Source organism: Acidimicrobiia bacterium, assembly GCA_036271555.1.
GTDB lineage: Bacteria > Actinomycetota > Acidimicrobiia > IMCC26256 > PALSA-610 > DATBAK01.
On the sequence record DATBAK010000051.1, the window covers coordinates 1 to 57,671 of the forward strand.

A 57,671-nucleotide genomic window follows, 5' to 3' on the forward strand; every position below is an offset into this window, starting at 1 on the left:
TAACGCACGGCTTGTCGTAGCCGCGCACTCTTGAACGCGAGCACGCACACTCGCGAACTGGAACCTACGTCCAGCCGTTCCGCCTTCGAATCACGACTCCCGCCCTCTTCAGTGACTGTCGCACAGTCTCGCCGTCGACACCGAAGTGTTCGCCGACCTTCGCAAGCGACAGGCCCGACTCATAGAGCGTGCGCGCGCGTTCGAGATGTCTTTCGATGACGCCAGCGCGACGCTCGACGCCAGCCCGGTCAAGGTGCTTCATGACGGTGGTGCGATGGATTCCGAAGCGAGCAGCTAATTCAGCGATGCTCTCGCCGTCGAGGTGGGACGTGATCAGGTCGTCAACTTGATCGCTCGTCAGATGTATCTGCGTTTGGCGTTGTCGGACGCGACCTTGGTCCGCATCGCGCGAGCCAGTGCACGCCTGGACTGCCGTGAGTTTCTCAAGTAAAATGGTTGGGTTAGAATAGGATCCGACAAGGTCCACTCACTCCGATCAGCGAAGCTGACTGCCTTCAGACGCGAGCCCTCGTACAGGGATCGCGTGCCTCGGTCGTCGAAGATGGATCCGCGTTCAGCCGTGGCGACCGTATTGCGCGACGAAGAGGTCGTCCCCGCCGGCGTAGCCCCGGCGCGATCCCGGTAGCGCGCCCTCGGAGATACCGACTGTCGTCGCGACGCCTTCCGGTGTCGCCGCGATGGCGTACGCCGAGTCGTCGGCGGCGCTCCCGAGCTGATGGACCCAAGCAGTACGCAGCCTCGATCCCGCGCCCGGATCAAGGCGCGCGACGAACGCGTCCGAGTCGCCCGCGGAGCTCTCCAGCGAGCCCGGGAGCGTGCCCGCGGTGCTCCCGGTGATGAAGACGTCGTCGGCGTCGTCGACCGCGATCCCTTTCGCCTGGTCGCTGTGGTTCGAGCCGAGCTGGGTGGTGCGCAGCAACGCGCCGCCGGCGTCGAACTCCATCACGAGAGCGTCCTGGTCGCCGGGTGTGCCGGGCAGCGCGCCGGTCCAGCCCGCGACGAACGCGTTCCCGGCGGAGTCGACTGCCAGGGCATTGCCGACATCGAACGTCTTGGTCCCGGCGTCGGTGATCCACGAGCGGGTGCCGTCGTCGTCGAAGTGCGCGACGAAGACGTCGGTCTGTCCCTTGTTCTTCGCCGCACCGGCGAACGAGCCGTTGGTCCAACCGGCGACGTCGACACCGCCGCCCGGAGTCACGGCCAAGCCGTCCGCGTACTCGTTGCCGGAGGTCCCGATCAGGTGCACCCAGGCGACGTTCCCCGCGGTGTCGTACTTCGCGACGAACGCTTCGATGCTGTCGCCGTGGAGCGCCTCGGGCGCGCCCGGCAGCCGGTCGTACGTGTAGCCCGCTACGTAGACGCTGCCGGTTGCGTCGCCGGCGACCGCGAAACCGTTCTCGGTGCTCGGACCGCCGAGCAGGTGCGTCCACACGGCATCACCATCAGCGGTGAACCGGGACACGAAGACGTCGTCGTGGCCCGCGTTGTTCTCCGGCGAACCCGAAGGTGTCCCGCCGGTCGTCCCGACCACATCGACGTTGCCGAGCCCGTCGACCGCGACCGCGTACGCGCCGTCTTGCGCTCCCGAGCCGAACTGCCGCGTCCACAAACGCTTGCCGCGTGCGTTGAACTTCAACAGAAACGCGTCGTCATTCCCGACGCTCGGCGTCGGCGATCCGGGAAACGTCCGCTGCGTTTCCCCCACGACGTACTCGTTGTTCGCGGCATCGACCGCGACGCCGAGGCCGGCCTGATACCAGCGAGTGCCGAGCTCGTTCACCCAGCGCGGACCCGAAGGCGCCGCGCCCGCAGCCGTGCCGCCGACGGCACCGGCCACGCCGAGCCCGAGGACCAGAGCTCCCACCAACAGACGACGCATCATCCCGCCCACCCACCTTCTGCGCGAGAGCGCACTGCAGGCTAGGACCGCATCACACACAAAGGCCAGTGATGATTCGGCCAGGAGCGAGAGGCGAACGGCGACGAGAGCACGTTCTCCAAGGCGGCCGACGCGAGGAGCCACGATCGTTGTCAGGCCCGGGTTGCCGTCGGCGCGGCGCGGGTACGCGTGACGCGTGCCGCCGGAATCGCCACTTGCCCTGACGGTCAACGGTGCGCGCGTCGATGTGGATGTCGATGCGCGCGTGACGCTCCTCGATCTTCTGCGCGAGCTGCTCGGGCTGACGGGCACGAAGAAGGGTTGCGACCGCGGGCAGTGCGGTGCGTGCACGGTGCTCGTCGAGGGGCGCAGGGTGAACAGCTGCCTCGTGCTCGCGTTGACGGTCGCCGGCTGCGAGGTGACGACCGTCGAGGGTCTGGCGAGCGCCGGCGCCCTGTCGCCGTTGCAACGGGCGTTCCTCGAGCACGACGCGTACCAGTGCGGGTATTGCACGCCCGGTCAACTGTGCTCGGCGACCGCGGCGCTGGCGGAGCTCGGAGCGGGCGCGCCGAGCGCGGTCACCCCCGATGGCACCGGCGCGCCGATCCTCTCGGCGGAGGAGATCCGGGAGCGCATGAGCGGCAACCTCTGCCGCTGCGCGGCGTATCCGAACATCGTCGATGCCATCCTCGAGGTCGGCGCGTGAGGGAGTTCCGCTACGAGCGCGCGCCCGACCGGGCGACGGCCGTCGCGCTCGCCGGTCAGTCGGCCGCCAAGCTGCTCGGCGGCGGGACGAACCTCGTCGACCTGATGAAGATCGGTGTCGAGCGTCCCGAGCTCCTGGTCGACACGACCGCGCTCGGGCTCGGAGCCATGGAGACCCTCGCCGACGGCACGCTCCGCGTCGGTGCGTCGGTGCGCAACGCCGACCTCGCGCAGGACCAGCGGGTTCGCGACGCCGCGCCGGTGCTGTCGCAGGCACTGCTCTCGGGAGCGTCCGGTCAGCTGCGCAACATGGCGACGGTCGGCGGCAACCTGCTCCAGCGCACGCGGTGTCCCTTCTTCCAGGACGTCACCAAGCCGTGCAACAAACGCAGCCCCGGGTCGGGATGTCCGGCGCGCGCGTCGGCAGTCCGCGACCTCGCGATTCTCGGTGCGTCCGAACAGTGCGTCGCGACCCATCCGTCCGACATGGCGGTTGCATTGGCGGCGCTCGACGCGTCGGTCACCATCGACGACTCGACGGGCACGCGATCGCTCCCGCTCGCGGCGTTGTACCGGCTGCCCGGCGACCGGCCGGAGCTCGACACGAACCTGCCGCACGGCGCACTCGTCGTGGGTGTCGACGTGCCGGCACTCCCGGCCGGAGCTCGAAGCGGCTATCGCAAGGTTCGCGACCGCGCGTCGTTCGGCTTCGCGCTCGCGTCGGTCGCCGTTGTGCTGCTGCTCGACGGCCGCGACGTCGCCGACGTTCGCATCGCGCTCGGCGGCGTCGCCCACATGCCGTGGCGCGCGCGCAAAGCGGAGGCGCTGCTCGTCGGCCATACCGTGACGCCGGCGCGCGTCGCGGGCGCGATTGCCGTCGAGCTCGACGGCGCGCAGCCTCTGCGTGGCAATGCGTTCAAGGTCGCGCTCGTCGAGCGGCTCGTCACCAGCACCGTCTGCGCGCTTGCCGACGTCGACCCCGACGGAGGGTCGGCGTGACGTTGACGAGGGCGACCGGCGACCGCAGGGTGCGCGTCGAAGGGCCCGACAAGGTCAGCGGCCGCGCGGTCTACGCATACGAGCACCGCATCGACCGCGTCGCGTACGGCCGCGCGGTGGGCGCAACGGTCGCGCGCGGCAGGGTGATCGACGTCGACGTCGAATCCGCGCTCGCCGACCCCGCAGTGCTCGCCGTCCTCTGGTTCGGCAACGCGCCGCGACTCGCGACGGACGAACCGTCGGAGCTCTCGATCCTGCAAACGGACCGCGTGGCGTACCGCGGGCAGATCGTCGCGCTCGTCGTCGCGGAATCGCTCGAGACCGCGACGGAAGCGGCTGAACGGCTCGACATCCGGTACGCGGAGGAGCCGTTCGCAGTCGAGCTGCGCGTCGACGATCCCGAGCTGTACGCGCCGGAGAAGGTCAATCCCGGCTTCCCGACCGACACGAACGAGGGCGACGTCGAGGCCGCGCTCGCGCGCGCCGCCTGCTCCGTCGACGCGGTGTACCGAACGCCGGCGTACCACAACAATCCGATGGAGCCGCACGCCGCGATCGCCGTGTGGAACCGTGACGCGCTCACCGTCTACGACTCGAACCAGGGTGTGTTCCCGGTGCGCGACAAGCTCGCCGAGATCTTCGGTATCCCGCCGGGAGACGTGCATGTGATCAGCGAGCATGTCGGCGGTGCGTTCGGTTCGAAGGGCACGCCCCGCCCGATCGTCGTCGGTGCGGCGATGGCGGCGCGGGCCGTCGGCCGACCCGTGAAGCTCGCCGCGACACGCGCGCAGATGTTCGTGTTCGTCGGCTACCGGACGCCGACGATCCAACGGGTCCGCCTGGGCACCGATGACGACGCGCAGCTGGTCGCGCTCGCGCACGACGTCGTCGAACAGACCTCGACGCTCCAGGAGTTCGCGGAGCAGACCGCGGTGCCGTCGCGCATGATGTATGCGTCGCCTCACCGGCGGACGACACACCGGCTCCGCCGGCTCGACGTACCGACACCGTCGTGGATGCGCGCGCCCGGTGAATGCCCGGGGATGTACGCGCTCGAATCCGCGATGGACGAGCTCGCGGTCGCGTGCGCGATCGATCCGATCGAGCTTCGTGTCCGGAACGAGCCTCGGGTCGACCCCGAGACGGGCAAGCCGTTCCCGAGCCGCCACCTCGTCGAGTGCCTGCGCGAGGGTGCGCAGCGCATCGGATGGTCGGCGCGCGCGGAGCCAGGCGCGCGTCGCGTCGGACGCGGGCTCGTCGGTCTCGGAGTCGCCGCGTCGACGTATCCGGCGCGCACGCGGCCCTCCTCGGCGCGCGCCCGCGCGCTGCCCGACGGCGGCTTCGAGATCGAGATCGCGGCGGCCGACATCGGAACCGGCGCGCGCACGGTGCTCGGGCAGATCGCGGCCGACGCGCTCGGCGTCGACGCGGCGCGCGTCCGCGTCCGTCTCGGCGACAGCGCCCTTCCGCAGGCGCCGCTCGCAGGCGGATCGATGGGAACGTCGTCGTGGGGCTTCGCCGTCACGCGTGCGTGCGAACGGCTGCTCGAGTCGATGCACGGTCCCGGGGAGCCGGCCGAGGTGAGCGTGGACACGACGGCCGAGCTCGACGCGCGGGAGGAGCGGCCGAGCCATGCATTCGGCGCGCAGTTCGCCGAGGTGCGCGTCGACGTCGACACGGGTGAAGTCCGCGTCTCTCGTCTCGTCGGTGTGTTCGCGGTGGGTCGCGTGATGAACGCACTCACCGCGCGATCACAGCTGATCGGTGGCATGACCATGGGCCTGTCGATGGCCCTCCTCGAGGAGAGCGTGCTCGATGCGCAGTTCGGCGACTACCTGAACCACGATCTCGCGCAGTACGAGATCGCGTCGTGCGCCGACGTCGAATCCGTCGACGTCTCGTGGATCGACGAAGAGGACGACTACGTGAATCCGATGGGCGCCAAGGGCATCGGTGAGATCGGCATCGTCGGTACCGCAGCGGCGATCGCCAACGCGACCTTCAATGCTACGGGGGTGCGGGTCCGCGATCTGCCGATTCGCCTCGACGCGATGGTCGGATCGGTCGCGCCGTCGGCACCGGAACGGGAGGATGGACGATGAACGTGACGGACGCGATCGCGACCCGCCGCAACGTGCGCGAGTACGCCGACGACCCGATCCCTGCCGACGATCTCGATCGGGTGCTCGAGGCCGGCCGGCGGTCGCCGTCGTCGTCGAACAAGCAACGCTGGGACTACGTCGTCGTCACCGACCGCGATCAGCTCGCCGAGCTCTCGACGGTGTGGCAGGGAGCGAAGCACATCGCGTCGTCGGCCGCGACGATCGCGCTCGTCGCGCCGGTTGCCGACGACGAATACGCACGTGACTCGACGCACTACGACCTCGGTCAGACGACGATCTGCCTCATGCTCGCGGCCGTCGAGCTGGGCATCGGCAGCGCCCACGCCAAGGTCGAGGACCAGCGACGAGCGCAGGAGATCCTCGGCTTCCCCGAAGATCGGTTCTGTCCGTGGCTCGTCGCCCTCGGCTACCCGGCCGATCGCCCGCTACGGGTGATCGAGCATCCGAAGCGGCGACCGTTCGGCGACGTCGTCCATCGCGGCCGCTGGTGACGTCGGAGCGCCGTCGCGATTCCTGGAGTGCCCCCGGCGTCGGTCGCATCGCCGGCGGCTACTCGCGACGAGCGACGGCAGAAGGAGTCGACGATGAGCCTCACACTGGGACGAGGGCCACTCGGTCGGGAGCAAGCCGGTGAGTTGAACCTCACTCTCCCCGACAAGGTCGTGTACGTCGAGCCGCTCGGTCGACGCGTTCGCGGGGTGCGCGGCGGCGAGACCGTCGTCGACAGCGACGACGCCAAGCTCGTACACGTGTCGGGAGAACTGCCGCGGTACGTGTTTCCCGAGAAGCATGTGCGCGTCGACGCGGAGCCGCATCCCGACGTCGACGGTCACGTCACGGTCGACTGGGCTGCGGTCGACGCATGGTACGAAGAGGATGAGCGCGTGTTCGTTCATCCGAGGGATCCGTACCACCGCATCGACACGTTCGCGACTTCGCGCCGCGTCGAGGTGCGCATCGACGGCGAGACCCTCGCATCGTCGACGCGTGCGCTCGCACTCTTCGAGACGGCACTGCCGGTCCGCTATTACCTCCCGCGAGCCGATGTGTGCATGGACGCGCTGCGTCCGAGCTCCACCGTGACCGAATGCGCGTACAAGGGCACCGCGCGGCACTGGTCCGCGGTGCTCGACAGCCGAGAAACGCGCGACGTCGCCTGGACCTACGAGCACGACGTACGCCGCGAGGGCGAGCGCGTGCACGGTCTCATCGCTTTCTACAACGAGCGTGTCGACTTCGAGGTCGACGGCATCCGACTCGATCGTCCGCGCACACCATGGTCCACGTGAGCCGCGGGACGCGAGAGGGATGAGCGCGTAGAGCGGGCCCACCGCTGCGAACGGGGAAGCGCTCCGCCGTTGGGTGCGGCAGACCACGCCGTGAACGCTCGTCATTGCGACTCGGCGCCGTTCTTTACATACGTACAGAGGTGTATGTAACATCCCAACCGTGGCACCGGCGGGGGGAGTGGCAGCGCGGGAGCGGCGCACCCAGCGGGAACGCAGCGACTCGACCAAGACGCGGCTCGCCGACGCCGCGATCGAATCGTTGGTCGATCGCGGATGGGCCGCGACGACGGTCGTCGAAGTGTGCGCGCGGGCAGGAGTGACCCGCGGCGCGTTCCATCACCACTACGACGGCCTCGCCGAGCTGCTCGCCGACGCGCTGCGCCGTCTCTACGACGAGCTCGTCGCTCGCAGCGGCGACTGGCGCGTCGACGTTGCGGGCCGACTCGACGCCGCATGGTCGGCGCTCGCGACGCCGAACTTCAAGGCGGTCATCGAGGTCTGGCTCGCGATGGCGAACGATCCCGAGCTCGCGGTCGAGATCGGACCGGTCGTCGCCGACTTCGCGTCGTTGATCGCGTTCGACGCGCGCGCGCTGCCGGTGAAGCAGCGGGCCGCGGCGCGTACGTTCTACGTGCTCGCGCGCGAAACGATGATCGGGCTCGCGCTCGGGCGCGCGACGAACGGCGGTAGGGCGCTGCCCCACGAGCGCGCCGTCCTCGCGGAGCTGAAGCGGCAGGCCCGCGCCGTCACGTCGTGAACAAGGAGCATCGGATGGACGACAATCCTGCGCTCGCGGACCGGCTCGTCGCCGCACTCCGCCTGACTGCGGTGCCGGTCGCAGTCACATTCCACGGGACGGGCGCGCCGCCCTTCGACGGCACGTACCCGGCGCCGGCCGACGACGGCCGAACCGGTGCCGTGCCCGCCGGCTGTGTGTTCTGGATGCACGCCGAGAACCGCACGTTCACGACGCGGGCGGACGATCACGCGAACTGCAGCGTCGGCTCGCTCACGCACGGTTTCATCGACCTGGAGGCTGCCGCGACGCATCACGACGTGGCGTCGTTGGTCGAGGCGGGCTGGGTGTCGCCCGATGTCTTCCCCGACCTCCCCGTGGTCGTCGATGCACCCGAGGCCATCGCGTACGGGCCGTTGCGCGACGCACAAGACCAACCGGATGTCGTGCTCGTGCGCATGGACGCGGCAGGCGTGATGACACTGCTCGCCGCGGTGCCCGACGCGCGCGTCGAGGGCAAGCCGCAGTGCCGGATCGTGGTGCTCGCCAAAGACCATGACGCGGTCGCAGTGAGCGCGGGCTGCGCGCTCAGCCGTGCGCGAACGGGTATGGCGGCGTCGGACCTGACGTGCGCGATCCCGGGCCGTCGTCTCGGAGAGGTCGTCGCCGCGATCGAAGCCGCGGGGGCCGCCGACGCGATCGTCGCCGACTACGCGCACGCCGACGCGGCGCGGTTCGTCGCGTCATGACCGTTCCTGCGCTGGACGAGCGCGCGCAGGGTTGGCTGCGCTACCTGTACCGCAAGGCGACGACGCCCGACAGCTGGGATCGCGAGGATCATCCGCACGAGCACTGGGACGGCGTGAGCGACGCGCCGATGTGCTCGTGGCATCGCTTCGACCTCATCGACTCCACGTACGCGATCGCGATGATGGCCGACCTCACGCCCGCGTGGCGTGAGATGTACGGCCGCATCCTCGACGAGCTCGTCTTCCGGCACACGGGCTGGTGGGCGGCGCGCGACTGGCTCACGCAGATCGGGCACGATCCCGATCGCGCGCAGTATCCCGACCTCTACCGGCTGCTCATCCCCGAGCATCTGTGGGGCAACTACGACGCGCCGGGATGGACCGCGAACGGCATCGAGCCGTGGGGTCTGCAGATGGACCCGATCGGCGCGACGGGGAACCTCTTCTTCAAAGGGTTCTTCCTCGTGATGCTCGGGCTACACCTGCGCACGACCGGCGACGACCGCTGGGACCAGCCGTTCGACATCGTGCGCGACGGCGAGAACACGTTCACGTGGTTCCACACCGCGATCGCGGAGCACCTGCACGCCCAGTGGCGCGCCGCGCCGCACGGATGTCACTGCGAGAACACGAAGGTGTGGCCGTACTGTCTCGCGGGCGCGGGACTCGGGTTGCAGCTGCACGACCTGCTGCGCGGCACCGACCACCACGGGGTGTTCCACGAGTGGTTCGCGGATGTGTGTCGCGCGCGCTACCTGCACCTCGACGCGGACGAGCTTCCGCAGATGGTGACGCTCTACTACGACCCGATCCTCGACGTGCACCACGAGGTGCCGACGATGTTCGGCATGGTTCCCGCGCAGTACCTCGCGCCGCAGGTCGTCCCCGACGCGCAGCGGTTGTTCGAGGCCGGCGTCACGCAGATGGGCATCTGGGAACCGACCGCGCCGATCCTGCCGACCGGTCCGCGCAGCTCCGCCGCGATCATGTGGCTCGCGCGCGAGTGGGGATTGCAGTCGCTTGCGTCGGCGATGAGCGACGCGATCGACACCGCGTACGAGCCGACGTGGGACGCGAGTCGCGGCGAGTTCACGTGGGGTTTCGGGCTAAGAGAGTCGCACCCGCGCGGTCAGTACAACGGAACGATGGCCGCGGCGCAGATCGCGCGCGAAGGGTCGTGGTGGCACGTCGCGAACGTGGGGCCCGGCGCGCGCTTCGACGAGCCGACGGTGTGCGATGTCGACGTGCCGTCCGTCGTGCTGAGTCAGGCGTGGTGGGACGGCGGGCGCGAGGAGCTGACCATCGGCGTCGAGCCGCGGCCGTCGATGCGCGGCACGACGACGTTCACGGTCACGCAGCTGCCTGACCCGCGACGCTTCCACGCGACGACCGATGGCCCGCACATCGCGGCGCGGGTCGACGGTGATGCGCTCCGCGTCGAGGTCGACGCGGTGCCGCAGCGGGTCGTGATCAGAGCCGGCGAATCGTGAGGCCGGTGGGGCTGATCGCGATCGGGAACACGCGGTAGCGCGCGTCCAACCGCGCAACAGCGGCGTCGAGCGTGCGCTTCGCGTCGGCGTTCGCGCTGAGCAGTGTGAGCGACCCGCCGTCACCGCCCGCGCCGTTCACCTTCCAGCCGAGCGCGCCGCAATCGGCGGCGAGGTCGACGACGCGCTGCGCGTCGACTCCAACGAGGTCGGCGTGCAGCGCTCGCTGGGCCTCGGTGTTGTCGATCATCGCGGCTCCGAACGCGCGCAGGTCGCGCGCGAGCACTGCGTCGCGCGCCGCCATCGCGGCGGCGCGGAGCCGATCGAACGCGGTCGACGGCTGCGCAGCGACCCGACCGATCACGTCGCGGTGCACGCTCGACGAGTCGTGCGCGCGCCCGACGGAGACGAGCGACAGCCGGGCACCGAGGTCGTCCCAGTCCGGCAGACGGTGCACCACGCCGGCGGGATACGCGTCGATCTCGATGAAGTTGACCCCGCCGAGCGCCGCACTCAGCTGATCCTGCACCCCGCTCTCGAGCCCGAGGTGCTCGACCTCGAGCCGGTGCGCGTCGCGCGCGATCGAACGCGCCGACCACGGTTCACCGCGCGACTCGGCGAGCGCGGTGAGGAGCGCGACCGCGACCGCGGCCGACGTGCCCGCGCCGCATCCGGGCGGCACCGCCGCGCGCACGCGGATCTCGAGGCCGCGGTCCGATGGTGGCGGCGAGACCTCGACGGCGGCGTGCACGAGCGGCGACGGCGACTCGACGTCGATCACGAGCCGCGGCGGGCCCGCGAGCTCGCGGACCGACACGGTGACGCCCGGCGTCACGGCCACGTTCAGCACCCGCCCCGGCCCGCCGAACCAGGTGTCGGTCCAGCCGCCGAGGTCACAGATGCGTACGGGCGCCGACACCTCGAGCTCCACGGCACCCGTCGTATCACCGGACATCCGACGCCGGACGCGGCCGGAGTCCGGCGTCGCGTGATCTCGTCCGTCGGCGCGCAGACGCCGATTTCGGCGTTCGGGATCGAGCCCGAGGCTCGCGTCGAGCACGGGAGAGCAACCCGGGAGGAGCGCGGCATGGCTTCCCGCACCCAGGCCGACCTGCCGACTCGCGTCGCCTCCGTCGCGGCGACCTTCGGGCGACGATGGCTCGACCCGGATCACGAAGGCGCGACGATTCACGACGTAGGGTCACGCGTGTACTGATGAGATCCACAGCCATGGATCGGGGGGCCAGCAAAATGCGTCGTCTGCTCACGTTCGTCGCGGTCACGTGCGTCTCGCTCGGGTTTCTCGGCGCCGGCGGCGCGACCGCCGCCAGCCCGCCGAACATCCCGCCGACGGCGGCATTCGGGAACGCCTGCTACGGCCAGCGGGCGACGCACGCCTGCGACAAGCAGGCCATTCTCAACATCAACAGCGCGCGCGCGACCGAGGGCCTCGGCCCGATCGCGCTGCCCGCCAACTACAAGAGCCTCACGCTCATCCAGAAGGAGGTCGCGGTCTCGAACGCGGAGCGGACGGCGCGCGGCCTGTCGAAGCTGCCCGCGAAGCTCGCGTGGGCCAAGCTCGCAAAGACCGGCGCCGTGAACAACACCGACCCGATCGGTCCGAGCGGCCGCGGCTGGGGATCGATCTGGGCGGGCGGTCTCGGTGATCCGCTCGCGGCCGACTACCTCTGGGTGTACTGGGACGGGCCCGGCAGCCCGAACGGCGACTGCGTGAACCCCGGCGACTCCGGCTGTTTCGGGCATCGCAACAACATCCTCGGCCCGTTCTGGACGGCGATGGGTGCGGGCAAGGCGCCCGGATCCCTGGCCCAACTCTTCGTCCAGTAGCGATCGCGGCCTCGGCCTCGGCGTCGTCGCCGGCTCGGTCGCGCGCGACGTGCCCGTGAATTGATCGTGCGACGGTTCGCGACCTACGGTCCCGCGCGCTGCGAATGAAACGCCAGCCACGGACTCGGGGGCCCAGCATGCGCCGTCTCGCCACCATCGTCACCGTCGCCTGCCTCGCGGTCGGACTCTTCGGTACCGGTGCCGCCCGAGCCGACGGGCCGGTGAACACACCGCCGACCGGCCGGTTCGCGTTTGCGTGCTACGGCAAGTCGCACCCGAATTTGCGCTGCGACAAGGCTGCACTGGCGAACATCAACCGCGCGCACAAGGCGGAAGGTCTCGGCAAGATGGTGTTGCCGGAGAACTACGCGAGCCTCACGGTCACGCAGCAGGGGATCGTGGTCTCCAACCTGGAGCGCACGATTCGCGGCCTGCCCGCGCTGCCCGGGAAGCACGCGTACACCCAGCTGGCGAAGGCCGGTGCGGTCGCCGGCCACGACCCGAGCGGTCCCGAGGGCCACGCCTGGGGTTCGGTCTACATCGCGCTCGCCGATCCGCTCGCGTCCGACTACTTCTGGATGTACTGGGACGGTCCGGGCAGCCTGAACCCCGACTGCACGCAGCCGAGCGACCCGGCGTGCTTCGGTCACCGCAACATCATCCTCGGCGACATCTGGACGGGGATGGGCGTGGGGAATCAACACGCGTCGATGGCGCAGCTCTTCGTCCAGTAGCGCCGCTTCAGCCGTCGACGCGCAGGCCGCGCCGCAGCGCGTCGAAGAGCTCGTGCTGCGCGCGACGCGACACGGCCGCGGTCGTCACGAGCGCCGAGCCGTGGAACGTGCCGGGGTACGAGTGCAGCTCGACGGAGACGCCCGCCTCCATCATGCGCAGCGCGTAGACGATCCCTTCGTCGCGCAGCGGGTCGAACTCCATCGTCGTGACGTAGGCGGGTGGCAGGCCGGCGAGGTCCTCGGCGATCGCGGGTGACGCGTAGGGCGAGACTGCGCCGTCGTGGTCGCCGAGGTAGCGACTCCAGCTCAGCTCGGCCGCCGGTCGCGACCACATCGGCGTGTCGACGAACGCGCGCATGCTCGCGGTATCGAGCCGGTGGTCGAGCTCGGGGATGCCGAGGAACTGGAAGCACAGCGCCGGTCCGCCCCGGTCGCGCGCGAGCAGCGCGGTCGCCGCGCTCAGCCCACCGCCCGCGCTCTGGCCGCCGACGCCGACGCGCGTCGTGTCGATGCCGAGCGCGCCGGCTTCGCCGTGCATCCACGTGAGCGCGGCGTAGCAGTCTTCGAGGCCGGCGGGGAACGGGTGCTCGGGCGCGAGCCGGTACTCGACGGCGACGATCACCGCGTCGAGCGTGCGCGCCGCGTTCGCCGCGAACGCGTGCTCCATCTCGACCGACCCGACGACGAATCCGCCGCCGTGGATGTCGAGCAGCGCGGGCCGCCCGGTCGCGGGCGGCGCGCTGTCGGGCGCGTACACGCGCACGGCGACCGGCGGCGCGCCCTCGGGCCCCGGCACCTCGTGGTCGGTGATCGAGACCCCGCTCGTGTCGACGTGCGCGTTGAGCGGAGCGATCATCTCCGTCATCACCGCGCGCGAGCCCTCGATGTCGTGGTGGTCGCGAACGGGGATGAGCTCGAGCACGGGAACCAGCTCGGGATCGATGGCGTAGGTCACGACGACTCCTCGGTTGGCGAGGGCGCGATTGGATCACCGATCCCCGGCGGGCCGCTACATTCGCGGGCGGCGCGCGAGGCGCCTCCGGTCCGCGGGAAGGGCAGAGCCCACTCGAGCGAGTGCAAGACCTCTCGGTACGGCCGTGACCCTCCTTTCGGCCTGACGATGCGGACCGCAGGCGAGAGAGGAGGTCGCGATGCCGACCATTTCCCTGCCCGACCGTCCGGACCTCGGCCAGCTGCGCCGCCAGGCCCGGGAGCTCCAGCGCGCGGTGCGCGCCGGCGACACCGATGCGCTCGCCCACACGCGCGAGCACGCGGCACCCGTCGACGACCCGCCGCGCTTCCCGCTCGCAGCCGCGCAGCTCGTGATCGCGCGCCACTACGGGCACGCGAGCTGGCCGCGACTCGTCGCGTTCGTCGAGATGCTGACGCAGTACACGCGCGTTCCCGACGCGGTTCCCGCGCTCGACGATCCCGCCTCCGAGTTCCTGCGGCGCGCGTGCCTGCGCTACGCGGACGACTCACCCGACGACTGGAAGGTCGCGCGCGAGTTGCTCGCGACGCATCCGGAGATCGCGCGCTCGAGCATCCATCACGCGGCTGCGCTCGCCGATGGCGACGGCGTGCGCGCGTTCCTCGCGCGCGATCCGTCGCTCGCGCGGCGGGCCGGCGGTCCGTTCCGTTGGGAGCCGTTGTTCGTGCTCGCGTACTCGCGCGTCGATCCCGACGTCGCCGAGTCGGCGGTGCTCGACACCGCACGCGCCCTCCTGCAGCACGGTGCCGATCCGAATTCGGGCTATCTGTGGCACGGGTTGCGCACGCCCTTCACGGTGCTCACCGGCGGGTTCGGCGAGGGCGAGCTCGGACCCGTGCGGCAGCCGCGCCATCCGCACTCCCTCGCGCTCGCGCGCGTGCTGCTCGACGCGGGTGCGGATCCGAACGACGGTCAGGCGCTCTACAACCGGATGTTCGAGCCGGACGACTCTCACCTCGAGCTCCTGTTCGAGCACGGGCTCGGCCGGGGCGACGGTGGGCCGTGGAAGGCGCGACTGGGCGACGACCTCGACTCACCGCGCGCGATGGTGCAGGGGCAGCTCGCGTGGGCGGTCGCGCACGGCATGAACGCGCGCGTCGAGCTCATCGTCGAGCACGGCGGCGACATGTTCGCTCCGCTGCGCGACGGCCGGACCGCTTCCGAGGTCGCCGCGGCCGAGGGGAACCGCGCGCTCGTCGCGTTCTTCGAGGCGCGCGGCGCACGCTCGCCCGACCTCGATCCGGTCGACGCACTGATCGCGGGCGCGCTCGAGGGAGATCGCGAGACGGTCGACGCGGTGACCGCCGCGCACGCCGGCGTCGTCGACGCGGCACGCGCGCGCCGGCCTGCGTTGCTCGTGTGGGCCGTCGCGCAGCGGCGCGCTCCAGGCGTTGCACTGCTCGCCGACCTCGGCTTCGACGTGAACGCGCGCGGTCGCGGCGACATCGGCAGTGACGAGCCCTGGGAGACGCCGTTGCACCGCGCGGTCGCGAACGACGACCGAGAGATGGTCGAGCTCCTGCTCGCACTCGGCGCCGATCCCGACGCGCGCGACGAGCGCTTCGAGACCACTCCGCTCGGCTGGGCTCGCTACTTCGACAACGCCGGCCTCGAGGCCCGGCTCGCGCCGATCACGTCGGACTAGCGCCCATTCGCCCACGGCACGCCGGGTTGCGCGACGAAGCGCGGCTCGCGGCCGTGGTGGCGTTGCGCGGCGTGCACGAGGAACGGATGACACAGGTAGACGTCGCCGGCGCGGCCGGTCGCGAACGCGATCGGACGTGCGAGCGCGCGGGCGGGGAGCGGGAAGTCGAGGGACGCCACGCCCGCGTCGCCGAACGGCGCGAGCGCGTCGGGTACGTCGACGTGCGATCCGACTCGCAGTCGCGTCGGCGCGTCGTCGGGTCCCACGTCGGAGAGCAACACGAGCATGAGCAACGCGCGCCCGTCCGAGCGCGCGTTCAACCACCACCGACCATCGGGTCCGGCGTAGCTGCCGTCGACGTGCCAGCCGTCGTCATTGGGCGGACCGGCGATGGGGAAGCGCACCGCGACCGTGCCGCCGAGCCACGGTTCGGGTGCTGCGTCCCGCCCTGCCACTGCGTGGATCGCGTCGAGCCACCGCGGCGAGGCGACCGCCTCGCGGAACGGCTCGTCGAGCTGCGCACCGAGTCGCGCGACGGGTCGCGTCCAGGTGCTCGGATCGTCGGGTGACTCGTCGAGCTGCTCCCACAGACGCGCGCGGCAGCGCGCCGCGAGCTCGTGCGAGAAGGCCGCGTCGAGCCGAACGAATCCGTCGCGTCGGTAGGAGTCGAGCGGTTCGGAAGTGAGCGCGCTCACTCCGACAGTCGGTCGAGCACGTTGCGCGTGATCTGCTCGATCTGCGGATCGCGCGCCGCGAGCCCGTGCGCCCAGTCCGTCGATCCCGACGTCACGACCGTGCCGCCGCCGGGTGAGGTGTAGGTACCGAGCATCGCGTGACCGTGCGCGATGCGTTCGACCGCTTCGGTCTCGCGTGTCGCGAAGAGGCGCGCCGCGAGGAACTCGATCTCCGACGGCTCGTTCGGATGCGGCGGCCGCGTCGCGGTCGTGCGCGTGAAGTGCGCGGCCGGCGCGCTGCCGAGGATCTCGAAGTTCAAAGGCGTGCCGTCCGAACCCGTCGGATACGGCAGCCCGTCGCGCGTCGTGAAGTCGCAGCCGTCGCACTCGTAGCCGACGACGGTCGCGCCCGCACCCAGCACGTCGCCGTAGCCGATGCCCGTGTGCTCGAACATCCAGTGGTCCGGCCGGAACACCGTGTAGCCGCCGAGCCCGTTCGTCACCCGCTTGCCGATCCGGTGGTAGCCGCCGCGGGTGAAGCTCACGCCGGTCATGTGGTTCTCGGGTCGGCCGACGAGATGGTCGGACCAGATTGTTGTGAGATCCCGAACCCGATCGGTGTCGTATACAGGGTCGTGCTTGAACTGGCCCTTGTAGCCGACCATCGTCGCCGCGGGGCCGCCGTCGACGCGCCGTTCGAACCGCACCTGCCACAGCGACGTATTGCCCGAGAAGAACGCGACGCTGCCGCCCGACGCGATGAACGTCTCGACCGTGTCGCGCATCGGACCCGACCAGTACTCGTCGTGCCCGACCGACAGCATCAACCGATAGCCCGCAAGGAGCTCCGGATGTTCCTCGAGGTCCGCGTTGGTGGCGACGTCGATCGCGTACCCGGCGCGCTCGGCCCACGCGAGGAACGGGTGCTCCCAATCGGGCCAACCGGCCGAGCCCGCCCACTCCGACAGGTGGTTGAGGCGCACGTAGCCCACGTGCGCGGCCATCTGCGGGTCGGGCGGGTTCACGACCGTCACCCGGCGCCCCGCGCCGGGAGGCTTGAAGAGGTAGCCCGGCGCCATCGGCCGGTCGAGCGCGACCTGCGTCGCGCCGTTGTAGAGGTTGCGGCCTCCGAAATCGTTGTACGCGTGCCACGTGTTCGTGGCGAGCACGAGGAGGATGCGGGCCGCCGGCGTGCCGACGTCGGGCCGCACGACGAAGAACGCGCGGTCGCGGCGCGTCCGCCCGTCGGCGTCGATCTCGAGCAGCACCTCGTAGTAGCCCGAGCGCCACGACGGATCGACTCGGATCGTCGTCGCCGCCGGCCAGCCGCAGCCGGCCGTGGACGCGTCGGTCGGGGTCGGGTGCTCTGCCGCCGCGACGGCTGCGTCGCGGTGCACGACGGCCCGTTCGGCCCCGACGCGCGCCACCTCGACGGCGACCGGGCGGCCGCGCGCCGAGGACAGATGGAGGTCGACGTTCTCGCCGACCCTGACCACTTGAGGCCAGCAGTAGCCGGTTACGGTTTCCCTCGCCATCGTTCGGAGCCTAACGACGGGCGCTCCTCGCCACGAACGCGGATAGTGGTCAATCACTCGCTTTCTGTGTGCGAATTCGCTAGGCTTCAACGCTGGCTGGGACTGCAGTGGGCGATTCGCGGGGCAGAAGTGGCTGGTAGGCGAACCGGAAACGCGTGGGGACCGACGTTGGCGTGCGCCGTCGCGGCCGCGATCGCGCTCGCGGGCTGCGGCGGCTCGTCGCACCCGGGGTCCGACGGCCCGGCCACGACCCCCAAGACCCCCGGCGGCCCGACGACCACGGTGCCGAAGGGCCGGCCGCCGCAGCAGCTGCTCGCGAGCGACGGCAAGGCCGGCGACAACCTCGGCGGCGCGCAGGCCTACGACACCTTCTCCACACCCATCAAGCCCGTCTACTACGCGACCCCCGGCGAGGCCGCGATGTCGTCCGCCGGTGCCGTCGCCGCCATCGGGGCACCCGGGAACGCGGCCGGCGCCAAGACCGGGTCGGGCGCGGTCTACGTCGACGCGGGGAGCGCCGGTCATTGGGCGCAGACCGCCAAGCTCGTCGCGGCCGACGGCGCGAAGTACGACGCGCTCGGTTGGTCGGTTGCGATCTCGGGCGACGGGCACACGATCGTCGCGGGCGCGCCGTTCGGCGACGTCGGGGCGGCCGCCGACGAAGGCACGGCCTACGTGTTCAGTGATTCCGGCGGTCGTTGGGCGCAGGTCGCCAAGCTGCGCGGGCCCGACTCCGCCGCCTACGACGGGTTCGGCTGGTCGGTGGCGATCTCACGCGACGGCGCGCGCATCGTCGTCGGCGCGACGGGCCACGACGTCCTCGCCGTGAAGGACGCGGGCTCCGCGTACGTGTTCAACCGCGGCGCGAGCGCGACGCAGTGGACCGCGGCGCGCACGTTGATCGCCCGCACCCCGACCGCGAGCGCGGAGTTCGGCGGCGCCACTGCGCTCTCCGCGAACGGCTCCATCGCCGCGGTGACCGAGCTCACGCACTTCGACTCGCAGCACACGTTGCACTCGGGGTCGACGTCGGTGTTCGGCACGCACGACGCGTGGAAGACCGCGCAGACGCGCGCCGTCTTCGCGGATCCGAACCGCAACAAGAACGGTGACACCGACGCGTACGGCGTGAACGCGACGTTCTCCGACGACGGTCGCGTGCTCGCGATCGCGGCGCCCGACGTGAACGTCGGGGCCGCGAAGGGCGCCGGCGCGACGTACGTGTACCGCACGACCGGCGACTGGAGCGCCCCGGCGCAGAACACGACGCTCACGCTGCTGCCGACGAACGCGGCGCCGTTCCTCTACTACGGCTCGTCGGTCGCGTTGAGTGCCGACGGCTCCGAGCTCGTCATCGGCGTCGACGGCGCCGGTGTCGACGACCAGGGCGCGGCCGAGCTCGTGCACCTCGTCCCGGGCCAGCAGCCGACCGCCGCCGACCGCGTCACGATCGCGGCGCCGAACTCCACGAAAGGCCGCTTCGGTACCGCGATCGCCATGGACGGTGACGCGCACACCGCGGTCGGCACGTCGCCGTGGTTGAAGGTCGGCTCGGCCGACCAACGCGGCGCCGCCTACGTCATCGACCTGTCCGCCACTCGAGCCTGAACGGATCTGCAATGCCTTTCGACGCACGGATGCAATTTCGCCAGCTGCTCATCAAGGCCGGGAGCCGGCTGAGCAAGGAACGGCTCTACGACGCGAGCAACGTCCTCGGCGCGCTCACGATCGGGAACTGGGTCGCGCAGAACCCGCCCGCGGGTCGGCTCATCGTTCGTGAGGACAAGACCGACACGTACCGCGACGCGCTCGCGCGACTCACCACACCGAACCCGGTGTACCTCGAGTTCGGCGTGTGGGAGGGATGGTCGCTGCGCTGGTGGGTCGAGCACCTCGACCGGCCCGGCGCGCGCTTCGTCGGCTTCGACAGCTTCCAGGGACTGCCCGAGGAGTGGCGCCCCGACTATCCGCCGGGGTTCTTCAAGACCGCGGCGCCGCCGTCGATCACCGACCCGCGCGTCTCGTTCCAGGTCGGTTGGTTCAACGAGACGCTCGCCAACTTCGAGCTCCCCGCGCACGACCAGCTCTTCGTGAACATCGACTGCACGCTCTACTCGAGCACCGCGGCGGTGTTGGAGTGGCTCGAGCCGCACCTCAATCCCGGTGACCTCATCTACTTCGACGAGTTGCCGGAGTACGACCACGAGCTGCGCGCGTTCCTCGAGCACGCCGAACGAACGAAGCTGCGGCTCGTCCCGGTCTCGCAGGCCCGTGGCTACTACTGGCTGTTCCAGTACGCGACGTGACGACGAGTCCTGCCGATCGCGCACGGACGCGCACGGGGCGCCCAGCCCCGGCGACGGTCGTCGGGCTCGCGCTCTTGATCGCGCTCGGAGCGGCCTGCTCGACCGAGTCGGCGGCGGCACCGCCGCAGTCGACGACGTCGTCGTCGTCGACGACCACGACGACCGTCGCCCGTACGACGACATCGGCGCCCGTGGTGAACGCGGGTCTCGCGCCGCCGAAGGTGCCGCGCACCGGCGCCTACTTCGGCGCCTGGCGCGGCCCCGGTCCCGGGCGGCCCAACAGCAACCCGAAGCTCAACCTCCAGCAGGCCGAGCAGGCGATCGGACGCAAGTACGCGATCGACCACCAGTACTACCAGTGGGGCGATCCGATCCCGACGGCGTATCAGACGTGGACCGTCTCGCAACACCGCATCCCGATGCTGAGCCTGTGTGCGTGCCACTTCTCGGGCTCGGTCGTGTCGTGGGCGCGAATCGCGGCGGGCAAGGAAGACGCGTACCTCGTCTCGGTCGCGAGGGGCTTCGTCGCCCTGCACAGCCCGGCGTTCTTCGTGTTCGACGCGGAGCCCGAGACCAACGTGGGCGCCCGTGGCCCCGCGTCGGACTACGTCGCGGCCTTCCGTCACGTGGTCGCCGTGTTCCGAGCGCAGAAGGCGACGAACGTCGCGTTCGTGTGGGCGACGACCGCGTTCGCGTGGCAACCGGGCTCGGGCGAGACCTCGATCGTGAAGACCACGTATCCGGGCGACGCGTATGTGAACTGGATCGCTCTGGATCCGTACAACTTCGACGCGAACGGTGCGTGGCACACGCTCTCGTTCGAAGTCGATCCCTGGTACTCGTGGGCCAGATCGGCGCACGCAACGAAACCATTGATGCTCACCGAATGGGGATCCAAGGAGGATCCGAACGTGCCGACCCGGAAGGCGATCTGGTTCCGCGACGCGCTCACCGCGCTGTCGCAGAAGTACCGCGCCGTCCATGCGGTCGTCTACTTCGACGAGCGGAAGGTGGAGCACGGAACCATCAACGACTGGCGCATCGACACGAGCACACCCTCGTTGTCGGCGTTCGCGCAGATCGCGAAGGCGTCGTGGTTCGACGTCGCGTCATGACCGCGTTCCGTGTCGACGAAAAGTCTGAGAATGTCGGGCAGAAAAACGCGTTCAGTGGTGACTTGCGCGCGCTCAATGTGGTATTTTCACGGCCACAACGGGGTCGAGAAACGGCGCGGGGCGGCGCCAACCACGCTGAGCGGCTGGTGAGCGCCTACGCGCGGGCTGGGAGCAACGGATGGCACTCAGGGCAGAGGGGCTTGGCCTCGCGTACGCGCGGACCGCGGTCCATGCGGACGAGGTCGACATCGACCTGGTCGCCGAGGAGGCGATCGAGCAGAGTGTTGCGCGTGTGTCGGTCGTGATCCCGACCCTCAACGAAGAGCGCAACCTTCCGCACGTGCTCGAGCGGATCCCCGAATGGGTGGACGAGGTCCTCATCGTCGACGGTCTCTCGACCGACGACACGATCGCCGTCGCTCGGCGCTGCCGACCCGACGTCCGCGTCGTGCTCGAGTCGACGAGGGGCAAGGGTGCGGCACTGCGCGCCGGCTTCCGCGCCGCGACCGGTCACATCCTCGTGATGCTCGACGCCGACGGCTCCACCGATCCCCGTGAGATCCCGTCCTTCGTCGGTGCGTTGCTCGCCGGCCACGACATCGCCGTCGGCTCTCGCTTCGCGCAGGGTGGCGGCACCGCCGACATGGAGCGCCACCGCCAGCTCGGCAACTGGGTGCTCACGCGCCTGGTGCGCGCCGGCTTCCGCGGTCGCTACTCCGACCTCTGCTACGGCTACACCGCGTTCTGGAGCGACGTGCTGCCGTTCATCGACGGCGACTACACGGGATTCGAAGTCGAGACGCTCATCCACATCCGCGCGCTGCGTGCGTCGCTCAAGGTCGCCGAGGTCCCGAGCTACGAGTCGAAGCGCATCCACGGTGTGAGCAACCTGCGCACCGTTCAGGACGGCGCGCGCGTGTTGCGCTCGATCGTGACCGAGTGGATGCAGCACCGTCTCGGTACCGGCTCGCCGCAGCCGCTCGTCGTCGACCGCCTTCCCAACGCGCGTCCGAGCACGCCGCCGTTCAGCCACGAGGCCGGCGTCGACGTGAGAGAACGAAGGCGAGCCGCGCAATGAACGCGCGCCGCGGTGTCTCGGTCGTGGTGTGCTGCTACACCGAGGACCGCTGGGACGACATCTGCGGCGCACTCGGTTCGGTTCTGCCCCAGCTGCGTATCGACGACGAGCTCATCGTCGCGGTCGATCACGCACCCGAGCTGGCCGAACGCGTGCGCGCGTGGTTCCCGCACGCGGTCGTCGTCGAGAACACCGAGGCACGTGGTCTGTCGGGTGCGCGCAACACCGGCATCGCGGCGGCACGCGCGGAGATCGTCGCGTTCCTCGACGACGACGCGGTCGCGAACCCCGACTGGCTCGACCGGCTGCTCGAGCCCTACGACCGGCCCGACGTCGTCGCGGTCGGCGGGCGCGTCGTGCCGCGTTGGGACGCGGGTCGCCCTTCGTGGTTCCCCGAGGAGTTCGACTGGGTCGTCGGCTGCACCTACGCGGGGCATCCCGGTGAGGGCCCGATCCGCAATGTGATCGGGGCGAACATGTCGTTTCGCCGCGACACCTTCTCCGAGCTCGGCGGTTTCGACGACCGTGTCGGACGGGTCGGTGCGCTGCCGTCGGGCTGCGAGGAGACGGAGCTCTGCATCCGCGTCCAGCAGCGCCGTCCCGAATCGGTGATCTGGTACGCGCCGGATTCGATCGTGCACCATCGCGTCCGCCCCGAGCGGGCGACGCGCGCCTACTTCCGGCAGCGTTGCATCGCCGAGGGCGGCTCCAAGACGCGCGTCGCCAAGCTCGTCGGCGCGCGCGACGGTCTTTCCAGCGAGCGTTCGTACGCGACGCGCACGCTGCCGCTCGCCGCGGGCCGCGACCTGCGGCTCGCAATGAACGGCGGCGGACGCGGTGCGCTCGCTCGGGTCGGCGCGCGCGCCTCGGGTGTCGCGTTCACGAGCGCGGGCTTCGCGAAGACGCGCGTCGCGATGCGCCGGCCGCGCAAGGCCTCGGGCGAGGTACGACCCGACTACCGGCCTGCGCTCGTTGGCCACGTCGACCTCGCGTCGCCGGGTCCGCTCGAAGGCGCGACGAGCATCAGCGGCGCGCCGTACGGGCGCGCGTTCCTGCTCGTGCGCGACCACGGTCGGCCCTGCGGCATCCTCGAGGCCGAGCTGCCCGAGGGCGGGCTGAGCGAGCAGGACATCAAGGAACGACTGCGCGATGCGATCGAGCAGCGCGACGTCGTCGTGATGCCGCGCGACGAGGCGCCGGTGTCGATCTCGACGCCGTGGCTCTCGTCGAAGACGCCGCGGGTCACCGTCGTCGTCGCGACGTGCGGCCGCCCGCAGGAGTTGCGGCGCTGCGTCGAGTCGATCCTCGCGTGCGACTACCCGGACTTCGACGTGCTCATCGTCGACAACAGCCCGGACGCCGAGCAGCAGGGTCCACCGGAGCTTCCGTTCGCTCCCGGTCACCGCGTCTCGTGGACGTGGGAGTCGACGCCCGGGCTCGCGTGCGCGCACAACCGGGCGCTGCGCGAGGTGACCGCGCCCATCGTCGCGTTCACCGACGACGACGTCGTCGTCGACTCGCACTGGCTCTCGCGTCTCGTCGCCGGCTTCGGCGTCGCACCCGACGTCGGCTGCGTCACCGGCATGATCTTCCCGCTCGAGCTCGAGACCGGCGCGCAGGCGCTCGTCGAGCAGTCGGTCGGGTTCAACAAGGGCTTCGAGCAGCGCATCTTCCGCGACGACCGCTTCGCCGTCGACGACCCGCTGTTCCCGTACGCCGCGGGCCGGTTCGGTTCGGGTGCCAACATGGCGTTCCGCACCGAGGCGCTGCTCGCGGTCGGCGGCTTCGATCCTGCGCTCGGCACCGGCACGCGTGCCCGCGGCGGCGACGACCTCGCGGCCTTCTTCGACATCGTGAGCAGTGGGCACGCGCTCGTGTACGAGCCCGCGGCCGTGATCTTCCACGCGCACCGGCGCGACGCGGCCGCCCTCGGTCGCCAGGCGTTCGGCTACGGCGCCGGGCTCACCGCGTACCTGATGAAGACGCTGATGAACCGGCCGTCACGCGCGATCGACCTCGCCGGCCGCGTGCCGGCGGGCTTGCGGTACGCGCTCGGGAGCGATTCCGTGAAGAACGCGCGCCTTCCCGACGACTACTCGCGCCGACTCGTGCTGCGCGAGCGCGTGGGCATGCTCGCCGGTCCGATGCTCTACATCGCGAGCCGGCGGGCGACGCGGCACGTACGCCGCGCGCCGGGCACGGAGCAGAGTCGCCGCAGTCGCGTGCTCTCCGCGGCCGGGGAGTAACCGATGGCAGTGACCCGCACGGTCCCCGTCCTGCTCTATCACTCCGTGTGCACCGATCCCGCGCCGCTCATGCGCGAGTGGGCGATCACACCCGCGCGCTTCCGCGAGCACCTCGCGTTCCTGAACCAGCGCGGCTACACGACGATGACGGTGAGCGAGTACGTCGACATGCTCCGCTTCGACCTGCCGCTTCCCGAGCAGGTCGCGCTGGTGACGTTCGACGACGGCTTCGCCGATTTCGCGTCGTCGGCGGCGCCCGCGCTCGCCGACGCGGGCATCGCGAGCACGATCTACATCTCGACCGCGTACGTCGGCGGCCGGAGCTCGTGGCTCGGTTCCGACGGCGAGCAGCCGATGATGACGTGGGACGCGATCGAGAAGATCGCGGCGATGGGCGTCGAGATCGGCGCGCACGCGCACCACCACTGGGCGCTCGACGAGCTCGACGACGATTCCGCGGAGATGGAGATCGGGGTGAGCAAGAAGCTGCTCGATCGCCACCTCGGCCGCTCGGTCCGCTCGTTCGCCTACCCGCACGGCTACCACAGCCGCAAGATCCAGGCGATGGTGCACCGGGCCGGGTTCGACAACGCCTGTGGCGTGAAAGAGGCGCTCAGCGGGCCCGGTGACGACGAATTCGCCCTGGCCCGTATCATGCTGCGGGGCGACGCTTCCGTCGAGCAGTTGGATTCGCTGATGCGAGGTTCGAGTCGAGCACCCCGTCACGAGCGGCTGCAGACGAAGGCGTGGAGGGTCGCACGACGGACCCGCGCGCGCCTCGAGCTGCACAAGCACGCCGACGCGCTCGACTCGGCATGATCATCGCGGCGTCATGACCGCGGAATCCGTCGCGACCGTCACCGCGCAGGAACCGGCGCGCGCGCAGCGCCTCGTCGAGCACCTGCGCTCGCCGCTGCACCGCAACGGCTACGCGCTCGTGCTGTCGACGTTCTCCACGTCGGGCCTCGGCGCGCTCTACTGGGCGCTGGCCGCGCGTCGATTCTCGTTGCACGACGTCGGGATCGGCGGTTCCGTGATCGCGTCGATGCAGCTGCTGACGAACCTGTCGAGCCTCAACTTCACCGACGTGCTGAACCGCTTCGTCCCGGTGAGCGGCGCCGCGACCAAGCGGCTCGTGATGCTGTCGTACGCGGTCGCGGTCGGCCTCGGTCTGGTCACTGCGGCCGTGTTCCTCGCCGGGATCGGCATCTGGACGCCCCGCTTGCGGGAGACGATCCACGGCCCGGGGCTGTTCGCGATCTACGTCGTGTCGGTCCTGCTCTGGATCGTCTTCGTGCTCCAGGACGCGGTGCTGATCGGCGTCCGCCGCGCGTCGTACGTGCTGGTCGAGAACAGCAGCTACGGCGTGATGAAGATCGTGCTGTTGTTCCTGTTCGCCTCGATGATCCCGAAGTCGGCGATCTTCCTCTCGTGGACCGCCCCGCTGCTGCTCGTGGTGCCGGCCGTCACGCTGGTCCTGTTCGGCAAGCTCGTGCCCCGGCACGTCGAACGCACCCGGGAGATCGCGGAGCCGATCACCCGCAACATCATCGGCCGCTTCCTGATGGTCGACTACGTGTCGTCGATGCTGTGGACGGCCGCGATCGCGCTGACACCGATCATCGTGCTCGCGATCAGCGGCGCGAGCGCGAGCGGTTACGTGTACATCGCGTGGACGATCGCCTACACGCTCGTGCTCGTGAGCCGGAACATGGGCATGTCCCTCACGACCGAGGGTGCGCAGGAGCCCGAGCGGCTCTGGGAGCACACCCGCGCGACGCTCAAGGCGTCGTTCCGCATCATCGCCCCGCTCGCCGTGTTGCTCGTCGCGGGCGCGCCGCTCGTCCTCGCGGTGTTCGGTCACAAGTACGAAGCCGGTGCGGGCGTGCTGCGACTGTTCGCGCTGTCGACGATCCCTGCGATGATCCCGCTCACGTTCGTCACCGTCGCCCGGGTGCAGAAGCGACTCACCGCGATGCTCGTCGCGACCGCGTTCACGACCGTGCCGGTGCTCGTGCTCGCGCCGATCCTCATGCACCTCTGGGGCGTGATCGGCATGGGCTACGCGTGGCTGATCGTCCAGACCGCCGGCGCGATCGTCCTGCTGCTCGGTGAGCTGCGACCGCATCTGCGCGCCGCGCCGCCCGCGGTCTTGTGACCGCAACGCTCAACGCCGCGCCGGACGTCAAGCTCGACCTCGACCCCGGCTTCGAGCTCGACCTCGCGTTCGAGCCTCCGGGCCGCGCCGCGCGCGTCCCCGCACCGCGGCGCCGGCGGCTGCCGGCGTGGTGGCCGATGCTCACCCTGGGCGGAGCGATCGCGTTGTGGATCGTCACGCTGGTGAAGCTCGACCCCGCGAACGTCGGCGCGTACGGCCTCGTCGACGCGTTGCCGTGGACCTTCTACGCCGCGCTCGCGGTGATCACGGTCGGCTTCGTCACCGCACTGCACCGCGAGTCGAAGTTGCCCGTGATGCTCGCCCACATCGCGCTCGCGATCCTCGTGATCCACGCGACGCCCGCGCTCACGTACGGGGCGCTGCGCTACTCGTGGGCGTGGAAGCACGTCGGCATCGTCGACCTGCTGCACCGGCATCACGTGCTCGTGCCGTCGACGCCGGTGCTGCCGATCTATCAGCAATGGCCGGGCTTCTTCGGCGCCGCGACCGCGCTCACCGAGTCCGCGGGGCTCAAGAGCGCGCTGTCCTACGCCGCGTGGGCGCCGCCCGTCTTCGAGCTGCTCGACGCGTTGCTCCTCGCGGTCGTGCTGCGCGCGCTCACCGAGGACCGGCGCCGCATCGCGCTCGGCGTCTGGCTCTTCGTGATCGCGAACTGGGTCGGTCAGGACTACTTCGCGCCGCAGGCCTTCGGCTTCTTCCTCTTCCTCGTCGCCTTCGCGATCGTGCTGCGTTGGTACCGCCGCCCGGTCGCGGTCTCCGCCCGCCGCAAGGCCCGTCAGGCGCAGGGTGCGCTGAGCGAGCCCGCGACTCCCGAGGTTGCGCCGGCCCGGCTCGGACGTGCGGAGCGACGCACGGTCGGCGCGCTGTTCCTCGTGTTGATGGCGGCGACGGTCACGAGCCACCCGCTCACGCCGTTCGTGATCTGCGCGTGCCTCGCGCTGCTCATGTTCTTCCGCGTGCTCGACCGGCGCTGGCCGGTGATCGCGGCGTTCGGTCTCACCGGCATCTGGCTCGTGACGGGCGCGCGCTCGTACACGTTCGGCAATCTCTCCGCGTTGCTCTCGGGCTTCGGCGCGCTCAGCACCAATTTCAGCTCGAACCTCGCCAACCTGGGGCAGTTGAGCGCGGCGCAGCACCGCGTCGCCGACCTCGGCCGCCTCGTCGTCGGCGTGATGGCGCTACTCGCGATCGCGGGGCTCGTCCGTCGCCGCCGCCTGGGGCACGTCGACCGCGCCGCGCTGATCATGTGCATCGCGCCCGCCGCGATCCTCGCGGGCGGGAACTACGGCGGCGAGGCCATCTTCCGCGTCTACCTGTTCGCGCTGCCGTTCGCGGGGTTCCTCGCGGCGGGCTTCTTCTTCACCGAAGGAGGGTCGAAGGTCGGCTGGCGGACTCCGCTCGCGATCGTGCTGGTGAGCGGCGTCCTCATCGGCGGCTTCACGTTCGCGTACTACGGCAAGGAGACGTGGTCGTACTTCACGCCCGGCGAGGTGCGCGCGGCGACGATGGTCTCCGAGATCGCGCCGCCGGGTTCCCTGCTCGTCGACGGCACGCTGAGCTATCCGGTGCAGTTCGACAACGCCGAGCACTTCACGTACGTCACGCTCGGCACCGAGCCGCCACAGTCCGTCAACCAGGTGCTGCGCGACCCGGCCGGCGTGCTCCACGGCTGGCTCTCCGACACGCGCTATACGCAGGGCTATCTCATCATCACGAGGTCGCAGATCGCCGAGGTGGACTCCGTGGGTGGGCTGCCGCGTGGGTCGTTGCAACGGATCGAGCGATTGATCCTCGCGTCACATCAGTTCAAGGTGCTGTACCACGATGCCGACGCGCTCCTCGTGACGGTGCCGAGGACGGGCTCATGAGACGCGCCAACGTCCGTCGCGCGATCGTGCTGCTCTCCGTCGCCGCGTTCGCGCTCGCGGCCGCGCACGTCGGCCCGCCGGTCGCGTTCGTCGTCGTGATGCTGTTCCTCGCGTTCGGGCCGGGTACCGCGGTCGTCGCGGGGCTCGACCTGCCCGTGGGGCTCGAGATCGCGCTGACGATCGGCGCGAGCTTCGCGTTCGACGCGCTCGTCTCCGAGAGCCTTCTGTACCTGCACCTGTTCACCGGCGCGCGCGTGATCGGCGTGCTCGCGGTGATCACGGTCGGGGGCATCTGGCTGCGGCGGTCGGCGGCGCGCGATCGCGGGCCGGTGAGCGCGCCGATCGTGCTCGCGCCGGGTGGGGGCGTCACGCTCGACCGGTCGGTGCCGGTGCTGCTCGTCCGCATCGGCAAGTACCCCGTGTACCACGGCGGTGTGTGCGCAATCCGCACGTTCGGGCGCGCCGGTGTTCCCGTGCACGCGATCGTCGAAGATCGCTTCACGCCCGCCGCGATGTCGCGCTACCTCAACGACGCGATCGTGTGGCCGACGACGGCGAGTGAATCGGAGGAGTTCCTTCTCGAGGGACTCGCGCGCATCGGGAAGCGCCTCGGCGGTGGCGTGCTCGCCATCCCGACCGACGACGAGGCCGCGGTGTTCCTCGCCGAGCACGGCGACGTCCTGCGCGACTGGTTCCTCTATCCCGCGATCGAGCCCGACCTCCCCCGCCGGCTCGCGAGCAAGCGCGGGCTGTTCGCCGTGTGCCGCGAGCACGACATCCCGACACCCGACGCCGCCTTCCCGACGTCGATGGCCGAGGTCGAGGAATTCGCGGCGCGCGCGATGTTCCCGGTCGTCGTGAAGAACGTCGATCCCTTCGTGCGGCTCCAGAAGCGCGCGGTCGGCAGCACGACGATCGTGCAGACGCCGGAGCAGCTGCTCGAGATCGCGGCGAGCTTTCCCGACCCGACCACGGCGATGTTCCAGGAGTACCTGCCGCGCGAGGAAGCCGAGGACTGGATCTTCCACACCTACTGCGACGCGAGCTCACGCGCGCTCGTGCCGTTCACCGGTGTGAAGCTGCGCTCGTGGCCGCCCCACGCCGGGGTCACCACCTACGCGCGCATCGTGCCGAACGCCGAGCTCGAGGAGCTGTCGGCCCGGCTCTGCCGCGAGATCGGCTACCGCGGCGTCGTCGACCTCGACTGGCGCTTCGACCGGCGCGACGGTCAGTACAAGCTCGTCGACTTCAACCCGCGCATGGGTGCGCAGTTCAAGCTGTTCGAGACCGACGACGGAATCGACGTCCTGCGCGCGATGCACCTCGACCTCACGGGTCGCGCGGTCCCGTCGTCACCGCCCCGCTACGGCAAGGGCATCCGCATCGAGCACCTCGACATCCCGGCGAAGCTCGCGTACCGGCGCGGGGTCGCGACCTCGCCCGCCGGCGCGACCGCGGGTCCGCGCCCCGAACGTGCGTGGCGCGCGCTCGACGATCCGCTGCCGTTCGCCACGATGCTCGTGTGGTTCTCGGGTCAGGTGGTCGCGCGAGTCGCCGGTGCGTTGGTGCCGCGGCGTCAGCGCGCGGCGACGCCCCGCGCCAGGCGCGGCGCCGCGAAGTCGGTCCCGCACACGAAGCGCATCAAGGGACCGAAGGTCGCCGCCGACGACAACCCCGCGAAGAACAACCCGGAGACCGACGACTCGAACGAGGCGTTGAGCGCCGGGAAGCCCGCGACGCGGTCGACCCGGGCCCGCAGGTTCTGGTCGAGGAACTCGATGGAGTCGACGTCGACCCGGTAACCCGTTCCCGCGAGGACGTGGTCGACCACCAACCGCTGGCGCGCACCGTGCGGCGCCGAGCATTCGAGCACGACCTTGTCGCCCTCGATCGACCCGGACGCGACCGACTGCGCGGTGCGAATCTCGACGACGTTCTCCACCCGGTCGTGCAGCCACCACGCGCCCGCGGGGCCGAGCACGGCCTTGAAGATCGCGAGGCGGGTGCGCTCGGGCAGGTGGCGGATGGCCCCCGCACCGCGCTCGCTGCCGAAGTGCGACCAGCCGGGGCCGAGGCCCGACATCGGCTTCAGCACCTTGTCCTTCCAGGTGCGCTCGACATTGGGCGGGCCCGCCCACAGCACTCGGGGCGCCCGCACGATGAGGTGCACGCCGGCGCCGCTCTCGTGGAGCAGGGCGGCGGTCTCGAGCGCGGACTGGCCGGCGCCGACGACGGCGACGTCGGAGCCCGCGAACTTCGACAGGTCGTCGTGCTGCGACGTGTGTGACACCAGCGACGTCGGCAGGGGCTCGCCCTCGGCGAGCGAGGCGAGGACCGGCGGCAGGTTCGTGAACTGCACGTGGCCCGCGGCCATCACGACCGAGCGGGTCGTGAAGATCTCGCCGGTGCCGAGCTCGACCTCGAAGCGGTCCCCGGCGGCGCTCACGCGCACGACCCGTTCCTGCTCGATCGGCACGAGCTGTTCCTGGAACCAGCAGCCGTAGCCGACGAACATCTCGATCGGCACCGCCTCGTCGTTCCGCAGCGGCCGGACGCCGATGGCACGGCAGTAGTCCTCGAGCCGGTAGCCCTTCCGCGGTGCCGAGAGGCTCGACGCGAAGGGCTCGGACTTCAGGAACATGCCCTTCGGCATGTTGTGGCGCCAGGCGTCCATCGGTTCGCCGAAGACGCGGACGCTCACCCCCTCGTGCAGGAGGTGGGCGGCGACGGCGAGCCCGTAAGGGCCGGCACCGACAACGACGGCAGCGGGGGAGTTCGACGCGTTCACCTACGGTCCTCGATCGGTCGTACGGCGGACCGCTGAACCCAGCCCCGGATCCAGCCGCCCTCGGCCTCGGGCGGCAATCGCGCGCTACGCGTTCGCCCGAGCACTGATCTTATCGGCCGGCGGGCGCGCCAATGCGAGCGGTGACGTGAAGATTTTGATCGGGCCGGAGACCGGACGGGCGAGGGCGACCTAGGTGCTGGGGTCGATCCTCGCGAGCAGGCTGTCGGCCGAGCCGACCGCCGTCACGGAGATCGACGGCGGCACGGCCTGGAGCTGGCAGTGGAACGGCATGATCGGGTCGTGCCGCTCGAGGGCCTGGATCATCGCGTCGCGGATGATCTTCACCTCGGCGTCCGACATGCCCGTGACGAGCTTCTCGAACTCCGGCGACAGCTTCACACCGACCGCGTTCGCCATCTCGACGAACGGCGTGTTCTTGCGGTGCAGGTCGAGCAACTGCTGGTTGTACTGCGGGTCCTGGAACACGGTCTGGGCCGCGCCCGGACCACCGCCTCCACCCTCGGTCATGGAACGACTCCTCACGCCGACATCGGGTTCCGGCAGTCGAATGCACCGCAGCAAACGCTGCGCAAAACGGGCGGCTGAATTTGCTCGTTGGTAACGTGACGGCCCCTCCCCCGTACCGAGAAGGGCCACGCCCGTGCTCGAGTTCTCCGTTCTGGGACCGCTGCGGGTGAGGTGGAACGGTGCCGACGTCGACATCGCGCGGCCGAAGAGTCGCACCGTGCTCGGCTTGCTGCTCGCACGTGCGAACCACACGGTGTCGACCGGCCAGCTCATCGACGAGCTCTGGTTGCACGAGCCGCCGAACACCGCGCCGAGCGCCTTTCGTGTCCACATCGCGTACCTGCGCAAGACGCTGCGCGATGCCGATGCCGATGCGGATGCCGACCCGATCACGGGGACCGCGGGCGGCTACCGCCTGAGCGCCCCGCAGGAGTCGGTCGACGCACTCGAGTTCGAGGCCGCGCTGGCGAAGGCGCGCACGGTGTGGAACGGCGGCCGCGCGCGCGAGACGGTGGAGCTGCTCGAACCGGTGCTGCCTCGGCGTCGCGGCCCCGCGTACGACGACCTGCGCGAGCTCGAGCCGCTGCGCGACGAAGGCGTGCGGCTCGACAACCTCTGGCTCGGCGCGGTCGAGTTGCTGGCTGAGGCCTACCTCGAGCTGGGCCGGCCGCGCGACGCGTGCGACGTGCTCCAGCCCCTGATCGCCGCCGACCCGTTGCGCGAGAGCCTGACCGAGCGTCTGATGATCGCCCTCTACCGCGACGGTCGCCAGGCCGACGCGATGCGCGCGTACAGCCGACTCCGCGAGGCGCTCGACGTCGGGCTCGGGATCCAACCCAACGCCCGGGTGCGCGCGCTCGAAGACGCGATCGTGCTCCAGCACGCGGACCTCGACTCCATCCCGCACGACGATCCGCGGGACCGCTTCGAGCTGCACGAAGCAGATGTGTTCGTCGGCCGGCGCGACGAGCTCGACGCGATCGACCGCGCCTGGAACCAGGCGTGTGAGCAGGGTCCGCGGCTCGTGCTGATCGGTGGCACCGCGGGCATCGGCAAGTCGACGCTCGCGCAGCAGGTCGCACAGCGCGGCGCGGCCGCGGGGGCCGTCGTCGTCCACGGCGCGTGCGACCCGGAGCCTGCGAGCGACTACGAGCCCCTTCCCGAGATCGTGCGGTCGCTCGTCCCGCTCGCGCCCCCCGAGTTGCTCGAGAGCCGTTTGCTCGGTGAGCTGGGCCGGCTCGCGCCCGAGCTCGCCGACCGGCTCCCCGCGGTGCGCGCACCGGCCGATGCATCGGCCGGCCGGCATCGCCTGTTCGCCGCGGTCGACGCGTTGCTCGCGGGGGTGAGCGCGCACTCGCCGGTGCTCATCCTCGCCGAGGATCTCCACTGGTCGGGCGCCGACGCGCTCGCGTTGCTGCGGCACCTGTTGCGCAACGCGAGCGGCGCGGTGATGGTCGTGGCGACCTATCGGGACGACGAGATCGCGGAGGACTCGCCGCTCGCCGACCTCCTCGCGCTCGCGCGCAGTGGGCGGCCCGAAGGGCTGCAGCTGCGGCTGTCGGGTCTCGATACGACCGACCTCGCCGCACTGGTCGAGGCGACCGCGTCCGACAACCTGCGCGAGCGGGCGCTGGCCCGGCTCTCGGAGCTGCGGGACGTGACGCGCGGCAATCCGCTCTATGCGCGCGAGGTCCTCCGCGAGCTCGCGGAAGTGCGCGAAGAGGTGTCGATCGCCGACGTCGCGCCCGACGGCGTCCGCTCGATCGTGGAACGGCGATTGGTCCGCGTCAGCGACTCCGCGCGGGGCGCGCTCGCGGCCGCGTCGGTGCTCGGGCGCGAGTTCTCGCTCGACCTGCTCGCGCGCACGAACCGCATGGACGAGTCGGATGCACTCGACGCGGTGGAAGAGGGTCTGCTCAAGGGTCTGTTCGAGGAGGGCGAGGAGCTCGACCACTTCGTGTTCTCGCATCCTCTGATCCGCAACACGATCTACACGATGACGAACGCGAGCCGGCGCGCCCGCCTGCACGTCGCGGCCGCGTCCGCGCTCGAGGCGTTGCCCGGCGCGCACGGCACCGCGCGGGCGGCGGAGCTGGCGCATCACCACCTGGCGGCGCTGCCGCTCGGCGCGCCGTCGGTCGCGGCCGACCACGCCCGGCGGGCCGGCGACGAGGCGGCGGCGACCTTCGCGAACGAGGAAGCGGCCACGTGGTACGGCCGCGCGCTCGACCTCGCGGCCGACGCGGGATGGGATGGGCGCGAGAAGGCCGAGACGCTGATGCACCGCGGCCAGTGTCTCGAGCGCGCGGGCCGGCGCGACGACGCGCGGAGCGCCTTCCTCGAGGCCGCCGACGAGGCGCGCGGCAGCGACGACGGCGACCTCCTCGCCGACATCGCGATCGCGGCGATGCCCCGTTACATCACGCTGGACGACTTCTTCGTGCGGCTCACGGCGCTCGTCGACGAAGCACTCGCGAAGTGCGGCTCCGACCCCCGTCGGAAGGTGCGGCTCCTCAGCGCCGCGAGCGCGTGTCACTACTACGACGGCAACCGCGACGACGAGGGGTACGCGCAGCAGGCGCTCGAGCTCGCGCGACACGACTCGGATCCGGAGGTGCAGGCAGCGGCGCTCGCCGCCTACCGGAGGTTGCTCACGCACGACGTCGTGCGCGCCGAGGAGCGGCTCGCGCTGAGCTACGAGTTCATGACCCTGTGTCGCACGCATCGAATCGACCGGCTCGTCGGCCTCGCATGCCGGGGGCTGCTCGTCGACCTGTTGGAGTGCGGGCAGCTCGACGAGTTCGACGAGCAGCTCGTCGAGTTCGCGTCGCTCGCCGATGCGCACGGTCTGCCCGCCGACCTCTACTGGGTCAATGCGCTGCGGGCGACACGCGCGCTCATGCGCGCGCCCGACGCTTACACCGAGGAGCTCGTCAACGCCGCGCAGACGCTCGGCAACGCGTTGCAGCAGTGGGAGGCCGCGGGCACGTTCGTGCTCCAGTCGTTCGCGCTTCGCTATCAGCAGGACCGCCTGCACGAGATGCGGGCCGGGCTCGAGGCCCCGCAACCGTCGTCGCCGCGTGTCGTCGCCGGCGTCGCGATCCTCGCGACCGCGCTCGTTGCGTGCGGACGCGCGGAAGCCGCTCGACCGATCATCGACAAGGTGCTCGCAGGCGGCGAGATTCGCTTGCCCGACGACAACATGTGGCTCGGCGGCGTCGCGTTGATCTCGGGCACGGTCGCGAAGATCGGCAGCGTCGAGCAGCGCGCGCTGTTGCGCCGCGAGCTCGCGCCGTTCGCGGAGCGCTGGTGCATCTTCGGCTCGGGCGGTGCCGCGTTCGGGACCGGCCATCACTGGCTGGGCCGCCTCGCGCGGGCCGACGGCGACGAGGATGCCGCCCGCCGGCACTTCGAGAGCGCCGCCGCGTTGTCCGATGCCGCCGGCGCCGAGTACTGGGCCGGCGTCGCACGCGACGACCTCGGGGCGGTCGTCGAGCACGCATAAGGTGTCGCACCCGCGTTTTGCGGGGGATTTGCCGCCGCCGATTACAACCGCGGCATGGCCTCCGATCCCGCCGACGACGCGCGCCTGCTCTCGTGGCTCGCGCTCCGCGAGCGCGGCGCGTCGGACGCGGTCGTGGGGTGGGCGACGCAGGGGTTGAGCCGGGTGTGTCCGATCGTGACGAGTCTGTTGGCGTTCGACCAGCGGCTCGAGCGCGAGGTCGACGCCGAGCTCGAACGTCCGACCGCGGCGCGATCGGTGGAGGAATGGGGCTTCGCGTTCGCGCAGCGGCTGACGACCGACGCCGACCCGTGGATCTCGTGGGCTGCGCAGGTCGACGCGGGCACGCTGGAGGTCGAGGAGTCCCGCCGCCGCGTCGACCCGTCGTGCCCCGGCGATCCGGTGCAGGCGATCCTGCTCATCACGTCGGGCGCCGACCCGAGATGACGCAGCCGTTCCCGCCGGAGCGCGCGAGCGGAGCGAGCGGCGCGGCCTCGACTGCGGGCTGAGGCGTCAGGCGCGGCGAGCGGAGCGAGCGCGACCAGAAGCACCGATCCCCCAACGCGCGGTCCAGGTCTCGCCGGGTTCGAGCACGAGGAGACCGTCGCCGCTGCGGAAGGCGTCGGGCGCGCAGGTCATCGGCTCGACCGCGAGGCCCATGCGGCGCTTGTGCGCATCGGGCAACGCGTCGCCCGTGAAGATCATCAGGTAACCGAACCCCTCGTCGCACCACATCGAGACCGCGTCGCCGGTCGCCCGATCGCGCAGCGTCACGGTCGCGCGGCCTTCGGCACCGCGCGCGAGCTCGGTGAAGGCGGTGTCCATGCGCGTGGCGCCGATCGCGCGGGGCGAACGGAAGTCGAAGGCGGTGCCGTCGACCGGCTCGCGCCCGGTCGGGATCTGGTCCGCGTCCGCCAAGTAGTGCGACGACGCGGGTGATTCGAGCTCCAGGTCGTCGATGTGCGACGGGTCGAGCCGCAGGTAGGGGTGGAAGCCCGCGCCGAACGGGCACCGCTCGGTACCGAGGTTCTTCGCGTCGACCCGCACCTCGAGCCCGTCGTCGCCGAGCCCGTATTCGAGCGTGAACGCGACCGTGAACTCGTAGCCGGGCTGTGGGAGCAGCGTGTGCGTGAGCGTGACGCGGTCGTCGGCCCGCGCGGAGACCGTCCAGCGGGACCAGCGCACGAGCCCGTGGATCGCGTTGTGCTTCTGCGGCTCGTTCCACGGGAGCTGGTGGTCGACGTCACCGAAGCGGTACGCGCCGCTCGCGATGCGGTTCGGCCAGGGGAGCAGCACCTGGCCCCGGCTGCCGCTGCACATCTCCTCGACCTCGAAGCCGTCGAGGCGCGGGCGGCCACCGACGGTGTAGCTGCGCAGGGTCGCACCGAGCTCCGTGACGATCGCGCGCTGGTCGCCGCGCACGAGCTCGAGCTGTTGGCCGGTCGGAGCTGGTGCGCGGTCAGCGCGCGACATGGAAGTCCCGTGCCGGGCGGAGCGAGCATGCGACCGGGGGTCTCGGATTCGACATCCGTGCAGTCTGTATCCGCGTCTGGACGAGTGATGCAACCTCCTGGCACGATCCGCCGGACGTCGACGAACGGGAGCGCACGCGTTGGCACGAACCATCGAGAGCACCATCCGGTTCCCGTACAAGCGGTCGCTCGGGCCCGTGCTCGGCGCGTTCATGACCGCGTTGACCGAGAAACGCTTCATCGGCATCCGCAGCGGCGCGCGCGTGATCGTGCCGCCGCTCGAATGGGATCCCGACACGGGCGCGACACTCGAGCACGACTTCGTCGACGTCGGTCCCGCGGGAACGGTCGTCAGCTGGACGTGGGTCGCGAAGCCGTCGTCGCAGCATCCGATCGACCATCCGTTCGCGTTCGCGTTGGTGAAGCTCGACGGTGCCGACACCGCGCTCTTCCACGCAGTCGACGCGGGATCGCCGGACGCGATGTCGACGGGGATGCGCGTCGCGCCCCGTTGGAAGGCGGAGCGGCACGGTCACATCACCGACGTCGACGCGTTCGTCCCCGGTGAGGCAGCGACGGTCGTGGCCGGCGACGAATCCGCGCCGGGCGAACCGGTGACGATGATGGAGTACAACGCCTCGATCACGTACAACACCCCGGTCACCGCGAACGTCGAGCGTTCCGAGCGCGCGACGGAGGAAGGGCGCTTCCTCGGCCTGCGCTGCCCGGTATGCGGACGCACCTACACGGGCGGGAAGGGCTACTGCCCGGTCGACGCGGTGGAGCTGACCGCCGAGCACGAGGTCGACCTCCCGCAGCGCGGGACCGTGAGCAACTACACGATCGTCACGCCCATCCAGTACCCGGGGCAGACCGAGACCGAGCCGTTCGCGCGCGTGCACGTGTGGCTCGACGACACCGACGTCGTGCTCGGTTACCAGGCGCTGCTCGACACGCCCAACGACGACGTGCGCATCGGCATGCGCGTCGCCGCGATGTGGGCGACGGACGCGGAGAAGCAAGACCTCGATCCGCGTGCCGAGGGCAACCTGGTCGGCTGGATGCCGACCGGTGAAGCCGACAGCACCGACCCCGACCTCGTGAACAGGATCTGCTGATGGCCGCGAACGGACGCAGCTCCGACGACATCGCGATCGTCGGATGGTCGATCTCGCCGATGGTGCGCAACACCGACAAGACCGAGGTGCAGATGCTCCTCGAGGTCATCACTGGGGCGGTCGAGGACGCGGGTATCACGCGTGCCGACGTCGACTTCACCTGCGCGGGCAGCTGCGACTACGTCGCCGGTCAGGCGTTCTCCTTCGTGCAGAACATCGACGCGCTCGGCGCGTGGCCGCCGAAGCGCGACTCGCACGTCGAGATGGACGGTGCGTGGGCGCTGTACGAAGCGTGGGTTCGGTTGCTGCTCGGCGATATCGACGTCGCGCTCGCGATGGGATCGGGCCGGTCGTCGACCGCGGACCCGGGACTCATCTATCCGATGGAGATGGACCCGTACTACCTCGCGCCATTGGGCGCGGACGCGTCGAGCTTCGCGGCGATCCAGGCGCGCGCGTTGCTCGACGCCGGCAAGGTGAGCGAACGGCAGATGGCGGAGGTCGCGGCCCGCTGCCGGCGCGACGCGCAGCAGAGCGACTACGCGCAGGTCGCGGGTGACTTCGACGTCGACGCGTTGCTCGCCGAGCCGTACGTGCGCTCGCCGCTGCGCAAGCACGACCTTCCGCCGATCACCGACGGCGCCTGCGCGGTCGTGATCGCACGCGCCGACAAGGCACGCGAGATGTGCGAGCGCCCGATCTGGATCACGGGCTTCTCGCACGCGACCGAACTGCACAACCCGGGCATGCGTGACCTCACGTCGTCGCGTTCGTCGACGCTCGCGGCGAAGGCCGCGGGGGTCGAGGAGGCGCCGATCGAGGTCGCCGAGATCCAGTCCGCGTACACGCACGAGGAGCCGGTGCTCGTGAGCGCGCTCGGCGTCGGCGACGCGGCGATCAACCCGTCGGGCGGCCCGCTCGCGGCCAACCCGATCATGGCGACGGGACTCGTGCGGGTCGCCGAAGCGGCGCGCCAGATCCGCGACCTCGGCAAACAGCGCACGCTCGCGCACTCGACGTCGGGACCGTGTCTGCAGCAGAACCTGGTCTGCGTCTTGGGAGGGAACGGCTGATGGCCCACCAAGCGTGCGCGATCGTCGGTGTCGGTCAGACCGAGCACAAGACGCGCCGGTGGGACGTTTCGCTCGGCGGGCTCGTGCGCGAGGCCGCGCTGCGCGCGCTCGACGACGCGCAGATGACGTGGAGCGACATCGACGCGGTCGTCGTCGGCAAGGCCCCCGATCTCTTCGAGGGCATCATGAAGCCCGAGCTGTACCTGTCCGACGCGCTCGGCGCGACGGGCAAGCCGATGTTCCGTGTGCACACCGCGGGCTCGGTTGGAGGGACGACCGGCATCGTCGCGTCGCACCTCGTCGAGACCGGCCGCCACACGCGTGTGCTCGCGGTCGGGCTGCAGAAGCAGTCGGAGGGCAACGCGCAGTTCGCGCTCGGCTCCGGCCGCGGCGCGTCGCTCGGCGCGGGCGGCGCGTTCGCACCGTTCATGCGCGGGTACATCGCGCGCACCGGCGCGCCGATGGACATCGGTCCGATGGTCGCGGTGAAGGACCGGCTCAACGCGCTCAAGAACCCGTACGCGCACCTGAAGCTCGCCGACATCACGATCGAGAAGGTGAAGGCGTCGCCGATGATGTGGGACCCGGTGCGCTACCTCGAGTCGTGCCCGTCGTCCGACGGTGCGTGCGCGGTCGTGCTCACCGATCGCGACGGCGGTGAGGCCGCGGCGCGCGCCGGACGGCCGCCGGCGTGGATCCTCGGCTCGGCCGTGCGTTCCGAGCCGTACGCGTTCCCGGGCCGCGATCCGGTGCGTCCGCAAGGCGCGGTCGACTGTGCGTGGGACGTGTACGGGCAGGCGGGCATCACCGATCCGCGGCACCAGATCGACTGCGCGGAGCTGTACGTGCCGTTCAGTTGGTACGAGCCGATGTGGCTCGAAGCGCACGACATCGCGGAGCCGTCGGAAGGCTGGAAGATGGTCGAGCGCGGCGACACCGCGCTCGACGGATCGTTCCCGGTGAACATGTCGGGCGGTGTGCTGTCGTCGAACCCGATCGGCGCATCGGGACTGCTGCGATTCTCGGAGGCCGCGCTGCAAGTGCGCGGCATGGCCGGCGAGCACCAGGTCGACGGCGCCAAGGTCGCGCTCGCGCAGGCCTACGGCGCGTCGGCGCAGTACTTCTCGATGTGGATCGTCGCGAGCTCGTTGGATCCGTTCGGGAGCTGATCGGGTCTCCATGGTCACGCTCGCTGCGGGCCGGGATACCCGGCCGCGGGCGCTCGCCGCTCCTGACGCCTCGGTCCCCGAGCGAAGACGCGCGCTCGCATAGGGTCGGCCGAATGGCGAAACGCCCTGGCATCCTCGCGGGGCCCGTCGCGGGCAAGGAGCGCATCGCCGCGGTGTACCCACCGCATCCCGCGCAACCGGGGACGCGGCTCGTCCACCGCGCGTCCGGTTTCGCGGGCGCGCTCGTGCGCGTCGACGACGACAAGGTGCTGCTGCGCGGCGACCTCGGCGTCGAGCGCCGGTTCCGGAACGACCCGGGCACGTTCTCGGTCGACGGCATCGCGGTACGACTCGTCGCGCCGGAGCCGGTGAGCGACGACGGCCCGCCGCACTTGCGCGTGTCGAAGACCGAGAAGACCGCGTCGGGGAGCCGCGTCGTGCACGGCGCGAAGGCGCGGGTCGCGCGCGCGAGCCGCATCCTCGTCGAAGGCATCCACGACGCGGAGCTGGTCGAGAAGGTGTGGGGCGACGACCTGCGGCTCGAAGGCGTGGTCGTCGAACGGCTCGACGGCATCGACCACCTCGCCGACGTGATCCGAGAGCTGAAACCCGCGCGTGGTCGCCGGCTCGGCGTCCTCGTCGATCATCTCGTGACCGGCAGCAAGGAAGCGCGCCTCGCGACCGAGGTTCGCCACCCGCACGTGATGGTGACGGGGACGCCCTACGTCGACGTGTGGGAGGCCGTGCGGCCCAAGGCCGTGGGCATCGCCGCGTGGCCGGTGGTCGAGCGCGGCCGCGACTGGAAGACCGGTGTGTGCGCGCAGCTCGAAGTGGGCGCGCCGCCGGCGTTCTGGCGGCGGATCCTCGCGAGCGTGGAGTCGTGGCGCGACCTCGAGCAGCCACTCGTGCGCGCGGTCGAGCAGCTCATCGACTTCGTGACCGAACCCGCGTAGCCTTTCCGCATTCAGGCGCTCCCGGAGCGCGGTGGGGAAGGGGTGGGGATGATCCTGTTCGAGTCGGGCGGGATCGTCGCCCTCGCGCTGCTCCTCTTCTGGGTGTGGGCGCTGTTCGATTGCGTCGCGACCGACGCCGCGCTCTGCCGCAACCTGCCGAAGGGCGTGTGGATCATCATCGTGCTGATCCTCCCGGACATCGGCTCGTTGCTCTGGCTGTTGCTCGGACGACCGGAACGCGCGCACTGGCGACCGGGCTCGACCGACTACAGCAAGCCGCGCCGGCCGATCGGCGTCGAGGACCATCCGCGCTACCGCGCGATCGCGGGCGTCACCGATCGCCAGTCGGCCGAGCTCGATGCGCGGCTCGACGAATGGGAGCAGCAACAGCGCGCGATCGCGCGGCCCACGAAGGACGCGACGGAGCCGACCGATCTCGACGCGTGGGAGGCGGACCTGAACCGGCGTGAGCTCGAGCTCCGCGCGCGCGAGCTCGAGGCGCGTGAGCGCGACATCGAGACGCGCGAGCACGACGACGGCTGAAGGATCGATCCGGCCGCTGACGGCTTCGTGACGGTCACGAGCCTGACTCGACCGGCCGGCGCTAGCGTCACGCCTTCCATGTCTCGTATACGACGGCTCTCGTGGCTGTTGTTGCTCGCGACCTTGGTGCTCGGCGGGTCGGGGCACGGCGGCGGCGGTCTGCTCGCGTCGCGCGCGGCTTCCCTGCGAAGCGATTCCGCGCCGACGGCGACGCGCTCGCGTGATGTCTTGCGCCGCCCGGAGCCGCACGCCGACTACATCGCCGCCGCGCGGCGCAACGACCGCGACCGCGCCAACGGTGCCGCCGCCGGGCGTTTTGCTGCAAACCGTGCGGTCGCACTGGAGACGGCTCGCTCGGTCGAATCGAATGGGAGTCGGCGCGGCGGCACGGCGTCGACCGTCGGCTCGCGCGCCCCTCCGACGCTCACGTCGACCTTCCTGCGCTGACGGCGTCGCCCTGATTCGAGGGGTGCCGCCGCGCGCGCCCGTCTCGATCGCGCCGTGCGCCCTTCGTGGGCGCGTGCCCGGCGCGTGCGACCTCGCGAAGGAGAGCCGTCGTGTCGGAAACCGAATCGGTCGCGCCCGTCGATCCCGACGTCGAACGCATCGATCACAAGTTCGCGCAGCCGATGCCGATCCCCGTCGACTCGGCTTCGCTGCCGCGTCCCGGTTGGCGCTACCGCGCCAAGGTGCGGTTGCTCGGCCCCGCGTTGCACAGCGAGGAATTGGAGCACGAGACGCTCGGGAAGCCGACGGCGTTGGCCGTGTTCGCGAGCGACAACCTCTCGTCGGCTGCGTACGCAACCGAGGAGATCCTCGCCCATCTCGTGCAATACATCGGCGTCGCCGCGTTCGCGCTGGTTGTGCCGACGACGGTCGCGCTGCTCGTCGTCCTCGGCTTCCTCATCCTGTCGTACCGCCAGACGATCGAGGCGTATCCCGCCGCGGCGAGCGCGTATCTCGTGACGAAGGACAACTTCGGCCTGCGACCCGCGCTCGTCGCCGCGGTCTCGTTGCTGACCGACTACATCCTCACCGTCGCGGTGTCGGTCGCAGCCGGCACCGCGGCGCTGGTCTCGGTGTTCTCGGGGCTCGAGCCGTACCGCGTGCCGATCGCGGTCGCGTTCATCTTGCTCGTGGCGTTCGGCAATCTGCGCGGCGTGCGCGAGTCGGGTCGCATCTTCTCGATCCCGACGTACTTCTTCATCGTCAACATCGCACTGCTGCTCGGCTACGGGATCTCACGCGTGGTCTTCGGGTCGCTGCCGCACGCGGCCCATCACGAAGGCATGATGCACATCGGGACGCCCGGCTCGGGTCTGCTGCGCGGTGCCGCGTTCTTCGTCGTGCTGCGGGCGTTCGCGTCCGGCGGTGCCGCGGTCACGGGCGTCGAGGCGATCTCCGACGGTGTGCCCGCGTTCCGACCGCCGGCGTGGCGGAACGCGCGCACGACCCTCGTGTGGATGGGTTCGTTGCTCGCCGTCATGTTCCTCGGGCTCTCGGTGCTCGCGTCCAAGACGCACGTCGTGCCCTACGAGCACGGCACCCCGACCGTCGTCGCGCAGATCGGCAAGCTCGTCTACGGAACCGGCGTGCTCGGCAACGTTCTGTACGTGAGCCTGCAGGCGGCGACCGTGCTCATCCTCGTGCTCGCCGCGAACACCAGCTTCGCCGACTTCCCCCGGCTCGCGAACTTCGCGGCGGTCGACAACTTCATGCCCCGGCAGCTGATGCGACGGGGACACCGGCTCGTCTTCTCGACCGGCATTCTGGTCCTCGCCGGGAGCGCGAGCGTGCTGTTGATCGCTACCGGCGCGGTCGTCGGCCGGCTCATTCCGCTCTACGCCGTCGGCGTGTTCACGAGCTTCACGCTGTCGCAGAGCGCGATGGCCCACCGTCATCGCCGCCTTCGGCACGCGGGCTGGAAGAAGGGCTTCGTGATCAACGGCTTCGGCGCGCTGCTGACCGCCGTCGTCGACGTCGTCATCGCGGTCACGAAGTTCGCGCAGGGCGCATGGGTCATCCTGCTCGCGATCCCCGTGCTCGTCGCGTTGCTCACGCGCCTCAACCGGCAGTACTCGCTCGAGGACGTCGAGCTCGTGGCCGACGTCCCGAAGGCCGCGACGGCGCCGATTCTGCGGCGCCACGTCGTGCTCGTGTTCGTCGACCGCCTCGACCTCGCGTCGGCGCGTGCGATCCAGTACGCACGCGCGCTCATGCCCGACGAGCTGCGCGCGGTGCACTTCGTCGTCGATCACGAGCGGGCGGAGACCCTCGCGGCCGACTGGCGCCGGCTCGGACTCTCGGGGGTGACGCTCCAACTCTTCGAGTGCGCCGACCGCGTGATCCCGCGCGCCGCGATCGAGGCGACCGCAGAGGTGCTGGCCGATGGCGATACGGAGGTCTCGGTGCTCCTGCCACACCGCAAGTACCGCGGGCCGTGGCATCGCATCCTGCACGACCGCACCGCCGACGACATCAGCGAAGAGGTGTCGCGCCTCCCCCATGCGAACGTGACGCTCGTGCCGTTCCATCTCGGGGCGGGCGAGCAGAAGGTCATCCCGATCGCGCGGGCGCGCCTGGGTCGCGTGCGTGAGCCGATGCCGCAGGAAACGACCCAGGCCGACGATGTCATCGATCTCGACGACGTCGGCATCGGCGACGGCCCGACGGCGATCGCGCGCATCCGGTTCCGCCAGCGCGCGACCGTGCGCGGGCGGGTGCGCTCGATGCGCGTCCAACCGCTCGCGGGGACGCCGACACTCGAGTGCGTCGTCGCCGACGAGAGCGGGCAGGTGTCGGTCGTGTTCCTCGGACGGCGACGTATCGCCGGCGTCGAGGTCGGCAGGACCCTCGTCGTCGAAGGCATGGTCGGCAGCTATCAGCGCCGACTGTGCTTCCTGAACCCCCGCTACGACCTCGACGGCTGAGGGGGCGTCAGCCCGCGGCGAGGCGGTTCTCGCGGACCAATCGCAGCGTGGTGCCCGCGCCGATCAGCAGGAAGCTCGCGGCGAGGATCATCGTCGCGAGCACGTCGATCTGCGGCGGCACCGCGATCTTCTGCTCGGTGAAGATCTGGATCGGGAACGTCACGGTGTTGCCGGCATTGAAGACGGTGATGATGTAGTCGTCGATCGACAACGAGAACGACAGCATGAACGCGGCGATGATGCCCGGCATGATGAGCGGCATCGTGACCTTGCGGAACGTGCGTAACGGCGGCGACCCGAGGTCCATCGCCGCGTCCTCGAGCGTCCAGTCGAAACCGCGGATGCGCGCCTTGACCGTCAGCGCGACGAAGCTCACGCAGAACATCACGTGCGCGATCAGGATCGTCACGAACCCCAGCTCGATGCCACGCGTGAGGAACAGCGTGAGCAACGACGAACCGAGGCAGATCTCCGGCGTCGTGAGCGGCAGCACGAGCAGCAGGTTCACGAGCGCGCCGCCGCGGAACCGGTAGCGCGAGAGCGCGATCGCGACGAGCGATCCCATGACGGTCGCGATCAACGATGCGAGGAACGCGATCTTGAGGCTCTCGACCATCGCGTCGCCGAGCTCCGGGAACTTCCCGAGCGGATGCCGCCAGTTCTCGAGCGTGAAGCCGCGCCACGTGTAGTTGAACGGGTGCGTGATGCCGTTCAGGTTGTTGAAGCTGAACAGGATGATCACGACGATCGGCGCGAAGAGATAGAGGTAGGCGAAGACCGCCCACCCGTTGAGCGCGCCGTTACCGGTGCGCCGCAGCCAGCGCGGCGCGTAGCGACCGCCGGCCTCGGCGCTCGAGTGCGCCGCGGTCGGCGTCGGCGGAGCGGCCTCGAGCACGGCCATCAGGCGATCTCCTCCGTGCCGAGGATCTTCGAGTAGATGAGCACGAGCACCGTGATGATCGCCATCAGCACGAACGAGATCGCAGCCGCCGACGGATAGTCGAGCGTCTCGAGGAAGTTGCCCTGCACGACGTTGCCGATCATGCGCGTCTGCGGGCTGCCGAGGAGCGCGGAGTTCACGAAGTCGCCCGCGGCGGGGATGAACACGAGCAGGCTGCCCGCGAACACGCCCGGCAACGACAGCGGCAGCACGACCTTGCGGAACGCGCGCGCGGGACTCGAGAAGAGGTCGCGCGCGGCTTCGAGCAACCCGGGGTCGATCTTCTCGAGGCTCACGTAGATCGGGAGCACCATGAACGGCAGGAAGTTGTAGGTGAGCCCGCCGATCACGGCCCAGCTCGTGCTCAGCAGGTGACCGTTCTGCGAGAGGAGATGCACGTCGCGCAGGAACCGGACGAACGGGCCCTGGTCCTGCAGGATCGTCTTCCACGCAAGCGTGCGCACGAGATAGCTCGTGAAGAACGGGACGACCACGAGGCCGAGCAGCACGTTCTTGTAGCGACCGCCGCGGAATGCGACCACGTACGCGAGGGGGTAGCCGATCGCGATGCAGAGCACGGTCGCGATGAACGCGTACCGGAACGACAGCAGGTACTGGTGCTGATACGAGGTCCACGAGTCGGAGAAGTTCGCCCAGCGCCACACGAACGACGTGTTGCCGACCGCGTCGGCCTTCGACAGCGCGGTCTGGAGAAGGAACCAGATCGGCACCATGAAGAAGAGGACGAGCCAGAGCATCCCCGGCGCGAGCAGCGCGTAGGGCGTGAAGCCGCCGCGCCGTTGCGCCTCACCGGCCATTGACCGAGTACCTCGTCAGCCGTTCTGGATCTGCTGGAACCGGGTGTTGAACTGCTTCTCGACGTCGGCGCTCAGCGGCCCGAAGATGTGCAGCCGGCTCTGGATGTCGGCCGGGGGGTTGATCAGCGGGTTGTCGGCGAGCTCGGCATCGGTCTTGCGCAGCTCGTCGGCGACACCCTTCACCGGCGAGATGTACTGCACCTCCGAGGTGATCTGCGCGGCGTGCGCGGGGTCGTACACGTAGTCGATCCACGACTCGGCGTCGGCCACGTGCGCGCTCGTCGCGAGGATCATCATGTTGTCGGACCACAACATGCCGCCCTCTTCGGGGACGACGAACACGAGGTCCTTGTTGTTCTGCTCGAGCTGCACGACATCGCCCGACCACGCCATCGCCGCGACGACGTTGCCGTTCGAGAGGTCGTCGGCGTAGTCGTTCCCCGTGAAGCGGCGAATCTGCCCGCTCTTCGCGGCGTTCTCGATCGCGGTGAACGCGCTCGCGGCGCTCGCGTACGTGGCCTTCGACGGGTCCTCGCCCTCGGCGAGCATCCAGAGCCCGACGGTGTCGCGCATCTCGGTGAGGAACGTGATCTTCCCCTTGTACTGCGGCGCGAGCAGGTCCTTGAAGCTCTTCGGCGGCTGGAGCCCGAGGTTCGCGACGAGCTTCTTGTTGTACGCGATGCCCGTCATGCCCGACTGCCACGGCATCGTGTAGTCGCGGCTCTTGTCGAACGCCGGGTGCTGCAGGCTGTCGAGGAGGTTCGCCGACGCGTTCGGCACCTTCGTCTTGTCGATCCGCGCCGCCCAGCCGAGCGAGATCATGCGGCTCGCCATCCAGTCGGTCGCCACGATGAGGTCACGACCGATCCCGCGGCACTGGCTCAGCAGCGGCCGGTACTTCGCGTAGAACTCCTCGTTGTCGTTGTAGTCCTCTTTGTACGTGGTCTTGATGCCGCTCGCGGTCTGGAAGTCGCCGACCGTCTTCTTGTCGATGTAGAGCGGCCAGTTCGAGATGGAGAGCGTCTTCGACGACGACTGGCTCGGCAGCTTGCAGCCGGACGTCAGCGCGTTCGTCGAGCCCGGCGACGCGCCCTTGTTCTTGATGCCGCCGCCGCCGCACGCTGCGAGGATCGCGGGACCGCCGAACACCGCGGCCCCGCCGACGAGCGCGGCACGTCCGAGGAACTCGCGCCGGCTGACGGCGTTCGAGACGATGTTCTTGCGCTGGCGTGGGCTCATCGATGCTCCTCGAGAAGGCCGGTCAGACGGACGCGGCCGGTTCGATTTCGGGATCGGCGGTGGGGTCGTCGAGCGGGCCGGGCCGGCGGTCGGGAAGCAGGCGCGCCGCGCTCGCGTCCCAGCCCGCCCAGATCGGATCACCCGGTCGCAACATCGGCAGCCGTTCCTCGGCACCGACGTGGGCGACGATCTCGTTGCCGTCGGGACCGGCGAGTGCGAAGCGGATCACCGGACCTTGGAACACGTAGTCGATCACCGTGCACGGCAGCATCGGCGTGCCGTCCCCCGGATCGGTCGGGCTCACGCGGACGCGCTCGGGCCGCACCATCAGCTGCGCGTGTTCGCCGGCGCGGACGGTGTTGCCCTCGAGCGGCGCGCCGAGCTTCAACCCGCCGAGCGCGACGACGACGGAATCCGAAGTGGTCGACTCGACGGTGACCGGCCACAGGTTCGCCTGGCCGATGAAGCCGGCGACGAAGACGGTCTCGGGGTGGTGGTAGATCTCCTCGGGGCGGCCGATCTGGTCGACCCAGCCGAGGTTCATCACCGCGATGCGGTCGCTCATCGTGAGCGCCTCTTCCTGGTCGTGCGTCACGAAGATGAACGTGATGCCGACCTCGCGCTGGATGCGCTTGAGCTCGATCTGCATCGCCTGCCGGAGCTTGAGGTCGAGCGCGCCGAGCGGTTCGTCGAGGAGTAGCGCGCTCGGAAAGTTGACGAGCGCGCGCGCGAGCGCGACCCGCTGCTGTTGACCACCGGAGAGCTGCGCAGGCTTGCGCTTCGCGAACTCGGAGAGGCGGACGATCTCGAGCAGCTCGCCGACGCGCTTGCGGGTCTCGGGCTCCGAAACCTTGCGGGAGCGGGGGCCGAACGCGATGTTGTCCCACACCGTCATGTGCGGAAAGAGCGCGTACTGCTGGAAGACGGTGTTCACGTTCCGGCGATAGGGCGGGACGCGCGACACGTCCTCGCCTTCGAGGCGGATCTCACCGCTCGTCGGGGTCTCGAAGCCGGCGATCATGCGCAGCGTCGTCGTCTTGCCGCAGCCCGACGGCCCGAGCATCGCGAAGAACTCGCCGCGAGCGATCGCGAAGTTCGCGTCGTGCACCGCGACGAAGTCGCCGAAATGCTTCGAGACGTGGCGCAGGTCGATGACGTCGTCGCGAGTCTCGCTCAGCTTGCCCACCTCCCCAATGCCGAGACCACGACCGTCGGCCGCGGCCCCATTGGTCGCCCCCCGGCGACTTCCGCCGCAATGTCGCACGTCGTCAGCGCGACCGCAAGCACCGCACCGCAAGCATCCCGTCACGATCCGTCACGGAACCCGCGCGGGCGCGCGTACCTACGGATTCCGTAGGTAACGGAGCCCGGTCGGACCGCTGCCTAGGCTGCGGCGCATGTCGGACCCGGTGCTGCCGTCGCGCGCGCGCGTCGTCGTCGTGGGCGGCGGAATCATCGGCACGTCGGTCGCGTACCACCTCGCGCACGCGGGCTGGACCGACGTCGTGTTGCTCGAACGCGATCGGCTCACGTCCGGCACGACGTGGCACGCAGCCGGGCTGATGGTGACGTTCGGCTCGACGTCGGAGACGTCGACCGAGCTGCGCAAGTACACGAGCGCGCTCTACGCGCGGCTCGAAGCGGAGACGGGCCTCGCGACCGGGTTCAAGCCCTGCGGCTTCATCGAGGTCGCGTCCGATCAGGACCGGCTCGAGGAGTACCGGCGCGTCTCCGCGTTCAATCGCCACTGCGGCGTCGACGTGCACGAGATCTCGCCCCGCGAAGTGCACGACCTGTTCCCGCTCGCGCACACCGACGACATCCTCGCCGGCTTCTACGTGGCCGAGGACGGTCAGGCGAACCCGGTCGACGTCACGATGTCGATGGCGCGCGGGGCGCGGATGCAGGGCGCGACGATCGTCGAGGGCGTGGCGGTGACGGGATTCCTCCAGCGCGGTGGCGCCGTCAGCGGCGTGCGCACCGCACACGGCGACATCGAGTGCGAATACGTCGTGAACTGCGCGGGCATGTGGGCGCGCCAGCTCGGCGCGACCGCGGGGGTGAACATCCCGCTCCAGGCGGCCGAGCACTACTACCTGATCACCGAGCAGATCGCCGATCTCCCGCCGAACCTGCCGGTGCTCGAAGATCCGGCGTCGTTCGGCTACATCCGTGAGGAGGTCGGCGGCCTGCTCGTCGGATTGTTCGAGACGGTGTGCGCGCCGTGGCACGTCGACGGCATCCCCGACGACTTCTCGTTCGGCGAGATCGCGCCCGACTACGACCGCATGGCGCCGTACGTCGAGGCCGCGATGGCGCGCGTGCCGGTGACGAGCGAGGTCGGCATCAAGAAGTTCTTCTGCGGCCCCGAGAGCTTCACCCCCGACCTGCAACCCGTCGTCGGCGAGGCGCCCGAGCTGCGCAACTACTTCGTCGCCGCGGGCCTGAACTCGATCGGCATCCTCACCGGTGGCGGCATGGGCCGGTTGCTCGCGCACTGGATCACGACCGGCCGCCCCGACATGGACGTCACCGGCTTCAACATCGACCGGCTGCACCCGTACCAGTCGAACCCCGAGTACCGAGCGACGCGCACCGTCGAGTCGCTCGGCATGGTGTACCAGTGCCACTTCCCGTTCCGGTCGATGCAGAGCGCGCGCGGCGTGAAGCGGTCGGCGATCCACGATCGGCTCGCGGCGCGCGGCGCGTACTTCAAGGACGTGAGCGGTTGGGAAGGCGCCGACTGGTACGCGCCGCCGGGCGTCGAACCCGTCGCCGGCGCGCTGTCGTGGGGTCGTCAGCACTGGTTCGACTCCTGGTCGGAGGAGCATCGGGCGACGCGCGAGGGCGTGATCGTCATGGACATGTCGTTCATGTCGAAGTTCCTCGTGCAGGGGTGTGACGCAGGGCGGGTGCTCTCGCACATCTCCGCGAACGATGTCGACGGCGAGCCCGGCGTCATCACGTACACGCAGTGGCTCAACGACCTCGGTCGCATCGAAGCGGATCTCACCGTCACGAAGCTCGCCGACGATCGCTACTGGGTCGTCGCGTCCGATACCGCGCACGGCCACGCGCTCACGTGGATGCGTCGACACGTTCCTTCGGATGCGCACGTGAGCGTGTCCGACCTGACGTCGGGGTACGCGCAGATCAACGTGCAGGGTCCGCAGTCGCGCGCGTTGCTGCAGTCGGTCACGTCGATGGATCTCTCGAATTCCGTGTTTCCCTATCGCTGCGCGCGCGAGATCGACATCGGCTTCGCGCGCGTGCTCTGCATCCGCATCACGTACCTCGGTGAGCTCGGCTACGAGCTCTACATCCCGACCGAGCAGGCGACGCACGTGTACGACCGGCTGATCGCGGCGGGGGAGGCATTCGGGTTGCGGCACGCGGGGCTCAAGGCGCTCGCGAGCCTCCGGATGGAGAAGGGCTACCGCGACTACGGGCACGACATCGACAACACCGACTCGGTGCTCGAGGCCGGACTCGGCTTCGCGGTCGCGTACGACAAGCCCGGTGGGTTCATCGGACGCGACGCGGTGATGGCGGTGCGCGATGCGGGACCGTTGCGCCGCCGCCTGCTCCAGGTGCTGCTGCAGGATCCCGACCCGCTGATGTTCCACGCCGAGGTCGTGCGGCGCGACGACCGCGCGGTCGGCTACGTGCGCGCCGCGTCGTACGGTTGGACGCTCGGCGGCGCGGTGGGGCTCGCGATGGTCGAGGCCGACGAGCCGATCACCGCGGCGTGGGTGAAGGACGGTCGGTGGGACGTCGAGATCGCGGACGCGCGGGTTCCCGCGATCGCGTCGATCCGCCCGCTCTACGACCCGAACATGGAGCGAATCAAGAGCTGACGCGTCCGCGGGCCGAGGGATTCAGGCGGCCAGACCGAGCGCGGTCCAGGCCTCGACGCTCGCGTCGTCGATCACGCCGATGTCGGTGAGGAACGCCGTGAGCTTCGCCAAGCCGGCGACGATCACCTGCCGGTGATGCGGGTTGGCCCGCGCGATCTCCGCTCCGTCCGCGATGCCGAGCTCGTCGTACACCGCGGGGTCGACGCTCAGCTCCGCGACGACCGACACGAGCACGGGCGCAGCCTCGATCACGACCCGCCGCGCGTTCGCGTCGAGCGTCGCCCACGACTCCGCGAGGTAGGTCTTCGCGAAGCTCACGTGCCGCGCTTCCTCGAGTACGTGCAGCTTCGCCATCGCGCGCGACGTCGGGTGGACGCGCTCGTCGCGCATCGTGGCGCGGTTCATCGAGTCGAGCAGCTCCTCGACTGCGAGGATCAAGAGGTACGACACCATCCGGCGTTCGCTGCCACCGTCGGAGTCCGACAGCACGGTGCCGGACAGAGCGGGCCGGTAGGCCGGAGTGCCGGCGCGGCGCACGTACTCGCCGAACATCGCGGAGTGCCGGCACTCGTCGGCCACCTCGACGAGGAGGAAGCGGTGCGCCGGATCGGTGACCGGCAGCTCCGCGAGGTGGCGGAGCACCACCTGCATGAGCACGTTCTCGAACCAGATGCCGGCGCCGCAGAGCGCCGCCGTCTCGTGCCGGCTGTAGGCGATGCGGTCGGCTTCGCTCATCGCGTCGTAGGGCGCGGTCCCGTAGAGCGGCAGTTGCTCGGGCGGGAGGTGGAAGGCGGAGTCGTCGATCGGCACGTTCCAGTCGACGTGCACGAAGGGATCGAGGGTGGCGCGCTGCGAAGCCGCGACCAGCTGGTCGGCCCGGGCGGCGGTACGGGGGAGGAGCGAGGCGGTGGGGGTCATGCGCCCACCCAAACACTTGCAGTCGACACTGTCAAGGTATTCTGCCAGTTATTACTGTAATCATTCGGCGACGTGTGCTTGACTCGGCCGGTGAGCCCCGAAGCGCCCGAGCCCGAGCCGGAGCCGGAATCGGAGTCGAAGTCGGAGCCGAAATCGGAGCCGACGTTCGGGCTCCAGGCGCTGGCCGACCGGAGCGGGCTCCCGGTCCGCACGATCCGCTGGTACCAGTCGGAGGGGCTGCTCCCGAAACCCGAGAAGCAGGGCCGCGACGCGGTGTATCGCCGCGAGCACCTCGAGCGGCTCGCGTTGATCGCGGAGCTGCGCGACCGCGGTCTCACCCTCAATGCGATCCGCGACCTGGTCGCACGGTCGCGACCGGCGCGCACCGTGTCGGAGTGGCTCGGCATCGACGCAACGCTCACGGCTCCGTGGTCCGACGATCGCCCGCGCATCGTCGATCGCGAGCAGCTCGCCGAGCTGATCGGTGATCGGCGCGTCGGCCTGCTCGCGGAGCTGCAGGACGCCGACTACGTGAAGCCCACCGAAGGCGGCGGCTGGCTCGTGCCGAGCCCGATGCTGCTCGACCTCGCGCTGCAGCTGCACGACGCGGGGATCGAGGTGGAGCTGAGTGGGCGGCTGCGCGATCTTCTGCGGCGTCGGCTGGCCAAGGCCGTCGACGACGCGGTGAAGCTCGTGGTCGAGCGCACCGGCGCGGGCTTCGCGGGCGCGGCGAGCCCGCGCGAGGTTGCGACCGCGCTCGGCGTGCTGCGCCCGATCGCGCGTGAGACGACGAGTCTGATCCTGGCGCAGGAGGTCGAGCGCGCGTTGCGCGAGCTCGCGGGTGCCGGGCCGGCCGCGCTCGAACGGGCGTTGCCTGCGGAAGTGAGTGAGAGAAGCCGCCATGCCCGGCGATGACCCGTCTCCGCAGCTCGGCCAGGTGAACCTCGTGACGGGCGACATCGACGCGATGGTCGCGTTCTACCGGCGGCTCGGCGTGCGCGTCGACGACGACGATGACGCGTCGTCCGGCGCGCGCCACGTCGAGATCGCGATGGGCAACGGCTTCAGCCTCGAGCTCGACAACATCGTGAGCGCGTCGTCGTGGAACGCGGGCGTGCGCGGCGACCGCGCGCCGACCGTCGTGTTCGGCTTCTCGCTGCCGACGAGCGCCGCGGTCGACGAGACGTATCGCGATCTCGTCGCCGCGGGTGCCGTCGGCCGGCAGCCGCCCTACGACGCGTTTTGGGGTGCGCGTTTCGCGATCGTGCGCGATCCCGACGGTCACGACATCGGCCTCATGGGCCCGCGGGATCGGTCGTAGCGCGCGCCGCGACCGTCGTCGCTGGTTCGCTAGGGCAGGATCAGGTGCTCGTCGCCGAACTCGTGCCACTGGTAGCCCTCGGCGAGGCTCGCCGCGTACGACGCTTCGAGCAGCGGCCGACCCGCGACCGCTTCGAGCATCAAGAGGTGCGACGCCTCGGGCTCGTGCCATCCGGTCAGCAGCCCGTCGACCGCACGCACCCCGCGCTCCGGTGTGATCACGAGGTCGGTCCATCCGTCGAACGGGTGCACGGTGCCGTCGCAGTCGACCGCAGACTCGAGCGCGCGCACCACGGTCGTGCCGACCGCGACGACGCGTCCGCCGGCGGCGTGCGTCGCGTTCACGCGCATCGCAGTCGTCGCCGACACGTGCACGGGCTCCGGGTACGGCAGTTCGTCGGCTTCGAGTGAAGCGACTCCCGTGTGGAGAACGACCGGCGTCACGCCGATGCCCTTCGCGACGAGGCGCATGATCACGTCGGGCGTGAAGGGGCGCCCGGCGCTCGGCATCTCCGCACTGCCGGGCTCGGTCACGTACACGTTCTGATACGCCGACAGCGGCCACGGCCGCTCGACGTATCCGTAGCGGATCGGCCGGCCGTGCACGGTCAGCCACGTGAGCACGGGGTGCGGCAGGTCGAGCTCCGCGACCCACAAGCGCGCGCTGTCGAGGTAGCGCTCGCGCAGGCTCATCGACGCGTCGGGTGCGAGCGTCAACGCGCGCGGCGGGTCGTCGTCGGGCCACCGCTCGGTCGTGTGGCCGGCGATGCGCCGCGGCTCGACGACCCAGCGACCGTCGTCGAGCCGGGTCGAGAGGTGCACGGTGATCTCGGCGCCGGTCGCCGTCGTCGCAGTGATCGCGGCCGGGATCGTGCCCGACGTGTTCACCACGACGAGATCACCGTCGTTCAGGAAGGCGGGGAGCAACGCGAACGTCGTGTGCACGAGCTCACCCGTCCCGCGGTGCGCGACCATCATCCGCACCGCGTCGCGCGTCATGCCGCGCGCTTCGGGCGGTGCGCTCGCCTCGAGCTCGGGCGGCAGATCGAACGTCAGCCGCGGCGACTGCGTCAGTGGCTTCGTCAGCGTGCTCGTCATCACTTCACCTCCACGACGTCGGAGAGGTCGGCGGCGCGGTAGCGGCCGCTCGGTGGCGCGTTCCAGAGCAGGCTGCGGAGGCGGGGCACGACGCGCTCGGGGAGCGGGCGATCGGAGATGTCCTCGCCTGGGAACGCCTCCTGGTGCATCTGCGTGCGCATGTCGCCGGGGTCGAACCAGTAGACGCGCACGTCGGGCTCCTCGGCGGCGAGCACATTGCTCAGCTGCTCGAACGCAGCCTTCGACGAGCCGTAACCGCCCCAGCCCTCGTAGCCCTCGACCGCGGCGTCGGACGTCATGTCGACGACGGTGCCGTGCGCGGCACGCAGCGCGGGCAGCGCGCCTTGGATGAGCGCGAGCGGCGCGATCACGTTGACGCGGTAGACGGACTCGAGCTCGTCGAGCGGGTAGTCGGCGAGCGCCGGCTGGGGCGACGGGCCGAGCAGGCTCGCGTTGTTGACGAGCAGGTCGATGCCGCCGAGCTGCTGCGCGGCGGCGACGACTTCGGCGCGGTGACCCGCGTCGGCGACGTCGCCCGGAACCGCCCGCACCCGGGCACCCGGCGCGGCGCCGGACGCGATCTCGGCCGCGGCCCGGTCGAGCGCGGCGCCGTCGCGAGCGTCGAGCACGACGTCCCAACCGTCCGCCGCGAGGTCGGCGGCGAGGGCCTTCCCGAATCCTCGCGAGGCTCCCGTGATCACTGCGACCGCCATGGCCATCCCCCTTCGTCGGAGTGCCGGCCACTTTAACAAGTGATCACTTGCGTAATTCCGATCTGATCGAGAACGGCGACGCGGGCGCGTCGCCAAACTCGATCAGATGCCCAAAGGCCCTGGTCAGCGCGCTGGCGGCGCGGGCGTCAGGGGGTGGCGGTGAAGGGGGCGAAGAGCGCCCCGCAGACCATGTCGACGAGGTTCTCGACGAACAGCTGTCCCGGCAGGTGGGCCCGCATGCCGCTCGGGTCGTCCTCGACGCGCGAGCGGTCCGCGCACAGATGGAGCGAGGTCTGGGCGAGGGTCACGATCCGCTCGCCCGCGATCTCCGGGGGCATGCGCTCCGCGAGCTGCTCGTAGAGCGCGGTGCCGACCTTCGTCGCGATCTCGGGCGCCGACGACACCATCTCCCGCACGTGCAGATCCGGGCGCTGGAGCAGGTCGCTCATGATCTTCACCCACGCCCGCTCGCTCGGTCCCCGCAGCAGGTACACGGCGGCAGGCCGCACGAGCACGGCGACCAGGCTGCGGGCGTCGTCGCCTTGCCCATCGGCGATCGTCGCCTCGAAGAGCTCCCGCTGGATCGCCGTGATCGCCGGCATGTGCCGGTCGATGAGCGCCTGCATCAGACCGGCCCGGTTCTCGAAGTGGAACTGCACCGCCGCCGCGTTGCGCGCCCCGGCGGCGAGCCGGATCTCCCGCAGCGAGACCGCGTCGACGCCGCGTTCACCGAAGAGCTGTTCGGCGACGTCGAGCAAGCGTTCCCTCGTGCGCCGCCCGGGGGCAGTCACGGCGCTCATGCTACGACCCGCCCGTTGTCTCCCGGTTGATCCGCGCCCGTTGCGGCCACGAACCAGGCCGTGCGAGGCTTCTCGACCGGGGGGATCGGGATGCCGTTGAAAGTGATCGGTGCGGGTGTCGGGCGGACGGGCACGCACTCCTTGAAGCTCGCGCTCGAGCAGCTGCTCGGCGGGCCCTGCTATCACATGATGGAAGTGTTCGGCCGTCCCGACGACGTGCCCCGCTGGCAGCGTGCGGTCGACGCGAACCCGGGCCCGTGGGACGACATCCTCGGCTCGTACGTCGCCGCGGTCGACTGGCCGGCGTCCGAATTCTGGGAGCCGATCGCCGCGGCATACCCGGACGCGATCGTCCTGCTGTCGACAAGGAAGTCGGCCGACGCGTGGTTCGAGAGCGCGAACAACACGATCTTCGCGGTGATGGACGGTGTCGGCGCCGAGAACCCCGAGTGGCACCACATGATCGAGGGTCTGTTCGCGCACTTCGGTGACGTCACCGATCCGGTGGCGGCGAAGGCCGCGTACGAGCGCCACAACGCGCACGTGCGCGCGACGGTGCCCGCCGACCGGCTCGTGGATTGGGAGCCGGGTGACGGATGGGAGCCGATCTGCGCGGCGCTCGACGTGCCGGTTCCCGACTCGCCGTTCCCGCACGTGAACACCACCGACGAGTTCCGCACGATGACCGGGCTCGACGCCGCGCACTGAGCTTTCTGGTCGGGCTCGCGAGCTTCGACGCCTCGGTCCGCCGGTCGCGCCGGCCGCAAGGTGACCCGCCGTTCGTGCCGGCGCAAACGGAGCGACGGTCGATATCGGCGAGCCGTCCGAGGACGGCTCTCTAGGCTCGCGCCGTGGTTTTGCCGAACCGTCGAGCCGCGAGCGAAGCGAGCACGCGACCGAACTCGCTCCCGTCCCGCGCCTCGGAGCCGCGAGCGCAGCGAGCGCGACCGTAGACATGGGCGCGGTCGACGTCAGCGGCGTGTCGTACGCGCTGCCCGGAGGACGGACGTTGCTCGACGATGTCGGGTTGCGCGCCGGCGACGGTGAGCACGTCGCGCTGATCGGCGCGAACGGCAGCGGCAAGACCACGCTGTTGCGCATCGTCTGCGGCGACCTGCGACCGCAACGGGGAACGGTCGCCGTCGACGGTCGCCTGCTCGTGATGCGCCAGCTCCTCGGCACCGACGACGCGACCGTTCGTGAGCTGCTCGTCGGCGTCTCGCCGCCGGCGTTGGGCGCTGCCGCGGCCGAGCTTGCCGCGGCAGAGACCGCGGCCGCCGCCGACCCGTCCGACGCGGCGGGCATGCGGCTCGCCCGCGCCCACGCCGCGTACGGCGACGCCGGTGGGTACGACGCCGAGGTGCTCTGGGACGTCTGCACGTCGCGCGTGCTCGACGCGAGCTTCGAATCCGTCGCCGATCGCCGGCTCGCGACGCTCTCGGGCGGCGAGCAGAAGCGGCTCGCGCTCGAGGCGCTGTTCCGCTCCGACGCCGACGTCCTCGTCCTCGACGAACCCGACAACTTCCTCGACGTGCCCGGCAAGGAGTGGCTCGAGGCGACGATCGCGGCGTCGCCGAAGACGGTGCTGTTCGTGAGCCACGATCGCGAGCTGCTCGCGCGCTCGGCGCGGAAGATCGTGACGATCGAAGCGGGCGGCAACTGGACGCACGGGGGCGGCTTCGCGG

At 70.4% G+C, this 57,671-nt stretch carries 50 protein-coding genes (1 of these 50 running past the window's edge); 33 read left to right on the forward strand and 17 right to left on the reverse strand.

Going from position 1 to position 57,671, the window contains the following annotated elements; translation table 11 throughout:
- Nucleotides 1-64: 64 nt before the first annotated feature.
- The gene (locus tag VH914_12870; protein ID HEX4492092.1) at nt 65-487 is read right to left on the reverse strand and encodes a helix-turn-helix domain containing protein; all 423 of its coding nucleotides are present in this window, start codon (nt 485-487) and stop codon (nt 65-67) included.
- Nucleotides 488-574: 87 nt separating this feature from the next.
- Nucleotides 575-1,885, reverse strand: coding sequence for an SBBP repeat-containing protein (locus VH914_12875; protein ID HEX4492093.1), 1,311 nt, complete (start codon nt 1,883-1,885; stop codon nt 575-577).
- Nucleotides 1,886-2,096: 211 nt separating this feature from the next.
- On the opposite strand from VH914_12875, the gene VH914_12880 reads away from it, so the two are divergent.
- The 8 genes from VH914_12880 (at nt 2,097) to VH914_12915 (ending at nt 9,991) form a co-directional block, all read left to right on the forward strand.
- Nucleotides 2,097-2,606 carry a 2Fe-2S iron-sulfur cluster-binding protein gene (locus tag VH914_12880; protein ID HEX4492094.1) on the forward strand — a complete coding sequence of 170 codons (510 nt, stop codon included), beginning with the start codon at nt 2,097-2,099 and terminating at the stop codon, nt 2,604-2,606.
- A complete protein-coding gene (locus VH914_12885; GenBank protein ID HEX4492095.1) occupies nt 2,603-3,604 on the forward strand; it encodes a xanthine dehydrogenase family protein subunit M in 1,002 nt (333 codons plus the stop codon). Before VH914_12880 ends, VH914_12885 begins: the two co-directional genes overlap by 4 nt.
- Nucleotides 3,601-5,706 (forward strand): xanthine dehydrogenase family protein molybdopterin-binding subunit, encoded by a 2,106-nt coding sequence (locus VH914_12890; GenBank protein ID HEX4492096.1) that lies wholly within the window; start codon nt 3,601-3,603, stop codon nt 5,704-5,706. The genes VH914_12885 and VH914_12890 overlap by 4 nt, the downstream gene beginning before the upstream one ends.
- A complete protein-coding gene (locus VH914_12895; protein HEX4492097.1) occupies nt 5,703-6,218 on the forward strand; it encodes a nitroreductase family protein in 516 nt (171 codons plus the stop codon). The genes VH914_12890 and VH914_12895 overlap by 4 nt, the downstream gene beginning before the upstream one ends.
- A gap of 93 nt (nt 6,219-6,311) precedes the next feature.
- Nucleotides 6,312-7,016, forward strand: a complete 705-nt coding sequence (locus VH914_12900) for a DUF427 domain-containing protein (protein HEX4492098.1) — start codon at nt 6,312-6,314, stop codon at nt 7,014-7,016.
- Nucleotides 7,017-7,176: 160 nt separating this feature from the next.
- Entirely contained in the window at nt 7,177-7,773 is a 597-nt protein-coding gene (locus VH914_12905) for a TetR/AcrR family transcriptional regulator (protein ID HEX4492099.1), read from the forward strand.
- 14 nt (nt 7,774-7,787) lie between these two features.
- Entirely contained in the window at nt 7,788-8,501 is a 714-nt protein-coding gene (locus tag VH914_12910; protein ID HEX4492100.1) for a DUF169 domain-containing protein, read from the forward strand.
- The gene (locus tag VH914_12915; protein HEX4492101.1) at nt 8,498-9,991 is read left to right on the forward strand and encodes a hypothetical protein; all 1,494 of its coding nucleotides are present in this window, start codon (nt 8,498-8,500) and stop codon (nt 9,989-9,991) included. Before VH914_12910 ends, VH914_12915 begins: the two co-directional genes overlap by 4 nt.
- Here VH914_12915 and VH914_12920 read toward each other — a convergent pair.
- Complete coding sequence (locus VH914_12920; protein HEX4492102.1) at nt 9,972-10,919, reverse strand: GHMP kinase; 948 nt, start codon at nt 10,917-10,919, stop codon at nt 9,972-9,974. The genes VH914_12915 and VH914_12920 overlap by 20 nt on opposite strands.
- A gap of 320 nt (nt 10,920-11,239) precedes the next feature.
- On the opposite strand from VH914_12920, the gene VH914_12925 reads away from it, so the two are divergent.
- Both VH914_12925 and VH914_12930 read left to right on the forward strand, forming a co-directional pair.
- Entirely contained in the window at nt 11,240-11,836 is a 597-nt protein-coding gene (locus VH914_12925) for a hypothetical protein (protein ID HEX4492103.1), read from the forward strand.
- A gap of 137 nt (nt 11,837-11,973) precedes the next feature.
- Nucleotides 11,974-12,570, forward strand: a complete 597-nt coding sequence (locus tag VH914_12930; GenBank protein HEX4492104.1) for a hypothetical protein — start codon at nt 11,974-11,976, stop codon at nt 12,568-12,570.
- A gap of 7 nt (nt 12,571-12,577) precedes the next feature.
- Here VH914_12930 and VH914_12935 read toward each other — a convergent pair whose 3' ends face one another.
- A complete protein-coding gene (locus VH914_12935; GenBank protein ID HEX4492105.1) occupies nt 12,578-13,525 on the reverse strand; it encodes an alpha/beta hydrolase in 948 nt (315 codons plus the stop codon).
- Between the two features lie 196 nt (nt 13,526-13,721).
- Between VH914_12935 and VH914_12940 the strand changes: the two genes are divergently transcribed.
- The gene (locus VH914_12940) at nt 13,722-15,206 is read left to right on the forward strand and encodes an ankyrin repeat domain-containing protein (protein HEX4492106.1); all 1,485 of its coding nucleotides are present in this window, start codon (nt 13,722-13,724) and stop codon (nt 15,204-15,206) included.
- On the opposite strand, the gene VH914_12945 is transcribed toward VH914_12940, so the two are convergent.
- Complete coding sequence (locus VH914_12945) at nt 15,203-15,901, reverse strand: phytanoyl-CoA dioxygenase family protein (protein HEX4492107.1); 699 nt, start codon at nt 15,899-15,901, stop codon at nt 15,203-15,205. The two genes, VH914_12940 and VH914_12945, sit on opposite strands and share 4 nt — an antisense overlap.
- Nucleotides 15,898-17,415: a N,N-dimethylformamidase beta subunit family domain-containing protein gene (locus VH914_12950; GenBank protein ID HEX4492108.1), complete on the reverse strand. Its 1,518-nt coding sequence runs from the start codon at nt 17,413-17,415 to the stop codon at nt 15,898-15,900. Before VH914_12950 ends, VH914_12945 begins: the two co-directional genes overlap by 4 nt.
- A gap of 168 nt (nt 17,416-17,583) precedes the next feature.
- Between VH914_12950 and VH914_12955 the strand changes: the two genes are divergently transcribed.
- From VH914_12955 to VH914_12990, 8 genes are all read left to right on the forward strand, one after another.
- On the forward strand, nt 17,584-19,023 hold the full coding sequence (locus VH914_12955; GenBank protein ID HEX4492109.1) for an FG-GAP repeat protein: 1,440 nt from the start codon (nt 17,584-17,586) through the stop codon (nt 19,021-19,023).
- An 11-nt stretch (nt 19,024-19,034) separates the two neighbouring features.
- Nucleotides 19,035-19,721, forward strand: coding sequence for a class I SAM-dependent methyltransferase (locus VH914_12960; GenBank protein ID HEX4492110.1), 687 nt, complete (start codon nt 19,035-19,037; stop codon nt 19,719-19,721).
- Nucleotides 19,718-20,836, forward strand: coding sequence for a hypothetical protein (locus VH914_12965; protein ID HEX4492111.1), 1,119 nt, complete (start codon nt 19,718-19,720; stop codon nt 20,834-20,836). The genes VH914_12960 and VH914_12965 overlap by 4 nt, the downstream gene beginning before the upstream one ends.
- A gap of 178 nt (nt 20,837-21,014) precedes the next feature.
- Nucleotides 21,015-21,914 carry a glycosyltransferase family 2 protein gene (locus VH914_12970; protein ID HEX4492112.1) on the forward strand — a complete coding sequence of 300 codons (900 nt, stop codon included), beginning with the start codon at nt 21,015-21,017 and terminating at the stop codon, nt 21,912-21,914.
- A complete protein-coding gene (locus VH914_12975) occupies nt 21,911-24,160 on the forward strand; it encodes a glycosyltransferase (protein HEX4492113.1) in 2,250 nt (749 codons plus the stop codon). Before VH914_12970 ends, VH914_12975 begins: the two co-directional genes overlap by 4 nt.
- A 3-nt stretch (nt 24,161-24,163) precedes the next feature.
- Nucleotides 24,164-24,979 (forward strand): polysaccharide deacetylase family protein, encoded by an 816-nt coding sequence (locus VH914_12980; GenBank protein ID HEX4492114.1) that lies wholly within the window; start codon nt 24,164-24,166, stop codon nt 24,977-24,979.
- A 13-nt stretch (nt 24,980-24,992) separates the two neighbouring features.
- The gene (locus VH914_12985; protein HEX4492115.1) at nt 24,993-26,318 is read left to right on the forward strand and encodes a hypothetical protein; all 1,326 of its coding nucleotides are present in this window, start codon (nt 24,993-24,995) and stop codon (nt 26,316-26,318) included.
- On the forward strand, nt 26,315-28,207 hold the full coding sequence (locus tag VH914_12990) for a hypothetical protein (GenBank protein HEX4492116.1): 1,893 nt from the start codon (nt 26,315-26,317) through the stop codon (nt 28,205-28,207). The genes VH914_12985 and VH914_12990 overlap by 4 nt, the downstream gene beginning before the upstream one ends.
- 1,576 nt (nt 28,208-29,783) lie before the next feature.
- Here the strand turns inward: VH914_12990 and VH914_12995 are convergent.
- Together VH914_12995 and VH914_13000 are read right to left on the reverse strand one after the other, a co-directional pair.
- Nucleotides 29,784-30,995: an NAD(P)-binding domain-containing protein gene (locus tag VH914_12995; protein HEX4492117.1), complete on the reverse strand. Its 1,212-nt coding sequence runs from the start codon at nt 30,993-30,995 to the stop codon at nt 29,784-29,786.
- 189 nt (nt 30,996-31,184) lie between these two features.
- A complete protein-coding gene (locus VH914_13000) occupies nt 31,185-31,523 on the reverse strand; it encodes a hypothetical protein (GenBank protein ID HEX4492118.1) in 339 nt (112 codons plus the stop codon).
- 133 nt (nt 31,524-31,656) lie between these two features.
- Here VH914_13000 and VH914_13005 point away from each other — a divergent pair, with 133 nt between their 5' ends.
- Together VH914_13005 and VH914_13010 are read left to right on the forward strand one after the other, a co-directional pair.
- Nucleotides 31,657-35,028, forward strand: a complete 3,372-nt coding sequence (locus tag VH914_13005; protein ID HEX4492119.1) for a BTAD domain-containing putative transcriptional regulator — start codon at nt 31,657-31,659, stop codon at nt 35,026-35,028.
- A 54-nt stretch (nt 35,029-35,082) separates the two neighbouring features.
- Complete coding sequence (locus tag VH914_13010) at nt 35,083-35,472, forward strand: hypothetical protein (GenBank protein HEX4492120.1); 390 nt, start codon at nt 35,083-35,085, stop codon at nt 35,470-35,472.
- A gap of 66 nt (nt 35,473-35,538) precedes the next feature.
- On the opposite strand, the gene VH914_13015 is transcribed toward VH914_13010, so the two are convergent.
- Nucleotides 35,539-36,498, reverse strand: a complete 960-nt coding sequence (locus VH914_13015) for an aldose 1-epimerase family protein (GenBank protein HEX4492121.1) — start codon at nt 36,496-36,498, stop codon at nt 35,539-35,541.
- Nucleotides 36,499-36,637: 139 nt separating this feature from the next.
- Here VH914_13015 and VH914_13020 point away from each other — a divergent pair, with 139 nt between their 5' ends.
- The 7 genes from VH914_13020 (at nt 36,638) to VH914_13050 (ending at nt 44,283) form a co-directional block, all read left to right on the forward strand.
- A complete protein-coding gene (locus VH914_13020) occupies nt 36,638-37,615 on the forward strand; it encodes an OB-fold domain-containing protein (protein HEX4492122.1) in 978 nt (325 codons plus the stop codon).
- Nucleotides 37,615-38,688 carry a lipid-transfer protein gene (locus VH914_13025; GenBank protein HEX4492123.1) on the forward strand — a complete coding sequence of 358 codons (1,074 nt, stop codon included), beginning with the start codon at nt 37,615-37,617 and terminating at the stop codon, nt 38,686-38,688. Before VH914_13020 ends, VH914_13025 begins: the two co-directional genes overlap by 1 nt.
- Nucleotides 38,688-39,857: a thiolase domain-containing protein gene (locus tag VH914_13030; GenBank protein HEX4492124.1), complete on the forward strand. Its 1,170-nt coding sequence runs from the start codon at nt 38,688-38,690 to the stop codon at nt 39,855-39,857. Before VH914_13025 ends, VH914_13030 begins: the two co-directional genes overlap by 1 nt.
- A 113-nt stretch (nt 39,858-39,970) precedes the next feature.
- Complete coding sequence (locus VH914_13035; protein HEX4492125.1) at nt 39,971-40,810, forward strand: DUF3097 family protein; 840 nt, start codon at nt 39,971-39,973, stop codon at nt 40,808-40,810.
- Nucleotides 40,811-40,858: 48 nt separating this feature from the next.
- The gene (locus tag VH914_13040) at nt 40,859-41,353 is read left to right on the forward strand and encodes a PLD nuclease N-terminal domain-containing protein (GenBank protein ID HEX4492126.1); all 495 of its coding nucleotides are present in this window, start codon (nt 40,859-40,861) and stop codon (nt 41,351-41,353) included.
- Between the two features lie 27 nt (nt 41,354-41,380).
- Nucleotides 41,381-41,800 carry a hypothetical protein gene (locus tag VH914_13045; GenBank protein ID HEX4492127.1) on the forward strand — a complete coding sequence of 140 codons (420 nt, stop codon included), beginning with the start codon at nt 41,381-41,383 and terminating at the stop codon, nt 41,798-41,800.
- 110 nt (nt 41,801-41,910) lie between these two features.
- Nucleotides 41,911-44,283: an amino acid permease gene (locus VH914_13050; protein ID HEX4492128.1), complete on the forward strand. Its 2,373-nt coding sequence runs from the start codon at nt 41,911-41,913 to the stop codon at nt 44,281-44,283.
- A 7-nt stretch (nt 44,284-44,290) separates the two neighbouring features.
- Here VH914_13050 and VH914_13055 read toward each other — a convergent pair whose 3' ends face one another.
- The 4 genes from VH914_13055 to VH914_13070 are packed head-to-tail and all read right to left on the reverse strand — an operon-like array spanning nt 44,291 to nt 48,466.
- On the reverse strand, nt 44,291-45,184 hold the full coding sequence (locus VH914_13055; protein HEX4492129.1) for an ABC transporter permease: 894 nt from the start codon (nt 45,182-45,184) through the stop codon (nt 44,291-44,293).
- A complete protein-coding gene (locus VH914_13060; GenBank protein ID HEX4492130.1) occupies nt 45,184-46,041 on the reverse strand; it encodes an ABC transporter permease in 858 nt (285 codons plus the stop codon). Before VH914_13060 ends, VH914_13055 begins: the two co-directional genes overlap by 1 nt.
- Nucleotides 46,042-46,056: 15 nt before the next feature.
- A complete protein-coding gene (locus tag VH914_13065) occupies nt 46,057-47,280 on the reverse strand; it encodes an extracellular solute-binding protein (protein ID HEX4492131.1) in 1,224 nt (407 codons plus the stop codon).
- A 22-nt stretch (nt 47,281-47,302) separates the two neighbouring features.
- The gene (locus tag VH914_13070; protein ID HEX4492132.1) at nt 47,303-48,466 is read right to left on the reverse strand and encodes an ABC transporter ATP-binding protein; all 1,164 of its coding nucleotides are present in this window, start codon (nt 48,464-48,466) and stop codon (nt 47,303-47,305) included.
- Between the two features lie 211 nt (nt 48,467-48,677).
- Here VH914_13070 and VH914_13075 point away from each other — a divergent pair, with 211 nt between their 5' ends.
- Nucleotides 48,678-51,137, forward strand: a complete 2,460-nt coding sequence (locus tag VH914_13075) for an FAD-dependent oxidoreductase (protein ID HEX4492133.1) — start codon at nt 48,678-48,680, stop codon at nt 51,135-51,137.
- 21 nt (nt 51,138-51,158) lie between these two features.
- Here VH914_13075 and VH914_13080 read toward each other — a convergent pair whose 3' ends face one another.
- Nucleotides 51,159-52,055, reverse strand: coding sequence for a diiron oxygenase (locus VH914_13080; GenBank protein ID HEX4492134.1), 897 nt, complete (start codon nt 52,053-52,055; stop codon nt 51,159-51,161).
- Between the two features lie 90 nt (nt 52,056-52,145).
- On the opposite strand from VH914_13080, the gene VH914_13085 reads away from it, so the two are divergent.
- Both VH914_13085 and VH914_13090 read left to right on the forward strand, forming a co-directional pair.
- A complete protein-coding gene (locus tag VH914_13085; GenBank protein ID HEX4492135.1) occupies nt 52,146-52,970 on the forward strand; it encodes a MerR family transcriptional regulator in 825 nt (274 codons plus the stop codon).
- Entirely contained in the window at nt 52,957-53,376 is a 420-nt protein-coding gene (locus tag VH914_13090; protein HEX4492136.1) for a VOC family protein, read from the forward strand. Before VH914_13085 ends, VH914_13090 begins: the two co-directional genes overlap by 14 nt.
- A gap of 29 nt (nt 53,377-53,405) precedes the next feature.
- On the opposite strand, the gene VH914_13095 is transcribed toward VH914_13090, so the two are convergent.
- The 3 genes from VH914_13095 to VH914_13105 all read right to left on the reverse strand — a co-directional run bounded on the left by VH914_13095 (nt 53,406) and on the right by VH914_13105 (nt 55,986).
- Complete coding sequence (locus VH914_13095; GenBank protein HEX4492137.1) at nt 53,406-54,473, reverse strand: S-adenosylmethionine:tRNA ribosyltransferase-isomerase; 1,068 nt, start codon at nt 54,471-54,473, stop codon at nt 53,406-53,408.
- Entirely contained in the window at nt 54,473-55,186 is a 714-nt protein-coding gene (locus tag VH914_13100; protein ID HEX4492138.1) for an SDR family oxidoreductase, read from the reverse strand. The genes VH914_13095 and VH914_13100 overlap by 1 nt, the downstream gene beginning before the upstream one ends.
- 146 nt (nt 55,187-55,332) lie before the next feature.
- Nucleotides 55,333-55,986 (reverse strand): TetR/AcrR family transcriptional regulator, encoded by a 654-nt coding sequence (locus VH914_13105; GenBank protein ID HEX4492139.1) that lies wholly within the window; start codon nt 55,984-55,986, stop codon nt 55,333-55,335.
- A 90-nt stretch (nt 55,987-56,076) separates the two neighbouring features.
- Between VH914_13105 and VH914_13110 the strand changes: the two genes are divergently transcribed.
- Together VH914_13110 and VH914_13115 are read left to right on the forward strand one after the other, a co-directional pair.
- Nucleotides 56,077-56,694 (forward strand): sulfotransferase, encoded by a 618-nt coding sequence (locus VH914_13110; protein HEX4492140.1) that lies wholly within the window; start codon nt 56,077-56,079, stop codon nt 56,692-56,694.
- A 247-nt stretch (nt 56,695-56,941) separates the two neighbouring features.
- On the forward strand, nt 56,942-57,671 hold the beginning of the coding sequence (locus tag VH914_13115) for an ATP-binding cassette domain-containing protein (GenBank protein ID HEX4492141.1). The gene runs 854 nt beyond the window's last position; only the first 730 of its 1,584 coding nucleotides appear in the window; its start codon is at nt 56,942-56,944; its stop codon lies beyond the right edge, outside the window.

Excerpts from the sequence above, each read along its gene's own strand:
- VH914_12895 (HEX4492097.1), top strand. The coding sequence starts at position 5,703 with ATGAACGTGACGGACGCGATCGCGACCCGCCGCAACGTGCGCGAGTAC.
- VH914_12900 (HEX4492098.1), top strand. The coding sequence starts at position 6,312 with ATGAGCCTCACACTGGGACGAGGGCCACTCGGTCGGGAGCAAGCCGGT.
- VH914_12910 (HEX4492100.1), top strand. The coding sequence starts at position 7,788 with ATGGACGACAATCCTGCGCTCGCGGACCGGCTCGTCGCCGCACTCCGC.
- VH914_12915 (HEX4492101.1), top strand. The coding sequence starts at position 8,498 with ATGACCGTTCCTGCGCTGGACGAGCGCGCGCAGGGTTGGCTGCGCTAC.
- VH914_12925 (HEX4492103.1), top strand. The coding sequence starts at position 11,240 with ATGCGTCGTCTGCTCACGTTCGTCGCGGTCACGTGCGTCTCGCTCGGG.
- VH914_12930 (HEX4492104.1), top strand. The coding sequence starts at position 11,974 with ATGCGCCGTCTCGCCACCATCGTCACCGTCGCCTGCCTCGCGGTCGGA.
- VH914_12940 (HEX4492106.1), top strand. The coding sequence starts at position 13,722 with ATGCCGACCATTTCCCTGCCCGACCGTCCGGACCTCGGCCAGCTGCGC.
- VH914_12950 (HEX4492108.1), bottom strand. The coding sequence starts at position 17,415 with ATGGCGAGGGAAACCGTAACCGGCTACTGCTGGCCTCAAGTGGTCAGG.
- VH914_12960 (HEX4492110.1), top strand. The coding sequence starts at position 19,035 with ATGCCTTTCGACGCACGGATGCAATTTCGCCAGCTGCTCATCAAGGCC.
- VH914_12970 (HEX4492112.1), top strand. The coding sequence starts at position 21,015 with ATGGCACTCAGGGCAGAGGGGCTTGGCCTCGCGTACGCGCGGACCGCG.
- VH914_12975 (HEX4492113.1), top strand. The coding sequence starts at position 21,911 with ATGAACGCGCGCCGCGGTGTCTCGGTCGTGGTGTGCTGCTACACCGAG.
- VH914_12980 (HEX4492114.1), top strand. The coding sequence starts at position 24,164 with ATGGCAGTGACCCGCACGGTCCCCGTCCTGCTCTATCACTCCGTGTGC.
- VH914_12985 (HEX4492115.1), top strand. The coding sequence starts at position 24,993 with ATGACCGCGGAATCCGTCGCGACCGTCACCGCGCAGGAACCGGCGCGC.
- VH914_13000 (HEX4492118.1), bottom strand. The coding sequence starts at position 31,523 with ATGACCGAGGGTGGAGGCGGTGGTCCGGGCGCGGCCCAGACCGTGTTC.
- VH914_13010 (HEX4492120.1), top strand. The coding sequence starts at position 35,083 with ATGGCCTCCGATCCCGCCGACGACGCGCGCCTGCTCTCGTGGCTCGCG.
- VH914_13015 (HEX4492121.1), bottom strand. The coding sequence starts at position 36,498 with ATGTCGCGCGCTGACCGCGCACCAGCTCCGACCGGCCAACAGCTCGAG.
- VH914_13025 (HEX4492123.1), top strand. The coding sequence starts at position 37,615 with ATGGCCGCGAACGGACGCAGCTCCGACGACATCGCGATCGTCGGATGG.
- VH914_13030 (HEX4492124.1), top strand. The coding sequence starts at position 38,688 with ATGGCCCACCAAGCGTGCGCGATCGTCGGTGTCGGTCAGACCGAGCAC.
- VH914_13035 (HEX4492125.1), top strand. The coding sequence starts at position 39,971 with ATGGCGAAACGCCCTGGCATCCTCGCGGGGCCCGTCGCGGGCAAGGAG.
- VH914_13040 (HEX4492126.1), top strand. The coding sequence starts at position 40,859 with ATGATCCTGTTCGAGTCGGGCGGGATCGTCGCCCTCGCGCTGCTCCTC.
- VH914_13055 (HEX4492129.1), bottom strand. The coding sequence starts at position 45,184 with ATGGCCGTGCTCGAGGCCGCTCCGCCGACGCCGACCGCGGCGCACTCG.
- VH914_13060 (HEX4492130.1), bottom strand. The coding sequence starts at position 46,041 with ATGGCCGGTGAGGCGCAACGGCGCGGCGGCTTCACGCCCTACGCGCTG.
- VH914_13065 (HEX4492131.1), bottom strand. The coding sequence starts at position 47,280 with ATGAGCCCACGCCAGCGCAAGAACATCGTCTCGAACGCCGTCAGCCGG.
- VH914_13075 (HEX4492133.1), top strand. The coding sequence starts at position 48,678 with ATGTCGGACCCGGTGCTGCCGTCGCGCGCGCGCGTCGTCGTCGTGGGC.
- VH914_13080 (HEX4492134.1), bottom strand. The coding sequence starts at position 52,055 with ATGACCCCCACCGCCTCGCTCCTCCCCCGTACCGCCGCCCGGGCCGAC.
- VH914_13090 (HEX4492136.1), top strand. The coding sequence starts at position 52,957 with ATGCCCGGCGATGACCCGTCTCCGCAGCTCGGCCAGGTGAACCTCGTG.
- VH914_13095 (HEX4492137.1), bottom strand. The coding sequence starts at position 54,473 with ATGACGAGCACGCTGACGAAGCCACTGACGCAGTCGCCGCGGCTGACG.
- VH914_13100 (HEX4492138.1), bottom strand. The coding sequence starts at position 55,186 with ATGGCGGTCGCAGTGATCACGGGAGCCTCGCGAGGATTCGGGAAGGCC.
- VH914_13105 (HEX4492139.1), bottom strand. The coding sequence starts at position 55,986 with ATGAGCGCCGTGACTGCCCCCGGGCGGCGCACGAGGGAACGCTTGCTC.
- VH914_13110 (HEX4492140.1), top strand. The coding sequence starts at position 56,077 with ATGCCGTTGAAAGTGATCGGTGCGGGTGTCGGGCGGACGGGCACGCAC.